The following is a 57671-nucleotide window of genomic DNA, read 5'->3' as shown; positions in this document are numbered from 1 at the left end:
ATATCTATTACCCAATGTATGATTCCAAACAATAATATCAAGCATATCTTTATATTCATAATAATAAGTGGTCAATATCCAATTAAATCCTCCAGTAACAATGAATCCAACATTAGCCACAAGTCCGGATATCTCCTTCATATCATCATATCTATCAACGGGTCTAAAATATTCATCAAGAACCAAAACACCATTTGATTTCATAACAAGACAAAGATTTTTATTATTGTAAAGCACAGCTTCTTTAAGATTTAAAGATAAATTGTTGAAAAACATAATTTCAAGATTTTTACTTAAATTAAAAAAAACACCAATATCAGATACCGCAACATATTCTCCATTAAATTTTTCGAATAAAAAATTAATAGGATAATTTAAACTAACAGAATTTAATACATCACCAAAATCACTATCATAAATGACAATCTCTCCGGATTGCAATCCAACAATTATTTTATTATCAGTACTGATCATCAATGTACTAGGAGAGGACATAAGCGAAATATTCCATATCTGTCCTCCATCAACATTAAAAGCAAACATTTCATCATTCTCATTGACAATATAAAAATTACCATTTTCAAGAACAACAGATGAGGTTAATGCTTTCCCTTCTATATCAACCTCAAAAACTTTATGGCCATCACCAAGTCTTAAAGCAATAACTCTACCATCAGCTGTCGGAACTAAAATATAACCATTACCTATTGAAGGGGCTTTTATAGGAGAAACACCCAGATTATATTTCCATATAAGTTTTCCTCTTCTAATTTTCTGAACTTCATTACGTCCTGTAATAACATAATACCCATTACCAAAATCCTTTAATAAAAAGGGATAAGGGGTTCTATCTAACCTATAAGAATACTTTTTACCAAAAGACATAGTATAAGTTACTAACCACCTATCCTTAGTTAATACAGTAATAGTATCACGTCTCTCATCAAGGATAGGATTTCCTAAAACTTGTCCGGTTAAAGCTTTTTGAAAATAAAGATTAATATCTGCAAATAGAGAAAAATAAGCACTAAAAAAAAATAAAATACAAAAATTTACTTTCAAAATCACAAACATCCTGTAATGAATAAAAATGTGATTAAAGTTTTAAGATGGAATGTCCTTCATAAAGTTTATCCCGCAATTCCTTAACCTTGACATCCTCAATATATTCAGAAAAAGTCATAAAACGATCAATTATTCCATTAGGAGTAAATTCAATAATCCTATTAGCAATTGTATCAATAAACTGATGATCATGAGATGTAAACAACACAACTCCCTTAAAATCTTTAAGTCCAGTATTTAAAGATGTAATTGCCTCTAGATCTAAATGATTAGTTGGTTGATCCAATAATAATACATTAGCACCACTAAGCATTATCTTTGCAAGCATACACCTTACCTTCTCACCTCCTGAGAGAACATTAACTCCCTTTAAAGCCTCATCTTGACTAAAAAGCATCCTCCCCAAAAACCCTCTAATATAAGTCTCATCGCCTTCTTTGGAATATTGTCTAAGCCAATCTATTAAACTTAAATCTACATTAAAATATTCTTCATTATCCTTTTTAAAATACTCAAAATTAACAGTAGAACCCCATTCATAATGTCCCTTATAATCTCTGTCTTCATTGGTAATAATATCAAAAAAATAACTTGCTGAAATTGGACTACCTAAAAAAACAATTTTTTGTCCAAGTTCTATGACAATACTAAATTTGTTTAAAATAAGTTGTCCCTCAAATTCTTTGGTTAAATTTTTAATTGTGATAACATTTTTGCCAAGATCCCTTTCAATTTTAAAATTTACATAAGGAAATTTTCTTGAAGACGGTTTTAAATCCTCAACTTTAATTTTTTCAATCAACTTTTTTCTTGAGGTTGCTTGGCGAGATTTTGATGCATTACTTGAAAATCTTTGAATAAAAGTTTTAAGTTCTGCTATTTTTTCTTCAGATCTTTTTTTAGCATCTTTCAATTGCTTATTAAGTATTCGACTAGTTTCATACCAAAAATCATAATTACCAAGATAAACTTGAATTTTTCCATAATCAATATCAACAATATGAGTACAAACTTGATTTAAAAAATGCCTATCATGTGAGACAACAATAACTGTATTTTCGAAATTAATTAAAAATTCCTCCAACCATTTAATCGATTGAATATCAAGATTATTAGTAGGCTCATCAAGAAGCAATATATCAGGATCCCCAAAAAGAGCCTGAGCCAAAAGTATTCTCACTTTTAAGGCCGCCTCAACATCCCTCATTAAACTAAAATGCAGAGACTCATCTATACCTAACCCCCTTAAAAGCACTGCAGCATTAGATTCTGCTTCATAACCTCCAAGATCAGCAAATTCTGCTTCAAGTTCTCCAGCTCTAATACCATCCTCATCATTAAAATCAAGTTTTGCATAAATTTCATCTTTTTCCTTTTGAATAGAATAAAGCTTTTTATGACCCATAATCACAGTATCAATAACTCGAAAATCATCATATGCAAATTGATTTTGTTCAAGAACAGCCATTCTCTGATTCTTAGCAACTAATACTTCACCCTTGCTAGGCTCAATTGTTCCACCCAAAACTTTCAAAAACGTGCTCTTACCTGCACCATTAGCTCCTATTATTCCATAACAATTTCCAGAAGAAAACTTAATATTTACATCTTGAAATAGAATTCTCTCTCCAAATGTAACTTCTAAATTATTTACTCTTATCAAACTATTTTTCCACCTAAACTTGACATTTTATTAAAAGAATTATCTTTAAAATAAAGCTAATTTTCAAGTGCCATTAAAAGATATTGACTTAACGCTTCACTTTTTCGTATATTTATATTATCAAATTAAGGAGATGTTTGAAAATGAAAAATATTAAACCTTTAGCTGATAGAGTTTTAATAAAAATAAAAGAAGCCGAAAGTAAAACAACTTCAGGATTATATATACCAGAAAATGCAAAAGAGAAAACACATATTGGAACAGTTATGGCTATTGGCTCCAACAAAGAAGAAATTAATGTTAAAGTCGGAGACACAGTGCTTTATGAAAAATATGCTGGGGCTGCTGTAAAGATTGAAGATAAAGAACATCTAATTCTAAAAGCAAAAGAAATAATAGCTATTATAGAAGAATAAGAAAAAAGAGAAGCTAAATCGTAATTTAGTTTCTCTTTAAAAGAAAAAATTTTTAAATTTAGTAGCTACATCCTATTATCCTAGTCAAACAAAATTCAGGGTCAATATATATATAACATTACTGTTATTATCTTTAAGAGTGATGGATTTTTTAATTTATTCTCTCCTAGAGAGATTAAATTATTATCTTATAATTTATTCATAAAAATGACACACAAATTAATATTCAAAGGTAAAACAATATATTCAAGTAAATTTAAAGACATTTATTACGATCCTCAATATGGACTTGAAGAGAGCAATTACGTATTTATTAAAGGATGTCAACTAGAAAAAGAACTTACAACCACCAAAAACATAAAAATTGCAGAATTAGAATTTGGAACAGGGCTAAATTTAATAGCTCTCTTAAAATATTTAACAGAAAACAATATTAAAACAAAAATCAACTATTACTCAATTGAAAAATTTCCATTAAAAAAAGAACAAATAAAAAAATATCACAATTTTTTAATAACGATATACAATATTTCAAGATAATGCTTAAAAAATATCCAAAAATACCAATAAAAAATATCAAATACAAAATATCAAGTAATATTAATTTAAAAATCCTCATTGGTGATGCTAAAGACAAACTTAAAGAATTACCAAAATACATAGATTACTGGTTTTTAGATGGATTTACTCCAAGCAAAAATATTAGAATGTGGAACAAAGAAATATTTACAATAATCTCACAAAAAAGTAAAACTGGAACAAAACTCTCAACATTTTCTTCAGCAAGAATTGTGAAAGACGGATTAAAACTTGCCAATTTTAATTATCTTAAAATAAAAGAATTTAACAACAAAAGACATATGCTAGTAGCACAAAAAGAATAATACAAACAAAATCTAATTAGTAACTAGATTTCTTTAAATTAGAAATATAATTACTAATTCTAACAATAAAAGAATCAAATTCTTCTAATTTTAACTTCTCAAAATTAATAATTTCATCAGGAGCATTTGATAAAAAATTTTGATTCCCAAGCTTTTGAAGAGTTACATTTTTAAGTTTTTCATATTTTTCTAATTGTTTACTAAGTTTTGTAAGTTCTTTATCAGTATCTATGAGATCTTTAATATCTGCAAAACTTTCAAAATTAACATTAGGAACTCCTATCATATTTTCATAATTTTCATTGTAAAAAATATAATCAAAATTAATAAGTTTTTTTGCAATATATTCATTTCTTCTAAAATACTTTTCAGACTGAAAAGTATTACCAAATTTCAAAGCAACATTAATCTTAATATTAGGAACTATATTAAATTCACTTCTAAGAGTCCTAATTGAAATAATAAAGTCTTTAAATAAATTAAATTGTTGACATGCTTCTCCAAAATCCCTTTGCATTGTAACTTCAGGATACTTTTTTAAAGCCAATATATATTCTAACGACATAACCTTAGAATAAATTTCTTCGGTAATAAAAGGAATAAAGGGATGCATAATAAGCAAAGATTCTTTTAGGAAAAAAATTAATTTGGAAATGGTTATATTCTGTAAATCAAAATCATCACTACATAAATTAATCTTACTAATTTCAATATACCAATCACAAAAATCATTCCAAAAAAATTCATATACCGCTTTTGTAGCCTCATTATACTTATAATTTTCAAATGACCAATCTATAACAGCAACAGTTGCATTTAACCTTGTAATCAACCACTTATCAATGTCATCAAATTCTAAACTATCTAATACTAGTCTACCCTTCAAATTTGATAAAATAAACTTAGATGCATTAAATACTTTATTTGCAAATTTAGCTCCAAACATAAAATCTTTAGTGTCAATATTTAAATCCTGTCCTTGTACGGACAAAAATGAAAGAGTAAATCGCAATGCATCACTTCCATACTGCTCTATAATCTTTAGAGGATCGATGCCATTACCTAAAGATTTTGACATCTTTTGTCCCTTTTTATCTCTTAAAAGAGGAGTTATATATATATCTCTAAATGGAACTTCTCCCATAAACTCAAGTCCTGCCATTACCATCCTTGCTACCCAAAAAAATATTATGTCATAAGCAGTAACTAAAGTAGTTGTAGGATAATAATTTTTAAGATCAAAAGTTACATCCGGCCATCCAAGAGAAGAAAATGGCCACAACCAAGAAGAAAACCAAGTATCAAGTACATCTGAATCTCTAACAAAACTTCTTCCACTATAATTTTTACTCAATGAAGGATCAAATTCACTAACAACAATCTCTCCTGTCTGAACATCATACCAAGCAGGAATTCTATGTCCCCAAACCAACTGCCTAGATATACACCAATCTTTAATATTTGATAACCAATGCTTATATGTATTTTCCCATTTCCTAGGATAAAACCTAATCTTACCATCAATTAATGCTTGTAAAGCAGCATCGGCTAACGGTTTCATCTTTACAAACCACTGATTTGATAAATAAGGTTCAATGACTTCTCCAGATCTATGACAATGCCCCACCTGATGCTTATGATTTTTCACATCTATTAAAAATTCTTTATCTCTTAAATCTTTCTCTATTTTACTTCTTCCAGCATTAACACTTAAACCTTGGTACTCAATTGGAACATTTTCATTAAGCTTTGCATTCTTATTCAAAATATTTATCTTGGCAAGATTATGCCTTTTTGCAATCTCAAAATCATTAGGATCATGAGCAGGTGTTATTTTTAAAGCTCCACTACCAAATTCCATATCAACATAATCATCAGCTATTATCTTAATTTTTCTATTTGCAATAGGAATTATAACCTCTCTTCCAATTAAAGATTTATATCTCTCATCATTGGGATTAACAGCAATAGCTACATCCCCAAACATTGTCTCAGGTCTAGTAGTTGCAACCTCAATAAAACCACCATCACACAATAAATATTTAACAAAATAAATCTTACCCAAAATTTCCTTATATTCAACTTCTTCATCACTAACAACACTTCCAGAACCAGGATCAAGATTTACAAGATATTCTCCCTTATAAATCAGCCCCTTATTATATAAATCAATAAAAACTTTATTAACAGCCCTTGAAAGTCCATCATCAAGAGTAAACCTCTCACGTAAATGATCATAAGAAGCTCCAAGCTTTTCTACCTGATTAACAATTATTTTTCTATGCTTATTTTTTAATTCAAGAATTCCTTCAATAAATTCTTCACGACTAAAATCATCTTTACTTTTGCCAAGTTCTCTAAGTTGTTTTTCAAAAACTGTCTGAGTTGCAATTCCAGCATGATCTGTCCCAAAAAGCCAAAGAGTATTAAATCCCTTCATCCTTTTATAACGAACAAGAATATCTTGCAAAGTAAAATTAAGAGCATGTCCCATATGAAGAATACCTGTCACATTTGGAGGAGGTGCTACCATGCTAAATTTTAATTCGATCTTATCATCAGGACTAAAGACACCATTATCCAACCATCTCTTATAAATTTTATCCTCAAAAACCTTAGGATCATAACTGCTTGAAAGTTCTTCGCTCATTATTTAAGCTTATCTCCTATAACATTAATTCGACTTAGATTTTCAAAAAGTTCATCATAATTATTTGAACTCATAATATTATAAAAATATTCACTACATATCTCATTTTCATTAAAATAAATTTTGAAATACTTCTTAAGTTTATTAAAATCTTTAGTAATACCCCAAGTAGAATGAAAATCCGTTATGTGCAATTTTAATATATTTAATCTAAAATTTAAATCACTATCTAAAAAGTTAGGTTCATCTCTTCTAAATAAGTTTAAATTTTTTAATATTCCACGACCAAACATTATTCCATCAATAGAATACTTATTAATCATTTGATATGCCTGATTCAAACTTAAAACATCTCCATTTCCAATAATTACTACATAAGGATTAATTTTATTTCTTAATTTAACAAGTTCATCAAATACATTAACATCTATAGGCCCTTCACTTTGATTAATAACAAGCCTAGGATGAACAGTTAACATATCAATACCTAACTTAAGTAGAAAACCCAACCAATCTTCAACCTCAGAACAAAAAAAACCATGTCTAGTTTTAACGCTAAGAGGTAGCCCATACTTTAAACATGCCTCTTTACTTGCAATAATTATTTCATGGGCTAAGGACTTATTATTAATTAAAGCAGAACAAACACCCTTTTTAACTATTTTTTTCTTTGGACAACCCATGTTAAGATCAATTCCCCAAAATCCTAAATTACTCAAAATTTCTATTGCCTTCACAAACTTATCAGGATCATCACCCCAAATCTGAGCAATCAAAGGTCGACTAAGCTCATCATTTTTTGTCAAAATATGTTGCATTGAGTTCTTTGATTTATTTAGAAGTCCTTTTACAGAAATAAATTCAGTAAAATAAATATCAGGACCGTCCTTTCCATTTCCAATCAAATTAATTAAATTTCTAAAAACAGTATCTGTAACATCTTCCATTGGGGCTAAAATCATAATGGGACGCTTCATATTATTTAAAAAAGTCATAAAATAAATGATATAACAAGACAATAATATGGTAAAGAAATGACTTAAACATAAATTTTAAAATCAAAAGCAATGATAAAAATTTTAATTACTATCTAAATGACATATAAAAATATATTAAAAACCAACTACTAAAATGAACAACAATAATAAACTTACAATATCATAATATAAAACATCAAAAAATTTAAAATATACAATAAAATTAATCACAGTACATAAAAAATTTGCAAAAATAATAAAAGGATGCTGCATAAATGAACTTAAGTGAATATATAATTCAACAAGCAGAACTAAATATCAAAGGATTTGTAAGACGAGATACACAACTTAGGATGATAGACAAAATAAAACAAACCTTTAGGGATGAAAACTTTTTAGTCATTGAAGCACCAACAGGAACTGGAAAAAGTTTTGCATATCTAATTGCTGCTATTGATTTCATTCACCAAACAAAAGAAAAAGTCATAATTTCAACATCATCAATTAATCTTCAAGAACAATTAATAAAAAAAGATATTAAATCCTTAAAAAGGATTATTCCTTTTAAAATTAAGTTTGGCATAATTAAAGGAATGAAAAATTATATCTGCCTTAGAAGACTCGAAGAACTCAAAAAAAGCCTTCTAGCCCATACACTAAATAAAAAAAATTTAGAAACATTAATCTATTGGGCACAAAACACAAAAACAGGAGATAAAGATGAACTTAATTTTATAGATGAACAAATTTGGGAAGAAGTATCAGCAAATCCTGAAACATGCTCAGAAATTACCTGTCCTAATGAGAACAAATGTCTTTTTAAAAAAGCAAGAAATAAAATATTAAAATGCGATATCATTATAACCAATCACCATTTACTATTAAACGACCTTTATATAAGAAACGAAATACTAATGGAAAAAGAAAATCATGAAAATAATTTTGAAGAAGAAAACATAAATATCAATTTAATATTACCTAGCATAAAAAACATAATAGTTGATGAGGCTCACTATTTAGAAGAAGCTGCAAGAAGCTTATTTAATAAAAATTTTTCAAAAACTGGAATAAAACAAATTTTTATAAAAATAGATAAAATAATTAAACGACAAAACATAAATAACATCTATAAGAAAGATTTTGAAATTTTCACAATACAAAACTTTGAAAACATAGAATATATAATAAACACACAAGAAAAATTACCATCAATCTACAGAATTACCAGTGATACACATAAAACAAACTTTTATATACGTATTAAAACATATCTACAAAATATCATTTATAATCTAGAAAATTATCAAATAACCATAAGATCAATAATACAAAATATAGAAAACAAAACAGCAAAAATAGAGCTAAATAGACTCATTAAAAATTTAGATCAAAAAAAATTATTAATTCAAAATTTTATATCTGAAAATCAAGATGATAATCTTTGTTTTTGGATAGACAATAAAAAAAATATCCCTTTATTTCAAACATCAGAAATTTATTTAGGTCCAGAACTAAATAAAATCATGTATCAACGAACAAAAAGAATAATTTTTACATCGGCTACTATTATAATAAATCAATCATTTTCATACTTTTTAAATCAAACGGGACTAAATTTAAGTAATAAACACATCGAAATGGAAAATTTACCATACTCGTTTCCTTATCAAGAAAAATCAATACTCACAATTACATCAGATATTGAAAACCCTAACAATGAAGAAGAATTTTTAAATCAATCAACAAAATATATTAAAGAACTTGTGATATTAAACAAAGGAGGAACCCTAATTTTATTAACTTCGCTTAAAAGTTTAGAATACATAAGTAAAAATATCAAAGATTTTTTATTTGAAAATGACATAAACATTTTCATACAAGGACAATTACCAAAAAATGAACTTATAAATTCATTCAAAAAATCACCCAAAAAAAGCGTACTTATAGGAATAAAAAATTTTTGGGAAGGAATTGACATTAAAGGAGATCAATTAACAATGATTATCATCCCCAAACTGCCATTTCAAACTCCTTCAGATCCAATCTTAATAGCAAAAAATGAATTGGCTAAAAAAACAAATGAAAATTTTTTTATAAAAGAAACATTACCACAAGCAATAATGAAATTTAAACAAGGATTTGGAAGACTAATTAGGGACTCTAAAGATTATGGAATCATAGTATGTTTTGATAAAAGAATTTGCAACAAAACTTATGGCAAATCATTTTTAAAATCATTACCTAAAATCAAAACTTACTACTCAAACTTTACAACTATCAAACATACAATAAATACATTTTTTAAAATAGATCAAAATATTAATCCATAAGGATATTATTTCCCGGAATTTTAGTCTTTCTTACCAAAATGTCCTTATATCCTGTAGATTTAATGAGTTCAACATTCTTCTGTACATCATCAGCATAAGTAGGAATAAATACTGTAAAAAAAGGTCCATGTGAGTTTACAAAAACATTAAGACCAGCTTTTTCAAGTATCTTATAAGCCCTTTGAGCATAATCTTTAGTCTTATAAGAACCAACTTGTATGTAAAAATCTGGCTCTTTATCTGTATCATTTAAAATTTGACCTGCAACCTCAGTATGTTCCTTACCTACAATAACATTTTTATCTGCTTTTAGATCAACAACATCACTATTAGAATTACTCTTAGAAGCATCTTTAACATCAAGATTGTTCTCAGATTTTTGGTTTTCAATATTTTTTACATCAACTTGTTTTAATATTTCAATTTTTACAGGAGCAACACCTATTCCTATAAAATCTAACTTTTCAGCAGCAGATTTTGATAAATCAATTATCCTATCTCTTCTAAAAGGTCCCCTGTCATTAATCCTTACAACAACAGTTCTATTATTAAGTAAATTGGTAACTCTCACAACACTATTAAATGGAAGCTCCTTGTGAGCCGCTGTAAGAGCAGTCATATCAAATTTTTCGCCATTAGCAGTAGTCTTACCATGAAAAGCTTCGCCATACCACGAAGCAAGCCCTACAGTAGCACTATTTAATTGCATAGTAACAACAATCAAAAATAAAAACACAAACCTCAAGTCAATAGCCCTAAGACCAAATAAACCTATCATAATTACACATTGTATCATATTGCATATTACAATATAAAGCATAAGACTTATAACACAAAATTAATTAGTTGGCCTAAATTGTTTATTTTCAATTTTTTTGATTTAATAAATATGCTAAGATAACCTTAATAGGTAGCATTAATGAAAACAGAAGTAATAAAAGAAAGTGAAATAGAAAAAGCAGTGAAATTCATTAATTCAGGAGAATTAGTAGTATTTCCCACAGAAACAGTATACGGCATTGGCGCTAATGCATATGATGAGAATGCTATACGAATGCTCTTTATAGTAAAAAAACGTCCTATTACAAATCCCCTAATAGTACATGTTGAATCAATAGAAAAAATAAAAGAACTGGTAGAATATATACCAGATAGTGCTATGATTTTAATGAAAAAATTTACCCCAGGTCCCATAACATTCATATTAAAAAATGCGGGCAAGATATCTAAATTAATAAATGGAGGTCTTGAAAGTATAGCAGTCAGAATACCTTCAGACCCCATAGCTCTCAAATTAATCAAAATGAGCAAAGTTCCAATAGCAGCTCCATCAGCAAATTTATCAAAACGTCCCAGTGCCACTAATTTCGAAATGGCAATAAAAGAACTTAACGGTCTTGTTAAAGGAATCATTCAGAAAAATGAAGTATCACAAATTGGAATAGAATCAACTGTTATAAGTTTCGACGCTAAAAGCAACGTATCAATATTAAGACCAGGATCAATAACAAAAGAAATGATAGAGAGAGAACTTAATGGAAAATTTAATGTAGAATATTCATTAGGGAAAAAAATACTCCAACAATCACCAGGAAATTTATTGGAACATTATAGACCACGCATACCCGTTTATTTATTTAGACAAAAAGATAATATAAGAAAGTATATATCACAACAAGATACAAAAATACTCATTATGAAAAATACTATTAAATCATATTGGTTTAATAAGCTTTGGAATACAAATCACATCTGTGTATTTAACACATTAGAAGAATATGCAAAAAATATTTATAAAGTTTTTGTAGAATCTGAGAGAACACATAAACAAATACTTGCTGAATTTGTAGATAATAATCAACTTGGATATTCAATCAATAATAGACTCAAAAAAGCAAGTCTAGACAAATTTATTTCTGAATAAATTTAAATTATTTTTCTAACAATTCCAAATACTTAAGAGCAATAGGATCATTTGGATCATATTCAAGAATAATTTGAAAATATTCCCTAGCCTCTTTTTTACGCTCCATCTTTAAATAAAGAATACCAAGATTTGAAATAATTTTAATATTATCAGGTTCAAGTTCTAATGCTCTAAGTAAATATTTAAGACTTTCATCAAATTTAAATAACTCCATTAAACAAATTGAAATTTCATTCATAGCATCAACATTATTAGAATCAAAAAACAACACTTTAAGAAAAGCATCTTTTGCCTGCAAGTAAAATCCCTTTCTTCTATACCCCCATCCAAGCAAAAACCAAATATTCCAGGAATCTTTGTGATATTCTAATAGCTTAATAAGTTCACAAATAGCTTCATCTTCCTTTGATAAAATTATCAAATCATATATTCTCTCAAGATTTAAAGCTAAATCTTTATGAACTTCTATAACATTTAAAATTTCATTTACCTTATTCTTTAATCCTAAATTATTAGAAATTCTTAAATAATGCCTCAGTAGTTCTTGCGCCCTATCTAATTTATATTGCTTAACAAAAAAAAAACCAGCATTTGCAAATACATTTTCATTAGGACTATCAAGTGTTAATAGCCTTTCATAAATATTTAAAGCATTTTGATTACTACTAATAGCATCCATATGTTGCTCAAGTCTTAAAAAATTTTCAGCCATTTTTTCATATAATAAAGCTAAATTAAAAAGAATAACCTCATTCTCACCTTCAACACCTTTTAATGACAAAAAAATTTCAAGAGCCAAATTATAATCTCCCTCATCAATCTTAGAAAGACCAACATTAATAAGAATATTAATAATATTTGGATTTAAAGCTAATAAAAGCTTCTTATAATAAGGAAAGTTAACATTATTTTGGTCATAAGCAGAAATCTTAAGAATTGCAGACATAATGGATTCAAAACTAAGTTCATCTTGAGAAAAGTGCTCAATATCACTAACCTCAACAGGCAATAATACCTTAGGATCAAATAAAAAACCTTTAATATGACTTGTAAAATTCTCAGGAAGAGAAACATAAACAATATTACTAAGCATAAATCCTCTAATTAAAATAATCATGTATTAACATTATATAGTCAAGAGGAATTTTTTCTTCACAAAATGCAATACCTATAGCTAAAACTTTACCATTAGGCGTTTGAATAACACTCAAATTTCTTGCCTGTCCCACAATAGAGACTTTCTTATCTGCAACATCAAAACTCAAAATCAAATCGGTATTACTCTCTTCTAATTTTTCATAATCAAAATAAGATATCAAAAGAGCACCTCCATAAGACATATCTTTAATCAAACATTTATGCTTAATGCCATTAACTTCAATAAAAGCTTTATCAGAAGCAAGATTAAGTTTTTTTAAAGACTCTTTATCAATAATAATACGCTCATGAATCCTTTGATTTTGACCAAGCTTTAAATCAAGCAATTTACCAATTTTAACTAAAATTTCTTCTGGCATAGAAGATACAAATTCTAAAGTCAACAAATTATATTCCTTATTTTGAATAGAATAAGAAGATGTACTTACCAACTTAACAATTAAAGACGGAATACAAAAAGCATTATCCACGACATTATTGTCATAATTTTTAATATTAAGATTGCCTAAATTTCCATTCTGTGCCAAGATGGGTAAAATTTCATCTTGTTGCAAAATAATTTTAATAAAATTCATAGAAATAGAATAAATAACACCAACCACCACATAAGTACCAACTTTTATTTCAACAGAATTTTTAATATTAAGGAAACTATTAATTTCAGTACTCATTTTAATTTCCTTACCCCTATATTTAGCTTCATAATCTTTTATTTTTTTAGAAAAAAACATAAACCTCTCCTTTGAAATCTAACAAACATATTAAAATTGATATTCAGGAACTTTAAAGCAATACAATTCAAAAATTTTAATTTATGCATATACTTTAAAATAATTCTATCCCAAAATATTAGATACAACCAATAGTTCACACTTTATTCAACAGACATACAAAGATCAAATCTATTCCTAAAAAGCAACTCTATAAATAAAAATTTCAAAAAAACTCACATAAAAATAATTCATCCTTCAATACATTAAATCTGTAATTCTTATTATTTTTACTGTTTACTTTAAAAACACCAACACCCACACATAAAGTTCTAATCTTTCCAAATTTTCATCATAAATCAACTTATATTTTAAAAAAACTTAAATAGCAAAATAACCCATATAAAAAGGCATTATAACAATATTTTTATATTAATAACAACTTGCAAAATGTTAAGTTTATCATATTTTATAGTATAATTACGTTGAAAGACGTTAGAAGGATACAATTTGAAAAGGGTTAATTTTAGCAAAAAAGCTAACATGCTAGTTTATTTTACCTATTTTATTATCAGTTTTTCAATCATTTTTTTATCAATTGCCATAGTTGAAACTATAAATATTCAAAAAGATAAAAAATTTGGAAATATAAACCCTGCTATACCATCAAAACTTTTTGATACCAATGGCAAGCTCATAACACAATTTATATCTGATGAGAATAGAGAATTATTACCGTTAAGAGAAATGCCTAATAATTTAATAAACACACTCTTGATACGAGAAGATCTCAGCTTTTTTTTTCACAGAGGCTTCTCATTAATGGGAATTTTAAGAGCTGCATTTAACATTATTCTTGGAAGATATTTCTCAGGTGGTAGTACTCTAACACAACAATTAGCAAAACTGCTCTACACAAATCAAGCAAAAAGATCTGTTTTAAGAAAATTAAATGAAATTTGGTGGGCAATACAGCTTGAAAAAAAATTATCAAAATATGAAATACTTGAAAAATATTTAAACAAAGTCTATTTTGGAAATGGAAATTATGGCGTAGTAGCAGCTTCAAAGTTTTTCTTCAACAAAAGTGTTAAAGATATTAACACCGCAGAAGCTGTTTTAATGATTATACAGTTACCCAATGCAAAACTTTATTCACCATTTTATAATCCAAAATTCGCAAAGAAAATACAAAGAGCTGTATTAAATCAGGTAGTATCTCATGGCATTATCACCCCTGAATTAGCTGAATCAGAATTTAATGAATATTGGCAAAATTATGACTGGACTCGTATGGCAGATATACCAGCTATATCTGACAAAGAAGATCATGCTCCTTATTTTTCAGAATATGTAAGACAAAGAATAACTCAATATCTACCATCAGAAGCCAATATATACAAAGATGGATACTCAATATATACAACACTTGATCTTGAAGCACAAAAACATGCAAATGAAATTACACAAGAAATGATTACAAAAGCAAGAAAAATGTATAATTCTACAAAATCATCTGAAACATTAGTAATAAATTCAGAAATAGTACCAATAATTGATACAATGGCCGATTTATTTGGCATAAGAAATACCAGAATAAATGGTAGACAATATACAAAATTAAAAACAAGAAAATTTTATGAGGATAATATTGATCTTCTTGCAAGCTTTGCTGCAATTTTAGGTATTGATAAAATAGACAAAGCAACAAGAGCTTACACAATAAACAATAAAACAAATCCAAACTTACTTGTGAAACCAGAAGGTGCATTAATATCACTAGACACCACAACAGGAGCCATCAAAGCAATGGTTGGAGGAAGTGGTTATAGAAAGGGAAGCGAATTTAATAGAGCAACTCAAGCAAAAATTCAACCTGGAAGCGCATTTAAAGTTTTATATTTCTCAGCGGCTATTGAATTAAAAAAAATAACAGCTGCAACAATGCTCTCAGATTCTCCAGTAGCCTTTTTTAATCAGGAAGGAGAGATTTATGCCCCTGAAAATTATGGAGGGAAATGGCGAGGAAATGTCTTAACACGCAAAGCACTAGCTTTATCTCTAAATATTCCCGCCCTTAGAATACTTGATAAATTGGGTTTTGACAATGCAATTAAATATTCGGCTAAATTACTAGGAATCAAAGATCAAAATGAAATAAACAAAATATTCCCTAAAGTATATCCCCTTGCACTTGGAGTCACATCAACATCTCCAATACAAATGGCAAGAGCATTTGCTATTTTAGGAAATAATGGAAAAGAAGTAGAACCATATGGAATTAAATATATAGAAGATCGAAATGGAAAAGTAATAGCAAATGTAGAATCTGAAATACTAACATCAATCAAAAATAAAGGTGCTAATGCACAAATAGTATCTCCTCAAACTGCTTACATTATGACAGATATGATGAAATCAACAATTCAATATGGTACTCTATCAAATCAAAGATATACAAATCTTAAAAATTTTAAATCTGATATTGTAGGTAAATCAGGAACAACTCAAAATTGGGCCGACGGATGGACAATAGGATATTCACCTTATATAACAACAGCTATATGGGTTGGTTTTGACAAAAAAGGATATTCATTGGGAACTGCAGGAACAGGAACAGCACTAGCTGGCCCTACTTGGGGTAAGTTTATGGCAGAATATCATAAAAACTTACCCCAAAAGGTATTTATACGACCCAAAGGAATAATTAATGTACAAGTCCAATCAGAAACAGGTCTATTACCAGAAGGTGTACCTAATGAAACAATAATAAATGAAATATTCATTACAGGAAGCCAACCATTTGAAAAATCAAAATACTATGAAAACAAATCTGAATTTTTAAATAAAATGGAATTCAATATTTATGGTATTGACAACATTAATGACAATGATGAACTAAACTTCGATACTACCGAATTTGAATATCTCACAAACGATTTTCATCAATACAATAAAACAGAAAATGAAAAAATTCATGAAAATAATACTAATATAATTAATAATGATAAATTTAATGATAATATTAATATGGATATACAAAATGATGATTTTGAATACGACAATCAAGAGGAAAACATGCAACATAATATCCAAGATGCCAATAAAACAGAGAACGAAACCAACAACACAATAACAGATGACAATAACAATGTAGATGATAGTATGAAAACTACAGATCAACCAAATAATACAGAACCTAAAAAAAATCCTCTTATCAGTGATGAAAAACAAGATAATGAAATTGAACATAAAGATGTCAATGGAGAAAATATACAATTGGATTAATAAAATATGTTAATAGATTTAGAACAAATAAAAATCAAAAAACGAATCAGAAAAAATATAGGAGATACAACAACTCTTAAAGAAAGCATTAAAAAACATGGGCTGATTTATCCTATAATAATAGACAAAAATAAAAACTTAGTGGCAGGTTTTAGAAGATATCAAGTATTAAAAGAACTTGGATATAAAGAGGTCGACGTCAAAGTAATTCCAATAGAAGATAAAAAAAGATTACTTGAAATCGAACTTGATGAAAATAATGTCAGAAAATCATTTACAAAAAGTGAAGCAGAAGAAGGTGAAGAAGAACTCAAAAATTATTCAGAAAAAAACAAAATAATCAGATTTATAAAAAAAATAATAATAAAAATAAAAAAAATAATAATAATAAAAATAAAAAAACAAAATTAAATTTAAATACACAAAAAAACTATTGGAGGATGCTTAATGATTCATTATAATGACCTTAATAAGCTTAAAAGTTTTCAAGAATTAAAACAAATGAATCCCGAAAAACTAAAGACAGTATTAAATGAAAACAGAATTCAAGAATATGACATCAAAATAGAAGGAAATCACGTACATTATAACTATGCTACAAAACAAATCAATGAAGCTCATTTAAAGTTATTTCAAAATTTAAGCGATGAAGCAAATCTAATAGAAAAGTATAAAGAAATCATTAATGGAAAACATATTAATCTTAGTGAAAATAGAAAAGTTTTACATCACTTAACAAGAGGACAACTTGGTACAACAGTTACAGATAACAATGAAAATATGCGAGAATTTTTTGAAAGAGAACTTCATAAAATTTTTGAATTTGCACAAAAAATACAAAATGGTACTATTAAAAATACAAATGGAAAAGTTTTTAAAAATGTCGTACAAATTGGTATTGGGGGTTCAAGTCTTGGCCCAAAAGCACTATACACTACAATTAAAAACTATGCTCAACAAAAAAATTTATACAAAATGAAAGCATATTTTATTTCAAATGTTGACCCAGATGAAGCAGAAGAGGTTTTAAGCGAAATAAATCTTCAAGAAACTTTATTTATTGTCGTATCAAAAAGTGGAACTACACTAGAAACATCATCTAATATGCAATTCTTAATTAAAAAATTAAAAGATAATGGAATTGAAGAATATAAAAAACAAATTATAATCATTACATCACAAGGAAGTATGTTGGCACTCGAAAAAGGATACCTTGAGTACTTTTTTATGCATGATTCAATTGGTGGAAGATTTTCACCAACATCAGCTGTAGGGCTTGCTCTAATAACCCTTTGCTTCACAGAAGATATTACAAAAGAAATATTAAAGGGAGCTCATGAGTCTGACAAACAGGCACTAAATAAAAATATAAGAGAAAATGCACCCCTTCTAGCATCAATAATCAGTATATATGAAAGCAATATACTAAATTATAGCAGTAACTGTATTATTGCATATTCAAAAGCAATGGAAGACTTTTATCTTCATTTACAACAACTTGAAATGGAAAGCAATGGAAAAAGCGTAAACAGATTTGGGGAACAAATTGACTATAAAACAGTAAGAATAATTTGGGGAGGAATTGGAACAGATGTGCAACATTCATTCTTTCAAATGCTTCATCAAGGAACAGAAATAGTACCAATGGATTTAATAGGATTTAGCCAATCCCAATTAAAGCAAGATGTTTCTTTAGATGGAACATCAAGTAATGATAAACTAAAAGCAAATCTAATAGCTCAAATAATTGCATTTGCTATTGGAAAAGAAAATATAAATCAAAATAAAAGTTTTAAAGGAGAGAGACCCTCTGCATTAATATACTCTAAAGAACTCACTCCTTATACAATAGGTGCAATACTCTCTCATTACGAAAATAAAGTAATGTTTGAAGGATTCCTACTAAATATCAATTCATTTGATCAAGAAGGAGTTCAACTAGGCAAAATTATTGCTAACAAAATTTTAAAGGAGGATAATTCACAAAATAAAATAATCAAATCTTATGATAGACTATTTTAACAAAAAAATAATTATTTTAAATCTATAATTAAGAGGCCAAATCATGAACATGACAATAACATATGTAATATTAAATGTTACAATAATGTTTATATTAATAGGATTTTTATATTTCTTACGTAAAAAACATATCTCTTTCACAAAAAGAATATTAATAGCTCTAGGATTAGGAATAATATTTGGTACACTCATAAAATATTGTTACGAATCAAACCCAACAATAATACAAGAAACCATTCAATGGACTAATATCATAGGAATCGGATATATAAGACTCATTAAAATGATGGTAATACCATTAATACTAGTATCAATAATATCTGCAATAATAAAATTAACAAATAGCCAAGATATTTGGAAAATGAGCTTATCAGTAATATTTATACTCATATTTACAGCAGGAATTGCTGCAATAATTGGAATTTGTATATCTATTTTTTTCAAATTAACAGCAGAGGGACTTCAATCTGGAGTTGATGAAATCATGCAAGGGCAAAAATTAGATCGCAAACTTCAAGTTTTACACCAAACTCCAATGACACAAAAACTATCAGAACTCATTCCAGACAATATATTTGCAGATATGGCAGGAACAAGACCAAACTCAACGATAGGAATAGTAATATTTGCTGCTTTAGTAGGGATTGTTGCTCTAAGAGTTGCAAAAAAAAAACCAGAGTCAATAGATTTTTTCAAACAAATAATATCAACAGCACAAGACTTAACTTTAGGAATAGTGACTTTAATCTTAAAATCAACACCTTATGCCATATTAGCAATGATCACAAAAATATCAGCAACAAGTGATCTTATAAGCATAATGAAACTTGGAAAATTTGCACTTGCATCTTATGTTGCTATAGGTATTACACTCTTAATGCACATGACGATTATTGCATGTAACAGACTCAATCCAATAACTTTTATTAAAAAAGTATGGCCAGTACTAACGTTTGCATTTATATCTCGTTCCAGTGCAGCAACAATACCTGTCAATGTAGAAGTGCAAACTAAAAAACTAGGAGTTAGTGAAGGGATTGCAAATCTCTCCAGTGCACTTGGGACATCTATTGGACAAAATGGTTGCGCAGCACTACATCCTGCTATGCTAGCAATCATGATTGCACCTACACAAGGAATCAATCCAACAGATCCCTCATTCTTACTACAACTCATAGGAATAATAATAATAACCTCGTTTGGAGTAGCTGGAGCTGGAGGAGGTGCAACAATAGCATCCTTAATCGTTCTCTCATCAATGAATCTACCTGTTTCATTAGTTGGCCTATTTATTTCCATAGAGCCGTTAATTGATATGGGACGAACATCTGTTAATGTTAGTGATTCAATGGTTGCAGGGGTCATAACAGCCAAAAATCTTAATCAATTAAATAAAAACATTTACAATAATCAAAATACTAAATAAAAGGTAATTCTTATGAAAATAATAATTATTGGAGGAACTGCAGCAGGAACAAGCGCTGCAGCAAAAGCAAAACGAATAAACAAAGAATTAAATATAGTTATTTATGAGAAAACAAATACCACATCCTTTGGTGCTTGTGGACTACCTTATTTCATTGGAAAATTTTTTGACGAACCAAATAATATGATAGCCCGGACACCTGAACAATTTAAACAGAATGGAATATCAGTATTTCCTAAACACGAAGTCACTAAAGTAGATATCAAAAATAACATTCTTCAAGTAAAAAATCTTCAAACACAAGAAATATTCAATGATACCTATGATAAATTAATGATTGCAACTGGGGGAACCCCTATAATTCCACCAATTAACAATATTAAACTAAAAAATTTTTATACTTTAAGAAATATGAACGATGGTAAGGAAATCAGAGAACTCTTAAACAAACAAGAAATAAAAAACATCATAATAATTGGGGCTGGATATATTGGAATTGAAATGGTAGAAGCTACTAAAGCACGAAAAAAAAATGTAAGAATTATTCAATTGGATAAACGAATATTAACAGAATCATTTGACAAAGAAATCACAAATATAATGGAAGAAGAGCTTATAAAAAACAACGTTTTACTTCACACAAATGAATTCGTAACAAGTTTAATAGGAAAAGACAAAGTTGAAGGAATTATTACAAACAAATCTAAATACAAAGCAGATCTTGTAATACTCTCTACAGGCATAAAACCTGCAACTGAATTTTTAGAAGGTCAACTTGATACATTAAAAAACGGTGCAATAATTGTAAATGAATACGGTGAAACCAGTGCAAAAAACATTTTTGCTGCAGGAGATTGTGCCACAATATATAACATTATAAGCAATCAAAATGATTATATTCCTCTTGCAACAACAGCTAATAAATTGGGAAAAATAATTGGTGAAAACCTAGCAGGAAAACGAGTATCTTTTAAAGGCACATTGGGATCTGCATCTATTAAAGTTTTATCACTAGAAGCAGCTAGATCTGGTCTTACTGAAGAGATGGCATTAAAACTTGGAATCCAATATAAAACGGTATTTATCAAAGATAAAAACCATACAAACTATTATCCCAATCAAGAAGATTTATATATTAAGCTAATCTATAATCAAGATACAAAAGAAATTCTTGGTGCACAAATAATTGGAAAAAATGGAGCTGCACTAAGAATGCACGCATTATCCCTTGCTATTTATTCAAAACTTAAAATAAATGAACTTGGAATGATGGATTTTGCATATTCTCCACCATTCTCCAAAACTTGGGATGCATTAAATATTGCTGGTAATGCAGCAAAATAAATAAAAAAACTTAAATTACTTTTTGTTAATTTTTCATACTAAATGGCTGGCCAGTGCTTGCAAGAACATCCCTCCAGAAAGAACCATTCACATTAACTTTATTCCTAGCAATGACAGCCATTTTGATGGGAACATGCACAAATTTTGTGCTCCACAAGCTAATTAATAATTTCGTTTTACCAGCCATAGCAGCATGAACAGCATTTGAACCAAGACGAGCACAATATAGAGAATCACTAGCATTAGCTGGAGAACTTCTAATAATATAACTAGGATCAATATATTTAAGATTAACAGGAATATCTTTAGATTTAAAATACTCATTAATTTTATCTTTAATATAAAGTCCAATATCCTCATGCAGTAAATTACCAGAATCATCTTTCTTCCTAATACCAGGATCAAAATATTTTTGTCCTGCTCCTTCTGCTATCAATATAACTGCATGAGGAATTTCATCCATACTTTCTTTTTGTAAAAGTCGTCTCTCAAGATGTGCAAGAAGTCCATTAGGACCCTCAATATCAAAATCTAATTCTGGTATTAAACAAAAATTAACATCATTAGAAGACAGAGCAGTATAAGCAGCAATAAACCCAGAATCTCTACCCATCACCTTAACAAGACCTATTCCATTATAAGCACTATTTGCCTCAAAATGCGCACCAGCAACAGCGGCAACTGATTGTTCTACAGCAGTCTCAAATCCAAAAGATTTTTGAACAAACATAAAATCATTATCTACTGTTTTAGGAATACCTATAACAGCAATTTTTAAATTTCGTCTCTCTATCTCCTCAGCAATTAAAATAGAACCCTTTTGTGTACCATCTCCACCAATATTAAAAAGCATATTAATACCCATTCTCTCTAAAGTATCAACTATTTCAACAGGTCTAATTCCTCCTCTTGATGAACCAAGTATTGTACCACCAAGCTGATTAATATCATTAACCACATCAGGATTTAAATCAACAAAACTCAAATTAGACTCTGACAAAAGTCCTTTATATCCAAACTTAACTCCATAAATATTATATACTCCATATACATTCCATAAAGTTCTAACAATTGAACGAATCACATCATTAAAACCTGGACAGAGACCTCCACAAGTAGTAATTGCAGCTTTAACATGTTTTGGGACAAAATAAATTTTACGTCTAGGTCCAGCCTTTTCTAAAAAAACATCCTCATATTGATTCCAACTCTCTTCATTTTTATAAACGTTAAATCTAATTTTACTCTCTTCAGAAGTAAAATGAACATGACTCTCATTAGCATAAAAATTAATTAAAGGATTATCATATTTACATTCTCCTAGGTTTTCTATATTAAAACCCAAATTTTGATTCTTAAGCCTATACATTAAATTACCCCTCCTTCAAGTATTATTATAATCTAATTACTTCCTAATAAATTGACTTTGATCCTTAATCATATCGTATATATCATCATAAATATAAGGTGAACCTTCAACAGGTGATTTAATTAAATTACGCGCAATAAATTCAAAATATTTATTAAGTTTTGAATTTCTATCAAAATCAACAAATGGAATTCTACTATTAACAGATGCTCTAAAACTTTTTGCAAAGGGAATAAAACCAATAAATTCAACTGGTATATTGATATTATTTTTAACAACATTTATTAAATTTTCACACATAGCTATCTCTTCGCTAGACTCTATTCTATTTAATACAACTCTAGGATAAAAGCTATTCATCATCTTTTTTACCTTAAGCGAAGAACTTAAAGATATAACTTCAATACCTAAAACTAAATCTTTAAATTTAACGTTTGTACCTTCTATTTTATTTTTAAAAAAATTACTAATATATTCTCGTTCAGGACTTTTTGGAGGAAAACCTAAATATAGAAGTCTATAGAGAGCATTTTTTAAAAAAGAATAAGCATTAAGAATTGAAGGTGTTTCTGGAACAGTAATAATTATGCCACTATAAGATGACAAATAAAAATCCACTGTATTATAAGACGTACCTGACCCTAAATCTATAAAAACGAAATCAGCAACAAGTTCTCTTTGAATAGAATCTATTATTCTCTTCTTTATAGAAAAAGGAATATTGGCCGTACCCGTATAAAGGGCATCTCCTGGAACCAAATAAAGCTTTTTATAAGGAGTTTTAAGAATTAAACTTGAAAAATCTTTTTCTTGTTTATTAATAAAAGAACCTATGCCAACACCAGTATTCTTAACACCTAAACAAGTATGAAGATTAGAACCTCCAAGGTCAAGATCAACAAGTATCACAGTCTTACCTAAACGTGCAAGTTTATAACCAATATTAGCAACAAAAGATGTTTTTCCAACACCTCCCTTTCCACTTGCAACAGGAATAATTTTAGTCATCTTAAAATCCTATTAATTATTTTTCTTATCTTTATTAAACTTTTTCATAAAATCAAAAAACTTTAAAAAGCCTAATTTTTTAGAACTTTCCTTATAAGAAGTATCCTTTGTTTTAGAAACTGATATTAAATCTTTAATCAAATCTTTATTATTTGTAAAATTTTCAATCTTATCAGGTTTACCACAAATTACAATCTTATCATCCTTTAAGAAAAAATAATCTCCATCCACAAGTTCATATCTAGAATTACTTAAATTTCTAACAGCAATAACAGTAATACCTTTCTCACTTCTCAAATCAGCCTCAAGCAAAGTTTTACCTACATATTCTTTTGGAATAATTGTCTCAGCAACAATAATATCATGCCCAACAATACTATATGTTGAAAGATTAGGAGATACCAACAATGGTGTCAATCTTCGAGCAGCATCCTTGCTTGGAAATATAATTCTTGTAGCACCAAGAGTTTTTAATATTTCAGCATCATCCCCATCTTCAGTCTTAACGCATATTTCCTTCACACCTAAGAGATTACAATAATGAGTAACAAGAGCACTTTTCCCAAGATCATTATCAAAATCAATAATAACAGCATCAGTATCTACAGGAATAATTTTTTTTAATGCATTCTTAGTAAACTGATCTAAAATAAAACTTTCTGTAGCAATTACATCGTATTCTTCAACCAATTCTTTTGAAGTATCAACAATAATTATTTGACAATCAAGCTTACTTAAATTTTCAAGAATATGAATTCCCAAATTACTAAGACCAATAATAACAAATGTTTTCACTTTATTCTAACACACCAAAATATCCTGTCGTGGTCTTGTAAATTCTTCAAAACGAGAATTTCTAGAAACAAAAATTGCCATCGAAAAAAGCCCTATTCTACCCGCAAACATAGTAAAAATTATAATTACTTTACCTAAAAATGACAAATCTTGTGTAACCCCAACTGATAAACCAACAGTACCAAAAGCAGAAAAAACCTCATATCCCAAATCAATGACTCTCCATTTTCCACCACTCTCAGCAGCAAGAAGAACAAAAAATGAAAAACATAAAATAAAAACAGCTCTTACAAAAAATAAAAGTGCAAATCTTATACTATCAATTGAGACTTTATAAGAACCAATAATATAACCATTACCATCTTGAGATTTTATTACTGCAAGAATAATTAAGAAAAAAGTAGTAATTTTTATTCCTCCAGCAGTTGAACCTGGAGCACCACCAATAAACATAAATGGCAAAGAAAGCATTTGGGTTCTACTAGAAATAAGAGCATTGTCAAGATAATTAAAACCAGCTGTTCTTGTACTTATTGAATAAAATATTGCATTAAATATTAAAGTCCCAAGTGAATAACCATCTCTGAGTTTATGAATTTCTGAGAAAAAAAACACAACTGCACCAAAAAGAATTAAAAAAAAACTAAGCGTAAAGACAATTTTAGCATGAAGGGATAATTTTTTACGATACTTCATAGTATTAGTAACATCACGATATACCATAAATCCAAGTCCTCCACAAATAATCAATATAGCAATAACAATTATGGCCTCAGGAACATCACGCCATGCATAAATACTCTCAGAATGCATCGAAAACCCTGCATTACAAAATGCTGAAACAGCAGTAAATAAAGCCTCAAGTAATGAAATCTTAATACCTCGAATTTTAAAAAACAATAATATTAATATCCCTCCAATTAATTCAATTGAAAAAGTCACAAAAAGTATATTTTTCAAAATTTTCAAAGGATTATACTCAATATTTGAAAGAGAATATTGTTTGATTATTCGAACATCAGTTAACTTGAGCTTGCGTTTAGGAATAAGCAAATAAAAGGTAGTAATTGTTATGAAACCAAGCCCACCAAACTGAATCAATAACATTATTACAATAAAACCAAAAGTAGAAAAACTTTCCATCTTAACAGTCACAAGCCCCGTAATGCTAACAGCAGATACAGATGTAAATAAAACATCTATATATTTTAAACTCTCAACATTATTCCAAGCAATAGGCAATAACAATAACAGAGAGCCTATAAACATAATTAAGATAAAATAACTAAAAAGAAAAAACCTATCACTAAATTCAATTTTCAACATATAAAAATAAAATACAACAAAACATACAAGATATCATGATCAAAATAGCAGAATGTTGAAATATTACCATAATTTTATTATTTTTAATATATGTTTGAAGTTGAACTAAAAGCTTTTATTCCAAAAAACAGAGTAAAAAAAATCGTAAAATTGGCTAATCAAAAATTTCAATTTATTAAAGAAGAAATTAAAAATGATATTTATTATTTTAATTCAAAAAAAATCATTAGAATAAGAGAATCGAATATCTCAAAAAAAATTATAACATTTAAAATCAAATCTTTAGAAAAAGATATAGAAATAAACAAAGAAATTGAATTTAAAGTAGACAAAATAGACAATTTTATATCTTTTATAAAAGAATTGGATTTTAAAATTTTATATAAAAAGATTAAAAAAAGTCTTATTTATAAAAAAGACAATTTAAATATAGAAGTTAACGAAATTCAGAATCTTGGATTTTTTCTAGAAATCGAAAAAATAATTGACAATAAAAATGAATTAAATCTTGCCAAGCAAGAAATTTACAAAACAATACAAGACTTTAAACTACAAAACAATATTGAAAAAAAATCATACTTTGAACTATTATCTAATCAACTTAAGAAATAAAACTTTAAAATCTAAGCTTAAACATGACAATACAAATCCTTTTTTTTGATATTGTGCAAATTGAGGTTTGCAAGCAGATTTTTGAAAAATTTCATATTCATTTAAAAAATACCAATTATTGGAATTTAAATAAATAAGTCTCACATTATTATCATCTTCAAACGTTAATAACAAATCATTACTATATTTTAAAATATCACTAACTACTCCTTTAATTTTAATATTTGGACTTACATTTTGCCATTTATCACATTGAAGAGTAGATATACTAACAATAGGTCTATCTTTTGTTACATAACTTAAAATAATCTGATCTGATTTAACATCAGATAAAATTTTAACAGAATTTGCCATATTTACAGATTGTATATTTACATTCGACCAAGTTTTCCCTTTATCAATAATAAATTCAGAATTCATATAATCATTTAATTTATAATTGTAAAAAATTCCTAAAAAAGGTTCAGAAATAACACCAATACTTAAGACGTCAACATCAGCAGTACCTTTAAACACATTAGAATCTATAATACTATTCCAAGTAGTTCCATATCCCCTATTTACAATAAAATTAACTTTATATTCATAACCAATTTTTTTCAAATAAGCTACATACAAATTGTCCTTATGATCAACACTAATATTTACTAAAAAACCAACATTGTCTCTCAATTTAGGACTAACATCAATCCACTTTCGACTATTAAATTTTCGAACTATAAGTTCACTAGGAAAATCACTGGTACTCTTAGTCGTAAATACAATATATAATTCCCCTTTAGAATTAATCGCAAAATCAAAACATGAAATATCGGTAATATTATCATTAACAGCAGTACTGATATCAAACCAACCAATATTTTCAATAAATGAAGCAACTTTAATAGTATCATTATTTTCCATTTGATATGCAACATAAATATTACGCTTATAGGTTTTTAAAATATATTTTTTAAGCCTTGAACTTAACTTAAAACTTGGCAAATCTCTTAATAAAAAAGTTTTATTTTGTTTTTTTATATTAGATGTTTTGGCCTTTAAAGAACTACCACCAATTATTGATAAATCTAAATCATTAAGAGTAAAATTAATGTTTACATTCTCTGATGTAACATAAATTACAGCATAAAGAACGTCCTTTTGCAATGTAAGTTTAACATCATTTTTTCTTATCTTATCTGTTATATTTTTTTTATTAAAAACGTCATATACCATATATACAAAATCTGTCCCCAAAGCGACATCAAAAGTCAAAATATAATCAGAAGACTTGTCAACTTTTAAATAAATGCTTCCTTTTCCATTCTTGCTTGAAATGCTTAAAGGCTTAACTTCGGTCAACATTTGCTTTACATCAGCATAAGAATAAAAATTACTAAACAAACAAATAAATATTAATAATAAATTACTTCTCATACTTGCCAAGATCCAAAAATATCATGACATAATCAATTAATGATATGATAGTTATAAAAGTAGAAATAACATATATTATTGCAACAATAGAAGAAAAACTAAAAGTTAAATTTAAAATTGAACTAATAAAACAATCAACAAAAGTAACAATTTTCAACTTGTCAAAAGTATAAAGCAAAAGACTAGCAAATACAGCAATAGCATAAAATAACGATTTTATCTTACCTGAAATTCTGGCTTGCTGGATTATATTAAATTGAATAATTAAATTCCTAATAACACCAACAGAAAGTTCACGATATACAAATATCACAAAAAAATAATACGGAGTAATACCTTTATAAAAGAAAAAAACAAAATATGTAAAATGTTGCAACACATCTGCATAGGGATCTAAAATTTTACCTACATTGCTAATTAAACCATATTTTCTAGCAATATATCCATCAATAATATCTGTAATTTCATTAAAAATAATTAAAAACCAAATTAAACTTAAAATTAAATAAGAATTCCACAAATATTCAAAACATAATATAAATAAAATAACAAACGATAATATAATTCTAAGAAAAGTTATTTTATTTGGAGTAATTATTTTTTTACTATGCAAGCTATAAGATCTCCTTATTACTTATCTTTAACTTCACAAATTCAAGAGCTTCTTTAAGCTCAAGTCCATTAATTTGCTCATTTGTTCTAGTTCTAATTGAAATTTTTCCTTCTACCACCTCTCTCTCTCCAATAATAAACATATAGGGAACTTTTTTTGACTGGTATTGTCTAATTTTTGCATTCATTCTCATATTATAATAATTATCAAATTTTATTCTAATTCCTTCATTTTGAAATCTAGACAATACTTCTAATGCATATTCTTCTACAATGCTATTTACAGGAATAATTACAACTTGCAGAGGAGCCAACCATACAGGAAATGCTCCACCATAATGCTCCACTAAAATTCCAAAAAATCTTTCAATAGAACCAAGAAGCGCTCTATGAATCATAAAGGGTCTCTTTTCTTTGCCGTCTTCTGCAGTATAAGTCATCTTAAATCTTACAGGAAGATTAAAATCAAATTGAATTGTAGTCATTTGCCATGCTCTTCCAAGAGAATCAATTATCTTAAGATCAATTTTGGGCCCATAAAAAGCTCCTCCGCCTTCATCAATATCAAAATCGATATTAAAATCAATCAAGGCTTTCTCTAAAACTTTAACAGCCATTTGCCAATCATCATCATCCCCCACAGCTTTTTCAGGTTTTGTTGAAAGATATGCCTTTAAATTGGTAAATCCAAATTTATTCCACATATCAATCGCAAAACGTAAAACCTCTCTAACTTCAAAATTCACTTGCTCATAAGTACATATAATGTGTGCATCATCTTGCGTAAAACCTCTAACACGCATAGTACCATGAATCGCACCTATCTTCTCATAACGATAGACAGTACCAAGTTCAGCCCACCTAAATGGCAAATCTCTATAAGAATGCTTATCAGTATTATAAATTGCAATATGAAATGGACAATTCATAGGCTTAACATAATAATCACTTCTATCCATCTCAATTTTTTCAAACATGCTCTCTTTATAAAAATCTAAATGACCAGAAGTTTCCCAAAGCCACGATTTACCAATATGAGGAGTAAAAAGTATATCATAACCATTCTTAAAATGCTCTTCTCGCCAAAAATTCTCTATTAAAGCCCTTATTCTAGCACCATGTGGATGGAAAAAAATAAGACCAGGTCCTATCTCATCATGAACAGAAAACAAATTAAGTTCACGACCAAGCTTTCTATGATCTCTCTTTTTTATCTCTTCTTGTAATTTCAGATATGCTTTTAAGTCCTTTTCGTTATTCCATAAAGTTCCATAAATACGACTTAACATTTTATTTCTTTCATTGCCACGCCAATAAGCACCAGCTATACTAGTTAATTTAAATGCTTTTGGATCAAGCTTATTCATATTATCAACATGAGGACCTCTACAAAGATCCGTAAATTTATGACTCTTATATATTGTAATCTCATCTGTAACATCAAAATTTTGAATTAAATCTATCTTATAAGGTTCATCTTTAAAAAGCACTAACGCCTGTTCTCTGGTTATAACTTCTCTTATAAAAGGACTGCCCGTCTTTAAAATTTCTCTCATTTTATGTTCTATTAATAAAAGATCATCTTCTGATATGTGCTTTTCAAAATCAAAATCATAATAAAAACCATCTTTAATTGGAGGTCCTATAGCAATCTTAGTATTTGGAAATAATTCAAGAACAGCTTCTGCCATAACATGTGCAATCGAATGTCTCTTCTTATAAAGAATACTATCCTTATCTAATTTTTCACCCATAACAACACCTTATAAACTTTAAAATTTGCAGTATGAAAACATTATAATAAATTCATAACTTAAAAAATCATAGATAAACAACAAATCTTCTCAATACAATATACAAAAAAATTTATTAAAAAAACAGATAAAATAATAAGAAAAGAATATAAATTTATCAGTCCATAGTTACTATAGATTCAATATTAAAGTAAAGAGCCATAGCCAAAAAGAAAGTAATAGTAGATGAACCACCATAAGATAGAAAAGGCAAAGGTATACCTGTAATCGGTAAGAGACCTAAAGACATACCAATATTAAAAGCTGTATGAAAAAATAAAAGACACAATACACCAGCAAGAATTAAAGACATATATCTATCTTTGCTTTTATCCATTATTATTAAAATCCTAAAAAAAATAAGGAAAAATAATATTAAAACAAGACTTACCCCTAAAAAACCAAATTCTTCAGCAAGAATTGAAAAAATAAAATCTGTACTTTGAGACGGAACATAATTTGCATGAGTATAAGGACCTTTTAAAAATCCCTTACCCAAAATACCTCCAGAACCAATGGCAATCTTTACCTGATTTAAATTCCAACCAGCACCTTTAAGATCAATATTTGGATCTAAGAAAACTAAAAATCTCTTAATTTGATAAGGCTTCATAAATTTTGACAGAAATTTAGAACAAAAAGCTGCTATTAACAAAATAGAACTCACAAATGATATATAAAAATAAATAAGCCTAATATTCAAGTTATATTTTGAAATAAAAAAACCTATAACAGAGGATAAAAATATCAAGGCCAATACCAAAAAAGCTACCTTAAAATAAAAATTATTAGAAAAGATTAAATATAATGTATTACCCATATCCGCTTTATATTCATACCAAACAGGCAATACTACAAAAATAAATGATAAAAATCCTGTTAAAGTAAAATATAAAATATAGTGTATATCTACACCAGCAAAGAAAGAAATAAAGATAAACATATTCAAATAAACTATAGCTGTACCAAAATCAGGCTGCAAGAATACAAATAGAATAACAGGTAAAATTATAATAAATGCAAAAACAAAAGCAAAGAAATTATGATATTCATTTTTACTACTATAAAATTTGGCAAGAGTTAAAATAACAATAATTTTCCCAAATTCTGAAGGTTGTCCACCTAATTTCCAAATCCCAATCCAAGATTTAGCTCCATTAACAGTAATACCAAAAACAGCAGTAAAAATCAAAGAAATAACTAATAAAGAATATAAAGGATAAACCATACCATATATGATCTTAAGATCATACCTTCCTACTACAAAAATTACAAAAAACCCACCAATAACCCATATAATCTGTTTAATATACTCTATTTTCATTAAAGAACCATTAGAAGTATAATCACTGGAATATATAAGCAAAATCCCAATAAAAGATATCATTACTAAACTAAATAATGTCAAACTATCATAACTTTTTCTAAAAACAGCCATATTTTACCTAATATACCATGGTTTATATTCTCTAAGAATATCTTCATAACTCTGTTTAGCAAAAATTCCTTGCATCATTAAATCTACAGATTTAGCAGGCCACATACCTGCATTACTTCTTCCCTCAACAAAACTAAAAATAACAATTTGTTTACTCGATACTTCATTATAAGGAGCAAGACCAACAAAAGAACTATTTTCAACCCCAATAACACCCGTTTGTCCTGTACCTGTCTTACCTACAACTTCAACAGCTTTTGTTAAAACCGAATTTTTAGCAGTACCATAAGTTACAACATTTCTCATATATTTTTTCAAAAGTCTAAAAGTACGTTTACTAATAATATTTGTTTTTCTAAGAACTTCAGGAACATTTTCAAGAATGACTTCATTAGTATTACCATTTAAAATTTTACTAACAATTCTTGGTTTATAAATAACACCTTCATTGGCAATCATAGCTACCATATTTACAATCTGAATAGGAGTAGCATTTAAAAAGCCTTGACCTATTGAAAAATTAACAGTATCACCTCCTACCCAAGGTTGACTGAAAGTTTTCTCTTTCCATTCTGGACTTGGAAGAAGTCCAGAAACTTCATTTGGTAAATCAATCTCTGTTTTTTCCCCAAAACCATATTCTTTTGCATATTTAACTATTCTCTCAACACCAAGATATTTAAGTCCCACCATATAAAAATAAACATTACATGAATGAGCAACAGCATGCTCTAAATCAACATAACCATGCCCAACACGATTCCAACAATGAAACATTCTATTTCCCACCCTAAAATAGCCCTGACAATGAAGTTTTTTATTTTTATCTAAAACTTGTTCTTCTAACAAAGCCGTAGCCATAACCAGTTTAAAAATAGATGCAGGTGGATAAACCGACTGGATTGCTCTATTTAAAAACGAATAATCCTCTCTAGAATGTTTATTATAAACATCATTCATTGAATAATAAGGATAATTATGCAACGCCATAACACCTCCTGTTGAAGGCTTTAATACCACTACAGTTCCATATCTCTTACCTAAAGTATTCTTAGCAAGCATCTGAATATCTTTATTAATATTTAAAACAATATTATGACCAGGTATCATATGCTCGATAATAGAACCACTATCTATTTTTCTTTCTCTAGAATCTACTCTATATTTAATTAAACCTTCTTTTCCTCTAATATAACTATCATAAATTTGCTCAACTCCTAATTTTCCTATTGTAGAATTGTTATCATATCCTTTAACATTATAAAAAGCACGTAATTCCCTCTGATTAATCCTACCAACATATCCAATAGGATGAGAATAAGAATCATCTACCAAATAATTCCTTTTAAATGAATATGTCCACAAAAGAGCAGGATAATAACTTCTCTTCTCAGCAATCCTAAATAACATTTCTGGATTAAGTTCAATTATTTCCACATCCTTTAAATACCCTCTAGTAGCCTCAATTTTAGAAAGAATAGGTTCCCTATCAATACCTAAAATATCTGATAAAAAATTTAACATTTCATCTCTATCTTTAACAGACATACTATAATATTGTTCCAAGCTAATCTTTAAAACAAAAACTGTAAGATTATTTGCAAGAACATTAAAATTTGAATCTAAGATCTCTCCTCTTGAAGCACTAACCTTTTCAACTCTAGATAAAAGAACTGTTGCTTCCCTATCATAAAACAAATGTTTTCCAATCTGCATCTTAAATAAAGTAAAAAGGTAAGAAAAAAAAACGAAAGATAGAAGAAACATTCCAAACTTATATCTAATACCCGAAACAAGTTTCATTTTAATTAATATTCCTCCCTAATAGTATAAAAACTCCTTGTGAAATAATTTAAAATTGGATATAAAAAATTTAAAAATACTATATTGATAATAAGATTTAGATCAAATATTGAATAATTAAAACCTTTAAGATCAACAAAATCTGCAAAAATCATTGCTACAAACCAAATAATAAATTTTGAAAAAATAAAAAACATTGTTACACTAAACATACTTTTTGGAACAACTATCTTGATTTTATAGAGCAGATAAAATACTAAAACATAACAAAATACAAAAAAACCAAGTGGCAATCCATTAAAATATTCCATAATAAAACCATGTAAAATACTTGAAATCAAACCTACATTAAAAGCAAAATTTAAAGAATTAAAAATTAAAATAATTAAAAATATATCTACTGAAAAAGAAAAACCTATATCACAATAATATTGAAAAATTTGTCCCAAAAGCACGCTAATAATATAATACAATATAAAACATATCAATTTTTCATCCTCTCATCACCCTTAATCAAAAACACATATTCTAATTTATCTAAAATTATTATGGGTTCAATTTTAATACTCAAAAGCGAATTATATTCAAGAACATCAAAATGAGTAATTTTACCTATATAAATGCCACCAGGATAATCACTAAAACCAGCCGTAACAACAGAATCCCCAACTTTCAAAAAATTTTCAGCCAATTTATTAACATAATTCATCTCAAGAACCTCACCATATCCCTTACCTTCAACAAGACCTATAAATTTACTATTTTGAATTCTCGCAGAAACAAAATTTTCATAACTGGTTAAAGGTAAGATTCTTGAAGTATTTGCATAAACTTTGACAACTTTGCCAACAAGACCACTAAATCCATCTTGATAAGCAACGGCTATCATATCTTTTTGAACACCATCATTATAACCTTTGTTAATTGCCATTAGAGATGAAATATTTGCATAATTTAGATAAATTATCTCGGCGGAAATAAAAACATTAGAATGTTCCGAATAAAATTCAAGTTGTTCTTTAAGTCTAGAATTTTCTTGTCTTAATACTTGAACATTCTGAATAACTATCTCAAGTTGTTGTATGCGCTTCTTATAAGCTTCTATAGTCTCACCATAATCTTTATATTCATTTATTGCTTTAAAAATACTAGAGACAAAATTAAAAAATTCATACATATTCCTTTGAATATATGAATTTAAAGTAAAAATAAAAAAATCATCTCTTTTCTTCACCCTAGAACCATTTGTATCATAAAACATAAGAATAGTAGCAAATATTAATACAGTTATTACTTTAATAAAATCCCTGAAATTAACAAGAAACTTCATATTTATTCATTAATAAAACTATATATATTTTTACTAATATCTATTCTATTAGCATAATCATAAAATAGACCAGCTCCAACAGCTACAGATAAAAGAGGATTATCCGCAACGTAAACTGGAACTCCTGTTTCCTTTGATAAAAGCCTACTAAGTCCTTTAAGAAGAGCCCCACCTCCTGTTAATATAATGCCACGCTCAACAATATCAGTTGCAAGCTCCGGAGGAGTTGCCCCAAGAGTTCTCTTAACCTCATCAACAACGGTACTAATAGGTTCTTGCAAAGACTCTCTTACTTCCATAGAATCAATAATTTGCTTTCTAGGAAGACCCGTAACAGCATCTGTTCCTTTAATATCTATTGTCTCTATTTTCAAATTATGAGTATCTGGATAAACATTACCTATTTTAATTTTTAATTTTTCAGCTGTTTGTTGTCCAATAATAATATTATGAGCATTCCTCATATATTTAATGATACTCTCATCAAATTCATCACCACCTGTTCTAATAGCTCTACTTACAACCATACCACCAAGAGAAATAACTGATATTTCGGTAGTTCCTCCTCCAATATCGCATACCATATGACCTGTTGGCTCAAAAATAGGAATATCAGATCCAATAGCAGCTGCAAGAGATTCTTCAATAACTTTAACCTCACGAGCACCAGCATTCATTGCACTCTCTTTTACAGCTCTTCTCTCAACTTCAGTAATACAAGTTGGAACTCCTATTACCATTCTTGGTTTAAAAAATAATTTTTTTCGAGAAAAAATCTGACCTATAAAATACCGAATCATTTTTTCTGTATTCTCAATATCAGCAATAACACCATCACGAAGTGGTCTTACTGCCTTAATATTCTCTGGTGTTTTCCAAAGCATCTTCTTTGCATTACGACCAACAGCTACCACCCTATTATTCTTATTAACATCAATAGCAACTACCGAAGGTTCACTCATAACTACACCATAATCCTTAATGTAAACCAAAGTATTGCATGTACCAAGATCAATACCAATATCTATCAAAAAAGATTTAAAAAAATTCAAATCAATCTCCCTCTAAAAATCCTCCGGGCTAATTTTAAGCCTTTCCCTTGCTTCTTCTAAATAAGGATTAATGCTTAATGCTTCTCGCCAATATTTTCTAGCCTTAGGATAATCTTTATCTCTTTTTCTATATATGTCTCCTATTTTAACATAAACATTAGGATTTAAACTATTAATTTTCAAGACTTTATCATAGCAATTAAAGGCATCCTCATAAGCACTTCTCTCAAAATAAATATTTCCATAAAGTAAATATACCTTTTGCACTAAATTATCATCTCGCTTATCTCCTTTTAATGATCCATGCTCTTCTTCTAAAAATTTATTTATATATTCAATACTCTTATCAATATCTCCTGCCTTATAATTAACATATGCCAAACTCCAAAGAATAAGATCAGATTTATTTTCTCTATAAGCCTTTTCAAAAAATTTTAAACTAGAATTATAATCTCTTAAAAGTTGATAAGAATACCCCAAATACTCAAAAATATCTTTTTTTACATTTACAAAATCAAAACTACTTGCATATAAAGACTTATTTAAATATTTAACAGAAAGATCACTATAATACTCACCCTTATGAGAATAAGCTTTTCCCAAAATATAATAAAGTGAACTCATAGGAACATCATCATTAATAGACATTAAAAACCTCAATCTTTCTATTGCGTTATCCAAAAATTGATTTTTTAAATAACTATCATTTAACATTAAAGAATAATAAAAATACGAAAATCCAAGAAGTAAATTTAGATTAAAATCAAATTTATTTTCTTTAATACCATTCTCAGCATAATCTATTATTTCTTTGTACTCCTTATTCTCCCATAAAACAAGCAAATTTACCTCGGTAGGACCTGCTTTTAAATAAGAATTAGAAAAAGCTTTTAAATAAGATAAAATAAAAAAAAGAAAGAATACAAGTGATAAACTTATAACAAAATAAAAAATAAATTTCAAATAATTGATTCCCATAAAGATTCTCTAAAAAATTTAAGTTGATATCCATAAGCCGAGTTCTGTATTATGTCATCATCTATCTTGTTTTTCCATCACTGAAAAAATCATGCAATCTACCCACAAGCATATCCTCAAGAGCTAAGGAAGCTTGTTTACTTGATTTTGCTCCTAATGAGGTTTGTCTTGACCTTATTTATCACTAAATAAGCGGTGAGCTCTTACCTCACCTTTTCACCCTTACCCTAAGGCGGTAATTTTCTGTGACACTATCTTAAGTCTTTCAACTCCTAGGCATTACCTAGCATTATGCTCTTATTGGAGCTCGGACTTTCCTCTCAAGATACTGAAATACAGTATATTAAGCGATGACTGGATATCAACTTCAAATACACACATAAATTTTAAAATATTATTCTATAAGATCTGCTAAACCACCAGGAACCATCCCCAACCCAACTTCAAATTTATCCTGATAATAAAGTATTCTACTACAATAAGGACAAAACTTAATATCATCTGGTTCACGCCTCACCTTATTTGCAAATTCCACAGGAAGTATCATATGACAACCCTTACAAACACTGTCAATTAAAGGTACAACTCCATTGGATTTATTGCGAATAATTCTTTGAAATTTAAATAAAAAGTCCTCATCCATACGAGAAGAATATTTTTCTTCTTCACTTTTTATAGAATCAAGTTTTTTGACAATTTCTAAAAGTTCATTTTCAAGATCATTACTCTCAACAGCATAAATATTTTGCTCAATCTCAAGTTTACTCTTAACATCGGCTATTTCCCTGTCTACTTTAGTCTTAAGCCCAGTAATATGTGTCATCTTCTTTCTAATAGCAACTTCATCATCAATAATAGTTTGCAATTCTTTTTCAAGAGCCTCATACTCCCTTTGAGTCTTAATACTATCAATTTTCTCTTCAGCCTTGCTCTTTCTTACATTAATATCTTGAATATCTAATTTCAAAGATGCATCTTCTTTTTGATATTCCTTAAATCGTAATTGCAATTCGGCAAAAGTCTCAACAAGTCCATCAATTTGAACTTTTTTAGTTTGCAAATATTTAGGAATATTCCTTTGGCGTTCTTCAAGTTCAAATTTAGACTTATATATACCTTCAAGATTTCTCAATATATCAATATTACTCTCCACGAAGACCTCCTTATTCAATTTAAATCTTCCAAATAATCTTTAAGTTTCTGGGTTTTTTTTGGATTCTTAAGTCTCCTCAAGGCTTTAGACTCAATTTGTCTAATTCTCTCTCTTGTAACATTAAAATATAATCCCACTTCTTCAAGAGTTAAAGAATATCCATCCTCAAGACCAAATCTCATCTTAACAACTTCTTGTTCTCTCTCTGGCAAAGTTCCAAGAACTGCCCTTATTTGATCCTGTAATATAACAAAAGATGTATGCTTTGCTGGATTTTTAATCGCCTTATCTTCAATAAAATCACTAAGCACAGAATCCTCTTCTTCTCCAATTGGTGTTTCAAGTGAAACAGGTTCTCTTGAAACATTCTTTACGGTTTTTACTTTTTTGAGATCCCAACCAAGCCTAATTGATAACTCTTCATCTGTTGGATCTTTACCTAAAATCTGAACTAAATATCTTGTTTCCCTATTAAGTCTATTTATCTGTTCAATCATATGTACAGGTACACGAATGGTACGTGCCTGATCTGATATTGATCTTGTTATTGCCTGACGAATCCACCATGTAGCATAAGTAGAAAACTTAAATCCCCTTTTATACTCAAATTTTTCAACCGCTTTAATTAGACCAATATTACCCTCTTGAACAAGATCAAAGAAATGTAAACCTCTATTAGCATATTTTTTAGCAATACTTACAACAAGTCTCAAATTAGCTTTAATTAATTGATCCTTTGCATGTTGCATCATTTGTTTACCCTTAAGGATCTCTTCTGACATACTTATTATCTTATCCATTGGATATTCATAATACATCTCAATCCTCTCAAGTTCTTTTTGAGCAAGTTGAGCTTCTGTAATTTGTTCCTTAATTAAATCTTCCCTAATATTTAAAGATTTTTCTATTCTCTCTCTCTTCTCAGGAATAGCCAAATCCCTGCCAAGAATTCTAAGATTTCGCACCTTATCTATTTTCAATCTATCCAGTATAGATTTTTGTTGCCTCTTTAAATCTTTTATCTTGCTAGCAGAATCAATATAATCATCTGAAAACAGACGTAATTCCTCCTGATATAAAGGAATCGACTTAAGAAGCTCTTTTATCTGTAATCTCTCATTAGTAATACTCTCTTCAAAAATATCCTCACCAAGTTCATATAATCTATGCTTTCTCTCAACATACTTGACTAGACGATCCTGGAATGGCTTTAACAAAGATTTGTAAAATGAAGTAATTCTTTTTTTTTTGTTATAATAATCAAAATTATTATCTTTTTCCCTTTCTCTATCTTTTTTAAAAAATTCCTCTTTGTCAACTCTTGAATAAATAGCATTAACCAAATTATAATAATTCTCTATAACTAATCCCTCGTTCTTAAGAATATTTTCAATTATACTCTCCCCAGAATCCATTTGTTTTGCAAGTTCTACTTCTTGATTTCCAGTTAATAAAAACTCTTTTCCTATTTCTTTTAAATAAAGTCTTATTGGATCCTCAGAATTACTATCTTTTAATAAACCACTCTTAATGTATCCTGAATTATAATCTTCTTTGTCTAAAACTTCATCATCAAAATCATCCAATTTATCATCAAGCTCATCATCAACCTGAATAGCATCATCTAACATCATACATTGACTATCAAGCTTACTTGCCTCATCAAGTTCATCAACATCACAAATATCTGACCCTATTTTTTCATTAATCAAACCTATCCCCTCATTTTCAAGAATTCCATAAATACAATCAATATTATCAGGCTCTAACATATCTCCTGATAAAAAAGTTGATAGGTCCTCAAAAGTAATTTCCTTTTTATCTCCCAAATAATTTAAAATAGTCTTTATTAATTTTGAATTTTTTTTCTTAAAAGCCTGCAAGTCTTTATTATCTACACTATTCATTTAAATATATCCTCAGATTTTCTCTTTGCATATTTAAAAACATCAATTCTCTTATCTGGGCTTTAGCATCTATCGAAACATAATTTTTGATCATCTCTTTAAATGCCAAAATTCTATTTTCTACTTTTCTCTTTTTAATTGCAAACAAAATTTGCTTAACCATCTCATCATCCACTTCAAACTCTACTCGTAACATATTTTCAAAAAAAATTTCACTAATACTACCATATTTATTTTTTAATAATTCTTTTAAATTAAACAATGAAAAACTCTTATTATTATCAAACAAATTTTCAAAACATACAAAAATTTTTTTTACATCAATATCATACAAGTCACTATCATTAATATTACGCCTTATTATAGTAAAATAATTAAAGTCTTTCAATAAGGCAACCAATAAATATCTCTCATAGGTATTTACCTCATAAGAACATGCATTCTTCTTATAGCTAGCAATTGCTTTCTTTTCTCTCATACTATAATAATCTTTTCTTAAAGTTTCCAATTTAACACCTAATTTACTCTCAAGTTTTAACAATAGAAGATCTCTTTGTGTATTAGTACTTGATAGACCTATCAAATTTATAAACAAATTAACCATACTGTTTAAATCTGTAGTTTTATTTAAATCATATTTTAGAGAATATTTTTCTAAAAGATATTCAAAAGCATCACAGCTATCATTAACCATATTACTTAAAACAGAAACACCCTTATTCTTTAAAACATCTGCAGGATCAACTCCATATTTCATCCTAATTACACTTACATCAATATTAAAAGGCAAACAAATTTGATATGCTTTAAAAGTAGCTACAAGTCCAGCCATGTCATCATCAAAACATATTAGTATTTTATCGGCATATCTCTTAATTAAAGCAAGATGTTGTGTTGAAAAAGAAGTACCAAGTGTAGAAACGGCTATCTTGATACCCGCTGTAAAGAATGCAAGAACATCGATATATCCTTCCGTTAAAATGATAGATCTAGTTTCCTTAATCATAGAAAGGCCTTCATAAAACCCATAAAGTAACTCTCTTTTTTTAAAAACTCTTGTTTCACTTAAATTAATATATTTAGAGCCATTATTTTTACCTAAAATTCTACCTCCAAATCCTACCACATTTCCTTTAAAGTCTTTAATTGGAAAGATTAATCTTCCAGACAAAATTGAAAACTTTTCCCTTCGACTAGCAAACAAACCACTCTTACTTAAAATACTACTAGAATATCCTTTTGAGACTAAAAAATCATAAAAACTTGACTTACCTACAACATCACATAATAAATAACCAATATTAAACAAATCAACAATCTCTCTTGATATTCTCCTCTCTTGAAAAATATAACTCAAAATTTTTTGATTATTATTTAAAAAAAATACAAAAACTTTAATTAACTTAGCATTTAAATTATATATCTCTGAAATTAATGTCTTATCATGAATTTTACGTTTAATTCCCATACTTCTTGTAGCACTATCATATTCAATTCCTATTTTAGTGCACAAAGAATCAACAGCATCATTGTAATTAAGTTTTTCAATATCCATTAAAAATTTAACAACATCTCCCCCTTTTTTGCATCCAAAACAATAAAAAAGTCCTTGAGAAGGGGTTATAGTAAAAGAAGGTGTTCTCTCAGCATGAAAAGGACAAAGACCTTTATAAAAAGCTCCTGATTTAACCAACGAAACATGTTCACTTATTATATTAACAATATCTACTCTTTGTTTAATTAAATCTATGATTTTAGCATATTCCATATTGTATTTAATCCTTAGTAATAAAACTACGAATATAACTATTTGCAGCTAAAAGGTGATCACTATAAACCGAAGAAAACTTATGTGTCCCGACTTTAGGATCTTTTATAACAAAAAACAAATAATTTGTATTATCTGGGAAAAAGGCTGCTGTTAAAGATACAATTCCAGCATTAGCAATTGGTCCTGGAGGATAACCTTTATTAATATAAGTATTATATTGAGAATTAATCTCTAAATCTGAAAAATAAATTCTTGTGGGATGGGGCTTATTTAACTCTTCAGTAATAATATACTCAATTGTAGCACAAGATTGCAATGCCATATTAGATTTTATTCTATTATAAAAAACAGATGCCATTATTGGTGCTTCATTTTTAACTCTATATTCACGTTCAACAATAGACGCAATAATAACTTTATCATAAAGATCCTTACTAGAATACGATTTATAATCTATACCAATAGAATAAAGTTTGTTAAAAAAGTTGCTAACAAAAACTCTAATTATTTCTTTCATATCCATACCTTTATAAAACTTATAAGTATCTGGAAATAAAAATCCCTCAACAGAATCATACTCAAGTCCAAGTTCATTAACAAAGTTAACATCATTGATTAAATCAATAAAACTTTGTACATTGCTAATAATACCTGATTCATTCAATTTTAAAGCTATTCTTCTACCAGTATACCCTTCAGGTATAGTAATATTAATAGGAAGTATAGGTCTTCCTTTTAAAAACTCTTTATAAACATCAAAAGTCGAACAATAACCATTAATCAAATACTTGCCTTCTCTAAAGTTTTTATCACTACCAAGAAAATAAGAAATTGCTATCAATAATTTAGCAGATCTAATTAAATCCTTTCTCTTAAGCTCCCAAGCAATTTTTTTAACCCCCCATCCCTTTTGAATTTCAAATTCATATACCAAATCAGATTTAAGAGGAGAAGAATTTAAAAAATATAAGAAAGATAAAAAAATGAATAATAAAAGCAAAAACACAAAAAGGGAAATAAAAATCTTTTTTATTACCATAAGAATACAAAATCTCTTTTAAAAGAAGAAAATAACGTCTACATACCTTCAACTAAAGAATAAACAAAAAACACATTATCCCTACAAAATATAATCTATAAATATTAAATTAATTTTACTACAATGAATATCAAAATACTTTAAGATGCATTAACCTTAACATTAAAGCTATACTCTAAATGATAAAACAAGACCTCCCAAAACATTTAGACAAACTATATAACCTTTAAAGTGGGGAGGGTGGGATTCGAACCCACGTAGGCAAAGCCAACAGATTTACAGTCTGCCCCGGTTAACCACTTCGGTACCGCCCCATAAAGCCGACTGTCGGATTCGAACCGACGGCCAGCGGTTTACAAGACCGCTGCTCTGGCCTGACTGAGCTAAGTCGGCATAATAAAGTTAATGGTTAGTTTATAAAAATAAAATACATTAGTCAATAGTAAATTTAAAATAAATCAACTACCTAATCAAGAAAAACTTTTATAAAAAAAGAACAAAAACAAATAACAAAACTCAAAATCAAAATAACACAATGTTTAAATTTTCGTCCTCTAAATACATAAAAAAATATCGCTCTAGTAATCTCAAGACCAAAAGAAACAGAACTTAATACAATTGTAAACTCAAGAGAAAATTTTTGAAAAGAATGCATAAAAATATTATAAGCACCAGCTAAAAACATAAAAAAACTAAGTATAGAATTAAGAAATAAAACTATTACCAAAACCCTAATAAGAAGTGAAGATAATTTTATCAAATCATTTGATTTATAGTTTTTCATAATAAACTATAAATTTTCAAGCACAAAAAGAGCTTGCTTAACGATAAGCAACATATTATTAATAACATAACTTAAACTGATTTTAACATTATCTTCTGTTGATAATTTATTAAACATATTAAGAGCACTTTGTATAAAAGCATTATTATTATCCAAAAGAGCAATATATTTTTCCCTAAGATCAACAAAACAAGATATAAACTTAAATACTAACCTTTTAATTGTTTCAACCTCCTTTAAGCACCATTCTAAAGTTTTATCTCTATAAGAATCATCACTGCTATAATCTTCGCTATTATAATTTTCATACTCTCCATTTCGATAATTAAGCTCAAAATATAAATCATAAATTTCTTTTCTCAATATATTGATATCTCTCTCAAGCTTAATATACAAACTTCTTAAATCAGTATTATGAGCAAGTACTACATTGTTTACAGTTTTAAGAACTTCCATCATTCTCACATCATAAATACATTTGAAAAATTCATTCATAAAGTAAAGTTTCTTAAAAACTGAATAGTCAAGATCTAATCCTTTAAAAATTATCTTATCTAAATTCATAATGACATTATAATTTTTAATTAAACTTTTAAGTTCCTTAGTTGCCATAGATGTAACGGATTTAGAATAATTCTCAACAAGTTGTTCACTAACATTTAAAAATAAAATATTTTCATAAAAACTTCGAACATCAAAACAAGGAACATATTTTTTTGGTGTTAACACTGGATTTTCATAATAAATTTTAAAAACATCTAAATAAGGCAAGGTTTTTGACAAATTAATAAGTTTTATAATAATACCCAACATATTTTTAAAAATAGAATCGACATCCAAAAGGTTCTCTTCATTTAAAATCCCATTTTCATTTGATTTTACTATCAAAAAATAATTTTTAATAATAATTTTTAACACCTCTTCATTTATTACAACATCTCTTAACGTATGCACAATCTCACAAAAACATTTAAAATATTTATCAACACTCTCAAAGCTAGTACTAATTGTCCCATCAAGATCAGCAATATCAAAATTATCCTTATCATCTAAAAGTTCAATATCAAAGAAAGAAAAAAAAGATTTATAAGGAAAAAATGCAACACTATTTAAAATATAAAAAAATTCAAACATCTCTTCTACAACCACATAAATTTGCGAAGGTATTGAACTAATATAATTACTAATCTTTACCTTAATAATCTCGTCTAACTCTTTTTGACTCTTATCTTTTTTTACAAATTGCTCATATTCTTCAGATTCTAAAAAATCTTCCATCTTGCTTTTAGAGTTAGGTATTTTACCTTGAATAATCTCAAACATCGCCTGTTCCACAATATTATCTGACTCTAACATCCTAAAATATCCTTTAAGTTTTACCAAGTGACAATAAAACTCAAAAAACATTTCTACAAAACCTACCCGTAAATAACCTTTTCTAAAATCTATCACAGAATTCTTGTACATATTATTCACACGCCTTTCTAAGTTTTTAAGAAGATATATTTTATAAACATCTTCTTTAGTTCGATCTCTCTGAAAAAAACTTAAGATATATATCCATATTCTTATCCAAAAAGATTCTTCCATAAATTTTTTAGAGAGAAAATCATCAACCTGAACAGCAGAATCTGAATCTAAATAATTAGAACTATTCAAAGATAATACCGAAGAATTTAAACTTAATTTTTTTTAATTTCTCTTATCAATTTAGCCCTTGAATCTCTTGAAAGTTTATCAATAGAATCATATACACTAACATTACTCTTGTCCATAAAACCCCATTTATAAATATTTAATATAAATCGAATAAATATTATTTTATGATATTTAAGAATAAACTAAAACCTTATCTTAACCTTAGAAAAAATAGTATTTCAACTATAATATATTTCTATATGAATCTAGGTAATAACACTAAAGATATAATAAAAATTAGTCAAATCTTTAATAACCATAACTATGAATTTTTCCTAGTAGGAGGCGCATTAAGAGACTTACTTCTTAAAAAGATACCTTATGATTTTGATTTTACAACAAATGCAACTCCAAAAGAAATAATGAAATTATTTCCAAAAAATATACAAACAGGAATAAAACATGGAACAATAAGTATAATCTTTAATAAAAAAATTTTTGAAATCACAACTTATAGAATAGACATAGATTATGAAAACAAACGCTCTCCTAAACAAATAAAATTTACAAAAAATTTAAAGGAAGACTTAAAAAGACGGGACTTCACAATAAATGCAATCGCAATGCATACACTTAACTTCGAAATAATAGATTACTACAATGGACAACAAGATCTTAATAAAAAAATAATAAAATGCATAGGAAATCCAAATAAACGATTTGAAGAAGATGCTCTTAGAATTCTTAGAGCTGCAAGATTTGCATCCACACTGAATTTCACAATTGATAAGAATACATTAATTTCCATGAAATACAAAAAAAACAATATTTTATTTCTATCAAAAGAAAGAATCAATAATGAATTTATTAAACTTTTAGAGGGAGAAAATCCAACAAAGGGAATCAAATATTTACAAAAAATAAATTTTTTTAAATACTTTTTTAACATAGAAATAAACAAAAAATTAATAAAAAAAATTACTCTTTTAAATAAAAATAAATTTTATTTAAAAGCAATAGTTATTTTTACTATAAAACAAGACATATCAAATTTAAAACAAAACTTAAAATTACTCAAGTTTTCAAACAAAGACATTAAACTAATATTATTATATAAAACAACTATCAACGCAATTCATAAATTAAATCCAAAAAAATTATATCATATTAGAATTTTTTTAAGCAAAACTACCAGAGAAAATTATAAAGAAACACTTGATATATATAAAGCCCTTAAAGGAAAAAACAACAAGTTTAAATTTATAACAAACAAGATTAAAAATAATAAGCTGTTAAGAGATCCATTATCTTTAAAAGAATTGCAAATAAATGGCAACGATGTTAAAAAGTTCCAATTAAGAACCCACAAAAACACTGGTATAATTCTCAATCATCTACTTAATGAAGTACTAATAGAGCCTAAATTAAATAAGAAAGAAATTTTGCTTCAAAAGATTAAAGATCAATATTCACAATATTTTTAAGTGCCATTTCAGCTGCTATCATCTCAGCCTCTTTTTTAGACTTTCCTTTGCCATTAGATACAAATTTATCATTAACATAAAGTTCAACACAAAAAATCTTATTATGATCAGGGCCTAATTCTTTAGCCAATTTATAACTTGGTGAAATTTTATATTTTTTTTGAACATATTCTTGCAATAAACTTTTATAATCTTTAAAATCACCACGATTAAACATTAACCTTATATGTACTTCAAAAAGTTCTACCACAAAAGTAGAGGCTTTTGAAAAGCCCCCATCAAGATAAAGTGCACCTACAAAAGCTTCAATAGCATCTGCAAGAATGCCTTTCTTATTACGTCCATCATTATTTTCTTCACCTCTACCAAGCAAAATATAATTACCAAGATTAAGTTCTCGAGCAATACTAGAAAGAGAATCTTCACTAACAATATAAGACCTAGCTTTACTAAGCTCACCTTCACTCTTATCAGGATAAAATTTATACAAATAATCTGTAATAATAAGATTAAGAACAGAATCTCCCAAAAATTCCAATCTCTCATTATTAGCATATTTCTGATCAAATTCATTTGCATATGATGAATGACTTAAAGACATATTTAACAAATAAATGTCATTAAAATCAATATGCAGACCCATTAAAAACTCATTTAACTTTTGTTTTCGATCCACATCCAACTTCACTACTGAAGAACCCATTATAGTTAACCCTTCTTCTTTTCAATAAAAGCAACAACATCACCTATAGTCTCAAACTCGCTAGCTTCATTTTCTGGAATTTTATCATCAAATGCTTCTTCAAGTAAATATAAAAGCTCATAAATATCTAGACTGTCTGCACCAAGATCTTCAACAAACCTAGATTCCATAGTAATCTCATCTTCTTTCTTGTCAAGCTGCTCGGATATAATAGACCTAACCTTTTTAAAAATCTCATTTTGATCCATAAACAAACATTCCTCGTTCAAACTATAATCCTAATTCTAAGTATTGACTATTTCGATAATAACCACACTTTGCACATATTCTATGCCTTATTGCCAGGTTACCGCAATTTGAACATTCCTGAAATTGAGGAATTTTTTTCCTCATATTTATACTGCGCCTCGTCCTACTTCTAGACTTTGAAGGCTTAAATTTTGGAACAGCCATATCTTTGTCTCCTTAAACATCAACAAACGTATCTTAATAATATATATATTATCAAGATAATTTGTCAATAAATTTAGATTTCAACTTTTTTTGTACCAACTCTGGAATAAAATTTGAAAGATTAAAATTTTTATTTTTTATCAATTCTTTAACAAGATCTGATCTTACAAATAAATATTTATCACTACTTGGTAAAAATACTGTATCTATTGAAGAATTCAGCTTATTGTTAACAACATATCTCTCAAATTCAAATTCAAAATCATGAAACGCTCTAACACCTCTTACAATAAAACCAATATTATTCTTCAAAGCATAATCTAAAATAACTCCATCATATTTATCCACAAAAATTTTTGTCCATCCTAAAGACATAATAACCTCAAAAGTAAGTTCATATCTCTCAATATCACTAAGCAAATAACTCTTATTACTATTATTAGCAACAAGAACAATTACTTTATCAAAAATTAACGAAGCTCTTTTTACTAAATCAATATGTCCCCATGTAATAGGATCAAATGAACCAGGAAATAATGCTGCTCTCATAACTAATATAATTTAAATACTTTATTCATATCATTAAGAATTTTTTGTCGCCAATCAGGACGACTCTCTAAATTTTCAAAATTAATCTCCTTAACAATTTTAAAAGACAAATTATTTCCCCTAACAGACCTATCAACAACAAAAAATTTGCCAACACCCTTATATACCAAACTTTCATTTTTTAAAAACTGACTTTCAGATTTTAACCTATCAATAGCACAATCAAAATGTATAGGCTTATCTTCTCCATCAAACTTCATGGACATACAAGAAAGAATATCTTTAATTTGCTTTTCACAAATAGGACATATTTTTTTAAATTTTATGCACGATCTTTGATATTTTCCCAATCCTTTTTGTCTATTACCTTTATAATTTTTATGTCCATTAGAATTAACACCCACAGATTTATTATTGTTAGCACCATTACTTAAAACAGAAGAACTTTGTTTCTTAAGTTCAGATCGTGCTTTCCTAATTTTCCAATAAGGAAATTTACTTCCTCTCTCTAAATCATTCCCACTGGACTTACTCCTATCCATCCTCAATATTAACTCCTTCAATTAATGTCAAACAAACGAGTAATATTTCTCTTTAAGAACATCAAACAAATATTCTAAATGATGCTCATCATTAAAACTATATAATTCAATGCTATATTTAGCATACTTATCAATTTTTTTCTAGTAACAAAATAATTTAATATTAAAGTATTGTATTAAATCTTAATTTGCCTATTATTCATAACTTAACACTCTTCAATGAATAAACAAAAGATAAAACCTGTTCTATTATTTTAAAATAATCAAAACCAACAAAATTATCCCCCATTAACCAACCTGCAAACTTCGCATCATATTTAATCAATAAAAAGCTATTTTTTATATTTATACCTCCTCAAATTAATGACATTTTACAATCATTACTCCACAATCACAATTTTTTAAATTATTAAACGGAATTCAATATATCTTATCAGCTTCCATCATAACAAACAAGAGAGCCCTGAAATCTCTTATAATATCATTTCAACCAAAATCTAAATATATTTTTATATTTAAAGCTAGAGCAAAATTTATTAAACTCACAAATTATTTTCTCTTGTTTATAAAAAATAAACAAAACTTAATTTAAAATGGACTTTAATCTTTATACTATAAAAAGATAAAAATAAAAAAATCATCTTTTTTAATCGAAAAGAAATAGAAATAATAAAATTACCTTTTTATATAACAAAATAAAAATTTATCATTCTTAAATAAATAGAAACCCTAGAACAAAGACGTATAATTAACACTAAACAAAAATTATCAAAAACAGCAAATACTTTAACAAAATACTTAAATCCAACTTTTTTTAAAAAAAATCACTCTTGAGTTCAAAAGATTTATATCTCAAAAAATACAAACCCCTCATTAACGCCAATAAACTTTATAAATTCCATTATAAAATTTCAAGAGAAATCATTATTTAAAATGAATCTAGATAGACTATCAATATTTAAGTTTCTTAACATCAAGACGTTCTTTTACTTTCATAGCAGCTTTACCAATTCTATCTCGCATATAATAAAGCTTAGCGCCTCTTACTTTTCCTCTCTTTAAAACCTGAACTTTTTCGATAATAGGTGAATGCATAGGAAAAATTTTCTCAACTCCAATTCCTGAAGAAATTTTTCTAACTAAAAAAGTTTGACCTATCCCTTTATTTTGAATAGATATAACAAGACCTTCAAAATTTTGAATTCTCTCGTTAGTTCCTTCTATGATTTTATAACTAACACGTATAGTATCTCCTACCCTAAAATCAAAACTTTCTGCTCTCTTGCCTTTAGCCTCAATTTTTCTTATCAAATCCATCATTTTTTTCTCCTCTCATTTCCAAATATTTAAGGTACAAATCAAATCTATTTTTTTTAGTTTTTTCAACTGACTTAACAAGCCGCCACTTTTTTATCTCTTCATGATGCCCCGACAAAAGCACATCAGGAACTTTCAAATTCCTAAATTCATAAGGCCTAGTATAATGAGGATATTCAAGCAACCCACACTCAAAACTAAAAGATTCCTCACACAAAGAATTAGGATTTATTACACCATCTAATAATCTATATACACTATCTATTATAACAAGAGCTGCAACTTCACCTGAAGACAACACATAATCTCCAACTGAAATTTCAAGATCAACATACAAATCAATTACACGCTGATCAAGCCCTTCATATCTCCCACAAATTATAACAAGTTCATCCTTCTTTGACAAGTCATAAGCCAATTTTTGAGTATACTTAAGTCCAGACGGGCTCACAAATATCGTAGTCTTTGAATTTGCATTTACATATTCAAGAGCATCAACAATAGGTTGTACTTTTAAAACCATACCTGCACCCCCACCATAAGGAACATCGTCACATCTTTTGTGTTTATCTTTAGAAAAATCACGAATAGATATGACTTCATAACTTATGATACCCTTATCTACAACCTTTTTCATTATTGAATTTTCAAAAAATGGAGTAATGATTGAAGGAAATAAAGAGAGAATTGTAATTTTCATTGTAAGAGCTCTAATACCTTAAGCTCAATAGTTTTAAGTTCCCTATTAATATCTCCAAGATAAACATCTAAAAAAGGAACAAAAAATAATCTATCCCCAACCTTAATTTCAAGAAGAACTGATTTTGAACATTCAAAAAAAGATACAACAATTCCTAATTCTACTCCATCATTAACTACTCTATATCCAATAAGCTTGCCAAAATAATATTCATCTTGTTCTAATTTAGATGCAAGTTCATCACTTACCCATAATTCAAAACCAATCAAATTTCTAATGGGCTCAGGCGCATTAAATTCCCTAAACTTTAGTAATAACGAATTATTCCTTAAAGATACGTCTTCAACTGTAACTTCAACTAAACAACAAAAATTTTTTTTTAAAACTAATTTACTGTTTTTTAAACAAAAAAAATCACTAAAACCATTGGATATGCTTTTAATCTTAGCATATCCATTAATCCCATAAGACGACAATATTATGCCTTTTACAAACATAAATTAGTCCAAAATTTCTAACTGAACTCTTCTATTTGTTTTTGCAGCACAAGCACTAAGAAGCGTCCTAATAGCCCTTGCAATGCGACCTCTTCTTCCAATTATTTTTCCAACATCATTTGCAGAAACTCTTAATTCCAAAATAGTTGATTTCTCACCTTCAACTACATTCAATTTAACCTCATCTTTTTTATCCACAAGAGATTTTACTACAAATTCTATAAGTTCAATTTCATTACCGTACTCTTTCATTAGTTCCTCCTAATTATCAACTTTAAAATTACTTTTATTTAAAATCCTCTTAACAGTATCACTTGGAATAGCACCTTTGTCTACCCATTCTTGAAATTTATTCTTATTTATTTTGACTTGATTTTGCCTTTCAACAGGATGATAATACCCAAGCTCCTCAATAGCTCGTCCATCTCTAGGCGAAGAAGAATCCATTACTACAATTCGATAATAAGGCCTCTTTTTTGCCCCCATCCTTTTTAATCTTATTCTAACACTCAATCTACCATGCCTCCTTTACCTCCAAAAAGAGATGCTATCTTGTTTTGAAAGCTCTTATTTTTCATTTTTTTAAGCATTAAAACTATTTGACTAAATTTTTTAATAAGTTTATTAACTTCAAAAATTGTTGTCCCACTTCCTAAAGCTATTCTTTTCTTCCTTGAAGAACTATTTAAAATGACAGGATTGCGTCTTTCTCTTTGGGTCATAGAAAGAATAATTGCCTCTTCCCTTTTCAGTTCTCTCTCATTAACATTACGATTCAGCATTTCTGATGACACACCAGGAAGCATCCCCATTAAAGTAGAAACCCCACCCATATTACGCATATATTTAAATTGATTTAAATAATCTTCAAAATTAAAGTTAGCTTTTCTAACTTTCTCTTCAAGTTTTAAAGCCTCTTCCTTATCTATAATACTCTGAGCTTTCTCTACAAGAGTAACAACATCTCCCATACCAAGAATTCGTGAAGAAACTCTATCTGGATAAAAAACATCAAGATCTTCGGGTTTCTCTCCAACCCCAACAAACTTAATAGGAACTCCACAAATAGTCTTAAGCGAGAGTATTGCACCACCCCTAGCATCAGAATCAAATTTCGTAAAAATTACACCCGTAATCCCTACACTCTCATTAAATTTTTTTGCAATATTTACAGCAACCTGACCTGTCATTGCATCTGCAACTAATATTGTCTCTGTAGGAACCACAATATTTTTAATATCTATTATTTCTCTCAACAATAAATCTTCAACTTCAAGACGTCCTCTAGTATCTATTATCACAGTATCGAAAAGCTCTACTCTAGCATATTCAATAGATTTTTTTACAACTTTAATAGGACTATCTTCATTCTCAAGAGCAAAAACAGAAATGTTAATTTGAGCACCTAAAACCTTCAATTGCTCAATTGCTGCGGCCCTAAATGTATCTGCAGCAACAAGAAGAACTTTACGATTCTCCGATTTAAGCCGCATAGCAAGCTTTGCACACGTTGTAGTCTTACCAGAACCTTGAAGACCCAGCATTAAAATACAAGACAATTTATTAATAGGATTTAAAATAAGCTCAGAATGTTTATCTCCCAAAAAATTTACAAGCTTATCATTAACAATTTTAATAAAGTGAGACTTAGGATCAACACCTCTTAAAACCTTAATTCCTTTTGCCTCTTCTACAACAGAATTTACAAAACGCCTTACAACTCTTAAATTAACATCAGCTTCAATTAAGGTATTCTTAATAGTGTCAATTGCTGTTTCAATATTTTTTTCATTTATAACAGCTTTCCCAGAAACATACTTTATAAAGTCTTTAAAGCCTGCACTTAAATTTTCAAACACTAAAAGCTACCCTCTTTTGCAAAAATCCTACAAAATATACAATACAAAAAAAGAAAATATTAATCAATATCTCCCCCTGTCAAATAAAATTTATTGAAAATAACACTAGAAGCAGGTCCAACAACAGATACTTCAGTATCTAGAGAACTGAGTTTTAATATTATACTTTCTTTATTTAATCTTTTTATCTCCTCTTTAAGTAAATCAAAAAAACTCTTAAGTTTAAAACTTTGACCATAAAGAACTAAATAATTAAAATCAAGAACCCTTTGAATATTAATAATAACTATTGCCAAATATTTTACTGTATCCTCCATTATTTTATGTATAAAATCATATTTATCATGAAGAGCAAAAATATCATATATTGTAACTTTTTTAAGTCTACTTTCATACTTATCATAAAGTTCAGGAATCTCTCCATTCATAAATTCTTTCGAAATCAAACGCTGCAGTGCAAAATTAGAAATCAACATATTAACACATCCCTTATTTCCACACGTAGGACAATTTTTCTCCCCTCCATAATCAATGACCATATGACTAACCATACCAGATTTATTATTAAAACCAGAATAAACATTACCATCAGACCAAATAGAAAGTTCAGCCGTATCTGTATAATCAAAAAACATAATGTTATCTACATTCTTACCCATAAATTCAGCAAGAGAAAGATTTTTTACATAACTCTCAAGGTATACAGTAAGTGAAAAATATTCCTCTAATATAGCCTTAACAGGAACATCTTTCTCAATCCATGCACCATGGCTATCATTAACAATACCAGATTCCTTATCCTTAATTATCCCAGTAATACTAAAACCTAATCCAATAAACTTATCTCTTGAAAAATTATGCTTCCAAATAATTTCAATCATATGATCTTTAATTCTTTCTAATATCTCATAAGCACTAACTAGTGGTTCAAAGGAATAAGTTTCACTTATTAAAACCTCACATTTAAGATTAGCAATTCCTATCTGAAAATAATTACTTGAAATAATCACTCCCATTGAATATGCAAAATCTTTATTAATATCAAGAAGTATTTCTTTCCTCCCATGCTTCTTAATATCTGATTCTTTTGACCCAACCTCAACTAGAATATTCTCTTTTATCATATGATTAGTAAGAATAGTCACAGCTGCATTTGTCAATGATAACCTACGAGCCAAATCTGTCCTTGAATACTGCATATTTTTCAAACTAAGGAGTATCTTTTTTCTATTACCACCTCTAATTGAAACCATATTCTCACCCTGCATAAAACAACCTCCTTTATTTTTAAAATAAAAAAATATTAATAATAAGACATAATATCAAAAAATCACCTTAATATTCTAGTAGAACATTCAAAGACAAAAATAATCTTTTAATGACAAAAAATATTCTATATTTATTAATTATTAAAATAATCCAAAAAAGGTATTAAAATATAAAAATCAACGCCAATTAACTAAATAAAAAAGACAAATTCGAATATAAAATAATTTATACCATATTTCTAAAAAATAAATTTTAAGTAAAAAAATTAAAAAACATCACTCTACTTTTTCTTTAAAAGATAAAAATTCCATAGTAAAAACTCCTCTACCCTTAGTAGAACTTCTAAAAATAGAAGTATACCCAAAAAGCTGCGCAAAAGCTGCCTCTGCACGTATTATTTCATAGTCATCAATATTACTAATAGAATGAATCATCCCCCCAACAGCATTTAATGTAGAGACAACATCCCCTGTATATTCAATAGGAGTCCTAATTTCTAACATCATAATAGGTTCAAGTTTAATAGGACTTGCTCTTCTGAAAAACTCATTAAATGCAAATCCAGATATTGATTCTATGGCAGATTCACTAACTTTAACTTTATCATAATTTAATGAAACAATCTTAACTGAAGTATCAATAACCGGGTAACCAATAATACCACTCGAGAAAGAAGAAGTAATACCTCTGGATATAGCAGCTTTAAATAAAGGTTCAATATCACACTCAAACTCAATTTTATTTCCTTCACCTCTTGATAAGGGACTCAAAATCATTCCTATTTTTAAATTAATCTCTTTACCAGAAAACATATTAACAAATTTAAATACATCATTAACTGTTAAACTTAAACTTTCTCTATAACTTACTTGAGGTTTACCCGTATAAACATTAAGTTTAAAATCATCTCTAATACGCATAATAATAATCTCAAGATGTAATTCACCCATTCCAGATATCAATAATTGTCCCGTTTCTTTATCTTCCCTATAACTAAAAGTAGGATCCTCTTTAGCAATAATCTCAAGAACCTCTTTAAGTCTAGCATCATCAGATGCTCTCTCAGGTTCAATGGATATCAAAACAACTGGCTCTGGAAATACTAAAGATTCAAGAATAATATCATTCCCCTCTTCAACAAGAGTATCACCCGTTATAGAATATTTAAGTCCAATAACTGCTCCAATATCACCTGCCTTAACTTTATCAATCTGTTCATTCTTATTTGAAAAAACCCTAAAAATCCTTGTAAATTTTTCACGTTTATTCTTAGCAACATTAAAAACTTTTTTAGATGAATCCAGTTCTCCTGAATATACTCTAATAAAATAAAGATGGGCAGCAATTGCACTAAAATATTGAACCTTAAACACAAGTGCAGACAATTTTTTCTCTTCTCTAGGATCAAGTAACATATTTCTATTTGTTTTTAAAGAATAAGCATTAATTTTTTTTTCAAAAGGATTTGGAAGATAATCTACAATAGCATCTATTAAAGGTTCTATACCAATATTTTTAAGACTAGTACCCATCAAAACAGGAATAACAAGACCCTCAATGGTACATCTTCGAATTTCTTCAATGATAACAGAATCATCAACAACAGAATATTCAAGAAAAAGTTCAGTAATCTTTTCACTAAAATTACTAAGAGAATTTATTAACTTTTCCCTAAAGATCTCAACATTCTCAACAAATTCTTCACGAACCACATCCTCAATAACAACAGGTTTACCATCTCTAAATTCAAAATGTAATTCTTTATTACGAATGATATCTATAACGCCTTCAAATGAACTCTCACTTCCAATTGGAATTTGCAAAATAACTGGAACTATCCCAAACTTATTTTCTATATCCTCAATGACTTTAAAAAAATTAGCTCCTACACGATCCATTTTATTAACATAAGCAAGCCTTGGAATACCATACTTTGATGCCTGTTTCCAAACTGTTTCAGTTTGTGCTTGAATTCCATCAACAGCACTAAATACTACAATACCTCCATCAAGAACACGAAGCGACCTCTCAACTTCAGCCGTAAAATCAACATGTCCAGGAGTATCAATAATATTTATTTGATAATTTTTCCAATAACAAGTAATAGCAGCAGAACTAATTGTAATACCTCTGTCTTGTTCTTGAGTCATCCAATCAGTAACAGTATTTCCAGAATCAACATCACCTATCTTATGAGTTTTACCAGTATAATATATAATTCTCTCTGTAGTAGTAGTTTTTCCAGCATCAATATGTGCCATAATTCCAATGTTCCTAATTTCCATAAAGCCCTCAAACACTAAAAAGCTATAGATCGTGCTATAGCTTTATTCAATTAAATAATAATTTAACGACTAACTAAGACATACAAAAATAATTATTAAAAATTATTCTCATCATAACATATGATCAATGTCTTTAAGTACAATGTTATTCATTATTACATACACATGCACAACCATTCAATAAAGACTTATGCATCCATAAATATTTTTCAAAAGAAACAATAATATCATCTAAAATATTAGCTGTCCCATAATCAGATGTACAATCAATAAAACATCTTGTTTTAGACATATTCTTAATAATATCACCTAAATTACAAATAATACTT

General features: G+C 28.0%; 50 protein-coding genes, 2 tRNA genes, 1 other RNA gene and 1 pseudogene (2 of these 54 cut by a window edge). 11 read left to right on the top strand and 43 right to left on the bottom strand.

Annotated elements, in window-relative coordinates; all coding sequences use genetic code 11:
* Together BRE_RS03765 and BRE_RS03760 are read right to left on the bottom strand one after the other, a co-directional pair.
* A protein-coding gene (locus BRE_RS03765; RefSeq protein ID WP_012539129.1) for an outer membrane protein assembly factor BamB family protein crosses the window boundary here: on the bottom strand, nucleotides 1-1074 show its 5' portion. The gene continues 612 nt to the left of window position 1, outside the view; only the first 1074 of its 1686 coding nucleotides appear in the window; the start codon lies at nucleotides 1072-1074; its stop codon lies off the left edge, out of view.
* A gap of 22 nt (nucleotides 1075-1096) precedes the next feature.
* Entirely contained in the window at nucleotides 1097-2728 is a 1632-nt protein-coding gene (locus tag BRE_RS03760) for an ABC-F family ATP-binding cassette domain-containing protein (RefSeq protein WP_012539128.1), read from the bottom strand.
* Between the two features lie 143 nt (nucleotides 2729-2871).
* On the opposite strand from BRE_RS03760, the gene groES reads away from it, so the two are divergent.
* Both groES and mnmD read left to right on the top strand, forming a co-directional pair.
* Entirely contained in the window at nucleotides 2872-3144 is a 273-nt protein-coding gene (groES, locus tag BRE_RS03755; RefSeq protein WP_014696557.1) for a co-chaperone GroES, read from the top strand.
* A gap of 207 nt (nucleotides 3145-3351) precedes the next feature.
* Nucleotides 3352-4028 (top strand): annotated as a pseudogene (gene mnmD, locus BRE_RS03750) (tRNA (5-methylaminomethyl-2-thiouridine)(34)-methyltransferase MnmD).
* A 16-nt stretch (nucleotides 4029-4044) separates the two neighbouring features.
* Here mnmD and valS read toward each other — a convergent pair.
* Together valS and BRE_RS03740 are read right to left on the bottom strand one after the other, a co-directional pair.
* On the bottom strand, nucleotides 4045-6678 hold the full coding sequence (gene valS, locus BRE_RS03745; RefSeq protein WP_012539127.1) for a valine--tRNA ligase: 2634 nt from the start codon (nucleotides 6676-6678) through the stop codon (nucleotides 4045-4047).
* Nucleotides 6678-7673 carry a tRNA dihydrouridine synthase gene (locus BRE_RS03740; protein ID WP_041178158.1) on the bottom strand — a complete coding sequence of 332 codons (996 nt, stop codon included), beginning with the start codon at nucleotides 7671-7673 and terminating at the stop codon, nucleotides 6678-6680. The genes valS and BRE_RS03740 overlap by 1 nt, the downstream gene beginning before the upstream one ends.
* Nucleotides 7674-7930: 257 nt before the next feature.
* Between BRE_RS03740 and BRE_RS03735 the strand changes: the two genes are divergently transcribed.
* Nucleotides 7931-9985, top strand: a complete 2055-nt coding sequence (locus BRE_RS03735; protein ID WP_012538475.1) for an ATP-dependent DNA helicase — start codon at nucleotides 7931-7933, stop codon at nucleotides 9983-9985.
* Here the strand turns inward: BRE_RS03735 and BRE_RS03730 are convergent.
* Nucleotides 9975-10763: a septal ring lytic transglycosylase RlpA family protein gene (locus BRE_RS03730; RefSeq protein ID WP_049752017.1), complete on the bottom strand. Its 789-nt coding sequence runs from the start codon at nucleotides 10761-10763 to the stop codon at nucleotides 9975-9977. The genes BRE_RS03735 and BRE_RS03730 overlap by 11 nt on opposite strands.
* A gap of 141 nt (nucleotides 10764-10904) precedes the next feature.
* Here BRE_RS03730 and BRE_RS03725 point away from each other — a divergent pair, with 141 nt between their 5' ends.
* Nucleotides 10905-11909, top strand: coding sequence for an L-threonylcarbamoyladenylate synthase (locus BRE_RS03725; protein ID WP_012539125.1), 1005 nt, complete (start codon nucleotides 10905-10907; stop codon nucleotides 11907-11909).
* 7 nt (nucleotides 11910-11916) lie between these two features.
* On the opposite strand, the gene BRE_RS03720 is transcribed toward BRE_RS03725, so the two are convergent.
* Nucleotides 11917-13005, bottom strand: coding sequence for a tetratricopeptide repeat protein (locus BRE_RS03720; protein WP_232212701.1), 1089 nt, complete (start codon nucleotides 13003-13005; stop codon nucleotides 11917-11919).
* A 7-nt stretch (nucleotides 13006-13012) separates the two neighbouring features.
* Complete coding sequence (plzA, locus tag BRE_RS03715) at nucleotides 13013-13801, bottom strand: c-di-GMP-binding receptor PlzA (protein ID WP_012539123.1); 789 nt, start codon at nucleotides 13799-13801, stop codon at nucleotides 13013-13015.
* A 522-nt stretch (nucleotides 13802-14323) separates the two neighbouring features.
* Here plzA and BRE_RS03710 point away from each other — a divergent pair.
* Genes BRE_RS03710 through BRE_RS03690 form a run of 5 tightly spaced genes read left to right on the top strand, consistent with a single transcriptional unit; the run spans nucleotide 14324 to nucleotide 21860 of the window.
* A complete protein-coding gene (locus tag BRE_RS03710) occupies nucleotides 14324-17068 on the top strand; it encodes a penicillin-binding protein 1A (RefSeq protein ID WP_198004638.1) in 2745 nt (914 codons plus the stop codon).
* A gap of 6 nt (nucleotides 17069-17074) precedes the next feature.
* Complete coding sequence (locus tag BRE_RS03705) at nucleotides 17075-17479, top strand: ParB N-terminal domain-containing protein (protein WP_012539121.1); 405 nt, start codon at nucleotides 17075-17077, stop codon at nucleotides 17477-17479.
* Nucleotides 17480-17515: 36 nt separating this feature from the next.
* Nucleotides 17516-19090, top strand: coding sequence for a glucose-6-phosphate isomerase (locus BRE_RS03700; RefSeq protein ID WP_012539120.1), 1575 nt, complete (start codon nucleotides 17516-17518; stop codon nucleotides 19088-19090).
* A 43-nt stretch (nucleotides 19091-19133) separates the two neighbouring features.
* Nucleotides 19134-20516 (top strand): L-cystine transporter, encoded by a 1383-nt coding sequence (locus tag BRE_RS03695; RefSeq protein ID WP_012539119.1) that lies wholly within the window; start codon nucleotides 19134-19136, stop codon nucleotides 20514-20516.
* Nucleotides 20517-20528: 12 nt separating this feature from the next.
* Nucleotides 20529-21860 (top strand): CoA-disulfide reductase, encoded by a 1332-nt coding sequence (locus BRE_RS03690; RefSeq protein ID WP_012539118.1) that lies wholly within the window; start codon nucleotides 20529-20531, stop codon nucleotides 21858-21860.
* 25 nt (nucleotides 21861-21885) lie between these two features.
* Here BRE_RS03690 and BRE_RS03685 read toward each other — a convergent pair whose 3' ends face one another.
* Genes BRE_RS03685 through BRE_RS03670 form a run of 4 tightly spaced genes read right to left on the bottom strand, consistent with a single transcriptional unit; the run spans nucleotide 21886 to nucleotide 26358 of the window.
* The gene (locus tag BRE_RS03685) at nucleotides 21886-23229 is read right to left on the bottom strand and encodes an ATP-dependent 6-phosphofructokinase (protein ID WP_012539117.1); all 1344 of its coding nucleotides are present in this window, start codon (nucleotides 23227-23229) and stop codon (nucleotides 21886-21888) included.
* 36 nt (nucleotides 23230-23265) lie between these two features.
* The gene (locus BRE_RS03680; protein ID WP_012538464.1) at nucleotides 23266-24237 is read right to left on the bottom strand and encodes a nucleotide-binding protein; all 972 of its coding nucleotides are present in this window, start codon (nucleotides 24235-24237) and stop codon (nucleotides 23266-23268) included.
* 12 nt (nucleotides 24238-24249) lie between these two features.
* Nucleotides 24250-25032, bottom strand: coding sequence for a potassium channel family protein (locus BRE_RS03675; RefSeq protein ID WP_012538463.1), 783 nt, complete (start codon nucleotides 25030-25032; stop codon nucleotides 24250-24252).
* A 6-nt stretch (nucleotides 25033-25038) separates the two neighbouring features.
* A complete protein-coding gene (locus BRE_RS03670) occupies nucleotides 25039-26358 on the bottom strand; it encodes a TrkH family potassium uptake protein (protein WP_012539116.1) in 1320 nt (439 codons plus the stop codon).
* 90 nt (nucleotides 26359-26448) lie between these two features.
* Between BRE_RS03670 and cyaB the strand changes: the two genes are divergently transcribed.
* Nucleotides 26449-26970, top strand: a complete 522-nt coding sequence (gene cyaB, locus BRE_RS03665; protein WP_012539115.1) for a class IV adenylate cyclase — start codon at nucleotides 26449-26451, stop codon at nucleotides 26968-26970.
* Here cyaB and BRE_RS03660 read toward each other — a convergent pair.
* The 18 genes from BRE_RS03660 to BRE_RS03580 all read right to left on the bottom strand — a co-directional run bounded on the left by BRE_RS03660 (nucleotide 26947) and on the right by BRE_RS03580 (nucleotide 45705).
* Nucleotides 26947-28386 carry a hypothetical protein gene (locus tag BRE_RS03660; RefSeq protein ID WP_041178157.1) on the bottom strand — a complete coding sequence of 480 codons (1440 nt, stop codon included), beginning with the start codon at nucleotides 28384-28386 and terminating at the stop codon, nucleotides 26947-26949. The genes cyaB and BRE_RS03660 overlap by 24 nt on opposite strands.
* On the bottom strand, nucleotides 28376-28999 hold the full coding sequence (gene pgsA / locus BRE_RS03655; protein WP_012539113.1) for a CDP-diacylglycerol--glycerol-3-phosphate 3-phosphatidyltransferase: 624 nt from the start codon (nucleotides 28997-28999) through the stop codon (nucleotides 28376-28378). Before pgsA ends, BRE_RS03660 begins: the two co-directional genes overlap by 11 nt.
* 1 nt (nucleotide 29000) lies before the next feature.
* Entirely contained in the window at nucleotides 29001-30752 is a 1752-nt protein-coding gene (gene thrS / locus BRE_RS03650) for a threonine--tRNA ligase (protein WP_012539112.1), read from the bottom strand.
* Between the two features lie 157 nt (nucleotides 30753-30909).
* Nucleotides 30910-32229: a rod shape-determining protein RodA gene (gene rodA / locus BRE_RS03645; RefSeq protein ID WP_012538457.1), complete on the bottom strand. Its 1320-nt coding sequence runs from the start codon at nucleotides 32227-32229 to the stop codon at nucleotides 30910-30912.
* Nucleotides 32230-32232: 3 nt separating this feature from the next.
* Nucleotides 32233-34032 (bottom strand): penicillin-binding protein 2, encoded by a 1800-nt coding sequence (gene mrdA, locus BRE_RS03640; protein ID WP_012539111.1) that lies wholly within the window; start codon nucleotides 34030-34032, stop codon nucleotides 32233-32235.
* 5 nt (nucleotides 34033-34037) lie between these two features.
* On the bottom strand, nucleotides 34038-34520 hold the full coding sequence (locus BRE_RS03635; protein WP_012539110.1) for a hypothetical protein: 483 nt from the start codon (nucleotides 34518-34520) through the stop codon (nucleotides 34038-34040).
* Nucleotides 34517-35362 carry a rod shape-determining protein MreC gene (mreC, locus tag BRE_RS03630; RefSeq protein ID WP_012539109.1) on the bottom strand — a complete coding sequence of 282 codons (846 nt, stop codon included), beginning with the start codon at nucleotides 35360-35362 and terminating at the stop codon, nucleotides 34517-34519. The genes BRE_RS03635 and mreC overlap by 4 nt, the downstream gene beginning before the upstream one ends.
* A gap of 2 nt (nucleotides 35363-35364) precedes the next feature.
* Complete coding sequence (locus tag BRE_RS03625; RefSeq protein WP_012538453.1) at nucleotides 35365-36414, bottom strand: rod shape-determining protein; 1050 nt, start codon at nucleotides 36412-36414, stop codon at nucleotides 35365-35367.
* Between the two features lie 12 nt (nucleotides 36415-36426).
* A complete protein-coding gene (locus tag BRE_RS03620) occupies nucleotides 36427-37392 on the bottom strand; it encodes a tetratricopeptide repeat protein (RefSeq protein ID WP_012539108.1) in 966 nt (321 codons plus the stop codon).
* Nucleotides 37393-37410: 18 nt separating this feature from the next.
* Nucleotides 37411-37758: RNase P RNA component class A (rnpB, locus tag BRE_RS05850), an RNA gene on the bottom strand.
* Nucleotides 37759-37786: 28 nt separating this feature from the next.
* Complete coding sequence (locus BRE_RS03615) at nucleotides 37787-38545, bottom strand: zinc ribbon domain-containing protein (protein ID WP_041177745.1); 759 nt, start codon at nucleotides 38543-38545, stop codon at nucleotides 37787-37789.
* Between the two features lie 14 nt (nucleotides 38546-38559).
* Nucleotides 38560-40452 carry an RNA polymerase sigma factor RpoD gene (gene rpoD / locus BRE_RS03610; RefSeq protein ID WP_012539107.1) on the bottom strand — a complete coding sequence of 631 codons (1893 nt, stop codon included), beginning with the start codon at nucleotides 40450-40452 and terminating at the stop codon, nucleotides 38560-38562.
* Nucleotides 40445-42220, bottom strand: coding sequence for a DNA primase (dnaG, locus tag BRE_RS03605; protein WP_012539106.1), 1776 nt, complete (start codon nucleotides 42218-42220; stop codon nucleotides 40445-40447). Before dnaG ends, rpoD begins: the two co-directional genes overlap by 8 nt.
* A 7-nt stretch (nucleotides 42221-42227) precedes the next feature.
* On the bottom strand, nucleotides 42228-43268 hold the full coding sequence (gene mltG / locus BRE_RS03600; protein WP_041178156.1) for an endolytic transglycosylase MltG: 1041 nt from the start codon (nucleotides 43266-43268) through the stop codon (nucleotides 42228-42230).
* Between the two features lie 226 nt (nucleotides 43269-43494).
* A tRNA-Tyr gene (locus BRE_RS03595) sits at nucleotides 43495-43576 on the bottom strand.
* Nucleotides 43577-43580: 4 nt separating this feature from the next.
* Nucleotides 43581-43655: transfer RNA gene (locus tag BRE_RS03590), tRNA-Thr, on the bottom strand.
* Between the two features lie 73 nt (nucleotides 43656-43728).
* On the bottom strand, nucleotides 43729-44046 hold the full coding sequence (locus BRE_RS03585) for a hypothetical protein (RefSeq protein ID WP_012538447.1): 318 nt from the start codon (nucleotides 44044-44046) through the stop codon (nucleotides 43729-43731).
* Between the two features lie 6 nt (nucleotides 44047-44052).
* Nucleotides 44053-45705 carry a hypothetical protein gene (locus BRE_RS03580; protein WP_012539104.1) on the bottom strand — a complete coding sequence of 551 codons (1653 nt, stop codon included), beginning with the start codon at nucleotides 45703-45705 and terminating at the stop codon, nucleotides 44053-44055.
* A gap of 239 nt (nucleotides 45706-45944) precedes the next feature.
* On the opposite strand from BRE_RS03580, the gene BRE_RS03575 reads away from it, so the two are divergent.
* On the top strand, nucleotides 45945-47168 hold the full coding sequence (locus BRE_RS03575) for a CCA tRNA nucleotidyltransferase (protein WP_041178155.1): 1224 nt from the start codon (nucleotides 45945-45947) through the stop codon (nucleotides 47166-47168).
* Here the strand turns inward: BRE_RS03575 and rnc are convergent.
* The 14 genes from rnc to BRE_RS03505 form a co-directional block, all read right to left on the bottom strand.
* Nucleotides 47140-47871: a ribonuclease III gene (rnc, locus tag BRE_RS03570; RefSeq protein WP_012538444.1), complete on the bottom strand. Its 732-nt coding sequence runs from the start codon at nucleotides 47869-47871 to the stop codon at nucleotides 47140-47142. The two genes, BRE_RS03575 and rnc, sit on opposite strands and share 29 nt — an antisense overlap.
* Nucleotides 47872-47876: 5 nt before the next feature.
* Entirely contained in the window at nucleotides 47877-48119 is a 243-nt protein-coding gene (gene acpP, locus BRE_RS03565; RefSeq protein WP_014696523.1) for an acyl carrier protein, read from the bottom strand.
* 22 nt (nucleotides 48120-48141) lie between these two features.
* Nucleotides 48142-48324, bottom strand: a complete 183-nt coding sequence (gene rpmF, locus BRE_RS03560; protein ID WP_012538442.1) for a 50S ribosomal protein L32 — start codon at nucleotides 48322-48324, stop codon at nucleotides 48142-48144.
* 51 nt (nucleotides 48325-48375) lie between these two features.
* Nucleotides 48376-48873, bottom strand: a complete 498-nt coding sequence (gene coaD / locus BRE_RS03555) for a pantetheine-phosphate adenylyltransferase (protein WP_012538441.1) — start codon at nucleotides 48871-48873, stop codon at nucleotides 48376-48378.
* Between the two features lie 2 nt (nucleotides 48874-48875).
* Nucleotides 48876-49436 (bottom strand): hypothetical protein, encoded by a 561-nt coding sequence (locus tag BRE_RS03550; RefSeq protein ID WP_012539102.1) that lies wholly within the window; start codon nucleotides 49434-49436, stop codon nucleotides 48876-48878.
* A 930-nt stretch (nucleotides 49437-50366) separates the two neighbouring features.
* Nucleotides 50367-50732 carry a 50S ribosomal protein L19 gene (gene rplS, locus BRE_RS03545; RefSeq protein ID WP_041178153.1) on the bottom strand — a complete coding sequence of 122 codons (366 nt, stop codon included), beginning with the start codon at nucleotides 50730-50732 and terminating at the stop codon, nucleotides 50367-50369.
* Nucleotides 50710-51432: a tRNA (guanosine(37)-N1)-methyltransferase TrmD gene (trmD, locus tag BRE_RS03540; RefSeq protein ID WP_012538438.1), complete on the bottom strand. Its 723-nt coding sequence runs from the start codon at nucleotides 51430-51432 to the stop codon at nucleotides 50710-50712. Before trmD ends, rplS begins: the two co-directional genes overlap by 23 nt.
* On the bottom strand, nucleotides 51429-51929 hold the full coding sequence (rimM, locus tag BRE_RS03535) for a ribosome maturation factor RimM (protein WP_012539100.1): 501 nt from the start codon (nucleotides 51927-51929) through the stop codon (nucleotides 51429-51431). The genes trmD and rimM overlap by 4 nt, the downstream gene beginning before the upstream one ends.
* A 3-nt stretch (nucleotides 51930-51932) precedes the next feature.
* Complete coding sequence (locus tag BRE_RS03530; protein WP_012538436.1) at nucleotides 51933-52181, bottom strand: KH domain-containing protein; 249 nt, start codon at nucleotides 52179-52181, stop codon at nucleotides 51933-51935.
* A gap of 9 nt (nucleotides 52182-52190) precedes the next feature.
* A complete protein-coding gene (rpsP, locus tag BRE_RS03525; protein ID WP_012538435.1) occupies nucleotides 52191-52442 on the bottom strand; it encodes a 30S ribosomal protein S16 in 252 nt (83 codons plus the stop codon).
* The gene (gene ffh / locus BRE_RS03520; RefSeq protein WP_012539099.1) at nucleotides 52439-53788 is read right to left on the bottom strand and encodes a signal recognition particle protein; all 1350 of its coding nucleotides are present in this window, start codon (nucleotides 53786-53788) and stop codon (nucleotides 52439-52441) included. Before ffh ends, rpsP begins: the two co-directional genes overlap by 4 nt.
* A gap of 59 nt (nucleotides 53789-53847) precedes the next feature.
* Entirely contained in the window at nucleotides 53848-55056 is a 1209-nt protein-coding gene (badR, locus tag BRE_RS03515) for a host adaptation transcriptional regulator BadR (protein ID WP_012539098.1), read from the bottom strand.
* A 276-nt stretch (nucleotides 55057-55332) separates the two neighbouring features.
* Complete coding sequence (gene fusA, locus BRE_RS03510; protein WP_041178152.1) at nucleotides 55333-57342, bottom strand: elongation factor G; 2010 nt, start codon at nucleotides 57340-57342, stop codon at nucleotides 55333-55335.
* Between the two features lie 145 nt (nucleotides 57343-57487).
* On the bottom strand, nucleotides 57488-57671 hold the 3' end of the coding sequence (locus BRE_RS03505; RefSeq protein ID WP_012539096.1) for a Dps family protein. It continues 320 nt past the right edge of the window; 184 of the gene's 504 nt are visible here — the last part of the coding sequence; the start codon falls outside the window, past its right edge — the gene reads right to left on this strand; the stop codon is at nucleotides 57488-57490.

The sequence above is a fragment of the Borrelia recurrentis A1 genome (genome assembly GCF_000019705.1).
GTDB lineage: Bacteria > Spirochaetota > Spirochaetia > Borreliales > Borreliaceae > Borrelia > Borrelia duttonii.
The sequence above is the reverse complement of the archived record's forward strand: the minus strand, read 5'-3'. Positions and strand labels throughout refer to the sequence as shown.

Coding starts and splice junctions, on each gene's coding strand:
- groES (WP_014696557.1), top strand. CDS start 2,872: ATGAAAAATATTAAACCTTTAGCTGATAGAGTTTTAATAAAAATAAAA.
- valS (WP_012539127.1), bottom strand. CDS start 6,678: ATGAGCGAAGAACTTTCAAGCAGTTATGATCCTAAGGTTTTTGAGGAT.
- BRE_RS03740 (WP_041178158.1), bottom strand. CDS start 7,673: ATGACTTTTTTAAATAATATGAAGCGTCCCATTATGATTTTAGCCCCA.
- BRE_RS03735 (WP_012538475.1), top strand. CDS start 7,931: ATGAACTTAAGTGAATATATAATTCAACAAGCAGAACTAAATATCAAA.
- BRE_RS03730 (WP_049752017.1), bottom strand. CDS start 10,763: ATGATAGGTTTATTTGGTCTTAGGGCTATTGACTTGAGGTTTGTGTTT.
- BRE_RS03725 (WP_012539125.1), top strand. CDS start 10,905: ATGAAAACAGAAGTAATAAAAGAAAGTGAAATAGAAAAAGCAGTGAAA.
- BRE_RS03720 (WP_232212701.1), bottom strand. CDS start 13,005: ATGCTTAGTAATATTGTTTATGTTTCTCTTCCTGAGAATTTTACAAGT.
- plzA (WP_012539123.1), bottom strand. CDS start 13,801: ATGTTTTTTTCTAAAAAAATAAAAGATTATGAAGCTAAATATAGGGGT.
- BRE_RS03710 (WP_198004638.1), top strand. CDS start 14,324: ATGCTAGTTTATTTTACCTATTTTATTATCAGTTTTTCAATCATTTTT.
- BRE_RS03705 (WP_012539121.1), top strand. CDS start 17,075: ATGTTAATAGATTTAGAACAAATAAAAATCAAAAAACGAATCAGAAAA.
- BRE_RS03700 (WP_012539120.1), top strand. CDS start 17,516: ATGATTCATTATAATGACCTTAATAAGCTTAAAAGTTTTCAAGAATTA.
- BRE_RS03695 (WP_012539119.1), top strand. CDS start 19,134: ATGAACATGACAATAACATATGTAATATTAAATGTTACAATAATGTTT.
- BRE_RS03690 (WP_012539118.1), top strand. CDS start 20,529: ATGAAAATAATAATTATTGGAGGAACTGCAGCAGGAACAAGCGCTGCA.
- BRE_RS03685 (WP_012539117.1), bottom strand. CDS start 23,229: ATGTATAGGCTTAAGAATCAAAATTTGGGTTTTAATATAGAAAACCTA.
- BRE_RS03680 (WP_012538464.1), bottom strand. CDS start 24,237: ATGACTAAAATTATTCCTGTTGCAAGTGGAAAGGGAGGTGTTGGAAAA.
- BRE_RS03670 (WP_012539116.1), bottom strand. CDS start 26,358: ATGTTGAAAATTGAATTTAGTGATAGGTTTTTTCTTTTTAGTTATTTT.
- cyaB (WP_012539115.1), top strand. CDS start 26,449: ATGTTTGAAGTTGAACTAAAAGCTTTTATTCCAAAAAACAGAGTAAAA.
- BRE_RS03660 (WP_041178157.1), bottom strand. CDS start 28,386: ATGAGAAGTAATTTATTATTAATATTTATTTGTTTGTTTAGTAATTTT.
- thrS (WP_012539112.1), bottom strand. CDS start 30,752: ATGGGTGAAAAATTAGATAAGGATAGTATTCTTTATAAGAAGAGACAT.
- rodA (WP_012538457.1), bottom strand. CDS start 32,229: ATGGCTGTTTTTAGAAAAAGTTATGATAGTTTGACATTATTTAGTTTA.
- mrdA (WP_012539111.1), bottom strand. CDS start 34,032: ATGAAACTTGTTTCGGGTATTAGATATAAGTTTGGAATGTTTCTTCTA.
- mreC (WP_012539109.1), bottom strand. CDS start 35,362: ATGAAGTTTCTTGTTAATTTCAGGGATTTTATTAAAGTAATAACTGTA.
- BRE_RS03620 (WP_012539108.1), bottom strand. CDS start 37,392: ATGGGAATCAATTATTTGAAATTTATTTTTTATTTTGTTATAAGTTTA.
- rpoD (WP_012539107.1), bottom strand. CDS start 40,452: ATGAATAGTGTAGATAATAAAGACTTGCAGGCTTTTAAGAAAAAAAAT.
- dnaG (WP_012539106.1), bottom strand. CDS start 42,220: ATGGAATATGCTAAAATCATAGATTTAATTAAACAAAGAGTAGATATT.
- BRE_RS03585 (WP_012538447.1), bottom strand. CDS start 44,046: ATGAAAAACTATAAATCAAATGATTTGATAAAATTATCTTCACTTCTT.
- BRE_RS03575 (WP_041178155.1), top strand. CDS start 45,945: ATGAATCTAGGTAATAACACTAAAGATATAATAAAAATTAGTCAAATC.
- rnc (WP_012538444.1), bottom strand. CDS start 47,871: ATGGGTTCTTCAGTAGTGAAGTTGGATGTGGATCGAAAACAAAAGTTA.
- acpP (WP_014696523.1), bottom strand. CDS start 48,119: ATGGATCAAAATGAGATTTTTAAAAAGGTTAGGTCTATTATATCCGAG.
- rpmF (WP_012538442.1), bottom strand. CDS start 48,324: ATGGCTGTTCCAAAATTTAAGCCTTCAAAGTCTAGAAGTAGGACGAGG.
- coaD (WP_012538441.1), bottom strand. CDS start 48,873: ATGAGAGCAGCATTATTTCCTGGTTCATTTGATCCTATTACATGGGGA.
- rplS (WP_041178153.1), bottom strand. CDS start 50,732: ATGGATTTGATAAGAAAAATTGAGGCTAAAGGCAAGAGAGCAGAAAGT.
- trmD (WP_012538438.1), bottom strand. CDS start 51,432: ATGAAAATTACAATTCTCTCTTTATTTCCTTCAATCATTACTCCATTT.
- rimM (WP_012539100.1), bottom strand. CDS start 51,929: ATGTTTGTAAAAGGCATAATATTGTCGTCTTATGGGATTAATGGATAT.
- BRE_RS03530 (WP_012538436.1), bottom strand. CDS start 52,181: ATGAAAGAGTACGGTAATGAAATTGAACTTATAGAATTTGTAGTAAAA.
- badR (WP_012539098.1), bottom strand. CDS start 55,056: ATGCAGGGTGAGAATATGGTTTCAATTAGAGGTGGTAATAGAAAAAAG.
- fusA (WP_041178152.1), bottom strand. CDS start 57,342: ATGGAAATTAGGAACATTGGAATTATGGCACATATTGATGCTGGAAAA.